This window comes from Pseudomonas sp. MD330_10, assembly GCF_042610415.1.
GTDB classification, from domain to species: domain Bacteria; phylum Pseudomonadota; class Gammaproteobacteria; order Pseudomonadales; family Pseudomonadaceae; genus Aquipseudomonas; species Aquipseudomonas rhodesiae.
This window is the reverse complement of record NZ_JBHGZU010000017.1, coordinates 1-57671: the sequence shown is the minus strand read 5'-3', so window position 1 is coordinate 57671 and position 57671 is coordinate 1. Positions and strand designations below refer to the sequence as shown.

Genomic DNA, 57671 nt, shown 5'->3' with positions numbered 1-57671 from the left:
AAACCGGTACCAGCCGTAACCGCCCCAGCGGCACCTGCGCCGGCACCGCCCGCGCCGCCGAAAGTCGACGGCCAAGCCTTGGAGGGTGGCTATCTCAAGGGCCTGCGCAACGAGTTGGACACGTACAAGCAGTATCCCACCGGCCGTCAGGCATCCCTCGAACGCCCGAGCGGCGAGGTGGTGGTTTGGTTGTTGGTGGATCGCCAGGGCCGCGTGCTGGATTCCGGCCTACAGACCCAGGCGTCGAGCATGTTGCTCAACCGGGCCGCCACCAACAGCTTGCGTTGTATCAAGCAAGTCAAGCCGTTCCCCGAGCAAGCCTTCGGGGGCCGCAATGAGCAGCGCTTCACCGCCACCTTTAACTACAGCGTGCAATAAGCACCCGACACCAGGACGACACTGATGAGGTTCACACGGATTCATCTGGCACTCGTTGCCGCGAGCATGGGGCATGGCATGGTCATGGCCGACACCAACGACAGCGATGTCGGCACCATTGGCGTGCAAGGCAAGGCCACGGCGGGTGGCGGCTATATGGTGCAGGAAGAAAGCATCAAGGGCCGCTCCACGGTGACCAAGGAAGCGCTGGATAAACAGACCGCCACCGGCAACGCCGTGGACAAGCTCAAATACACCCCGGGCCTGAACATCTCCAGCGAAGACAACACCGGGCTGTCGGGCTTTCGCTTCACCATGCGCGGCCTCAACTCCGACCAGGTGGGGATGTCGGTGGATGGCATGCCGATCAACGACTCGGGCAACTACGCGCTGTATTCCAACCTGCTGGGCGACCCGGAAAACATCGAGCAGATCTTCGTCACCCAAGGCTCAGCGGAGGCCGACGGCCCGCACATCGGCTCCAGCGGCGGCAACATCGGGATCGTGACCGTTCGCCCAACCAAAGAAACCGGCGCATTCGTCAAACAGATCATGGGCAGCAACGCCACGCGCAAGACCTTCGCGCGGCTAAATACCGGAGAGATCAACGGCCTGAGCAACTGGCTGTCGGCTTCGCATACCGAAGGGGACATGTGGCGTGGTTCCGGCGCCGTGCGCGCGGATAAAGTCGAGTGGAACAGCTTTTTCGACGCCGGCGATGGCAACACCGCCAACCTGATCCTCAAGTACCACGAGCAGGACAACAACAGTTACAGCCAGTTGACCAAGAGCCAGTTCCAACAGAACGGCCGCAAGTTCGACCCCTACCCCGCCACCCCATCGGTGGGCAGCAACGGCAAGGTCAACAGCTATTACGCCCTGGCACAGAACCCGTTCCAGACTTTTACCGGCGTGCTCAACACCCAATTCAAACTGGCCGACAACCTGGCCCTGTCGGTGATCCCGTATTACTACTGGGGCAACGGCAGCGGGGTCGGTTCGTCCAGCTATGCACTCAACCGCGGCTCCAACGTCGGCGGGGTGTTCGACCTGAGCAATTTGCCGACCGCCGCGCAGTACAACGCCGACGGTTCGTCCACCACCGGCGTTTACTACCGTCCTTCACGCACGCAGACCTGGCGCCCCGGCATCACCACCAAGCTGAACTGGGACCTGGAAGAGCACAGCCTGCAATTCGGTTACTGGTATGAGCGCGCACGCCAAAGCCAGACCCAGCCGTTCATTGCCCTGAAAAACAGCGGCAAGCCCAGCGACACCTGGCCGGATGGCGATGCCGTGGTCGATGCCAACGGCAACACCGTACAGGGTCGCGACCGCTTTACCGTGACCCCGGCGCAGAAGGTCTGGGCCCAGGACACCTGGTACATCAACCCGGACTGGACCCTGGTGGCCGGCCTTGCCTACATGAACGTCAAGCGTGACGGCACCAACCACGGCAGCCTCACCGAGCAAGCCGAAAAACGTAACCAGACCTACAACAAACTGCTGCCCAACGCCGGCCTCAAATACCAGTTGGATGAGCGGGACCAGTTGTTCTATAGCCTCTCGCGCAACATGCGCATCCCGCAGAACTACGTGCTGTACGACAAGGGCGCCGGCTCCATCGACGCCAAACCGGAAACCAGCTGGAACCACGAGCTGGGCTGGCGCTACACCGATGACGACATGACCGTGGCCGCCACGCTGTTCTACATGCAGTTCAAGGATCGCCAGGTCTCCTCCAAGGACATCAACGGCGACTTCGCCGATATCAACGCCGGCTCCGTCAACAACAGTGGCCTGGAACTGGAATGGAGCGGCCTGCTGCCCCACCACTTCAACTACTACACCTCCTACACCTACACCAAGGCCGAGCAGCAAGACGACCTCACCGTTTATAACGCCGGCAAAGCCATCCTGTTGCCCACCAGCGGCAAGCAGTTCGCCAACGTGCCGAAGAACATGCTGGCGGCCAACATCGGTTATGACGATGGCCACTACTACGGCACCTTCGGCGGCAAATACACCAGCAAGCTCTACGGCGACCTGACCAACGACGAAGCCATCTCCGGCCGCACCGTATTCAACGCCGGTGCCGGTATCTACCTGCCGGTGGACAAGAAAGTGGTGAAGGACGCGACCCTGCGCCTGAACGTCGACAACCTGTTCGACAAGAAGTACCTGGACGGCGTCTACACCACCAAGACCAACTCCGCCAGCTACAGCGGTTTTCGCGACGGCGACCCGGCGTACATCGTAGGCCTGGAACGTACCGTGACGGTTTCCCTGGAAGCCAATTTCTAACTTGCGAGGTCAGTGAACATGGACATGAATTTGCTCCACGACATCACCTTCTATGTGATGTACGCCGCGATGGCGATTGCCATCTTTATCACCATCGAGCGCGGCATCTACTTCGCCTATGTGCGCCGCCAGGCCCGCGCCCTTAACAAAGTGCTTGGCGCCAATGTGCACAGCGAACGCGACTTGCCTCAGGAGTTGGCCCGTCGCCATAGCCTGCCGTTGGATATGGTCTTGCCAGTACTGGCACAAAAAGCCTCCCACGGCTCGCGCAAAGACCTGGATGACGTAATCGAAACCCAGTACCTGAGCACTCGCGCACCGTTGGCCCGCAGCCTGTGGATCATCGAAACCATCACCACCGCCGCGCCTTTGTTGGGCTTGCTGGGCACCATCCTCGGCATTATCGACACCTTCAAGGCGTTGGCCACGGCGGGGGTGTCGGACCCTGGGCAGATTTCCGGCGGCATCGGTACGGCGTTGTTCGCCACGGGCTTGGGGATTGCCATCGCGCTGTTCTGCGTGGTGTTCCATAACTTCTTCCAAGACAGCCTGGAGCGCATCAACGATCAGTTGAAAATCCTGCTGATCCGCGCCGCCAGCGGCGCGCGCGTGCAGAGCGAAACGCCACACCTGGTGCCGACGCCGTTGCACAGCCGCACCGCATAACCGTTTGCGCGGGCGCGCAATGCGCCCGCTTCTATTTAAAAGAGAGCCTTATGTCCGTCTCCTTGAAAATGCGTATCGCAGGCCTTGCCGGCTTGCTCCTCAGTCCGCTTGCCCAAGCGGATTTTTCAATTCCAGGATTTGAATTGGTACACACCGTACCAGTGGACACTGCCCTCGGCACCGCCGATCTACGTCAGCCGGGCCCGGTCTGGATCGAACTGTTCGACGGGGCGAAAAACACCATTGATATCGGCCAGTTCTACGCGGCCGATCATCCCGGGTCAGTCATGGACAAGGTCATCGACCACCTGGAAGCCGCTGGCAAGCGCGGTGTGAAGATTCGCTTTTTGATGGAAGAAAAAGGCATCAAGTTATCGGAGGGTTCAACCCTGGAACGCTTGCGTGCGATCCCCAATCTGACCTTCCGCGTGATGCCCTACGGGCAAGTCAGCGGCGGCATCATCCACGCCAAATACATGATTGTGGACGCTCGGCAGGCATTTGTCGGCAGCCAGAATTTCGACTGGCGCTCCCTGGAACATATCCATGAAACCGGGTTGCGCATCAGCGATGCCACGGTGGTGGGCCAGGTACAGGCGATTTTCGATCAGGACTGGCAAGCCCAGCAGGCGCTGGCCGAGCACCGACCGGTGCCATTGCCGGCGACCGGCCAGGCGCCTGTACGCACCGGCAATTACCTGGTGGCCAGCCCGCAGCGTTACAACCCGCCGGGGGTGGGCGACTCACAGCTGGAATTGCCCCGCTTGTTGGCGGAAGCGAAAAAAGAAGTCCGCGTGCAATTGCTCGACTACGCACCGCTGTCCTATGGACCGGACAATACGCGCCCCTACTATGCAGTGATCGACAATGCCGTGCGGGCCGCGGCCGCGCGCGGTGTGTCGATCAAGCTGATGGTGTCCAACTGGAACACCGACAAACTGGAACTGCCTTACCTCAAGAGTCTGGCCGTGCTGCCCAATGTGCAGATCAAGATTGTCACCCTGCCCGAGGCCAAACAGGGGTTTATCCCCTACGCGCGGGTAATTCACAGCAAGACCATGGAGATCGATGGTCAGCTCGCGTGGGTGGGCACCAGTAATTGGCTGGGCGGCTATCTGGATAATTCGCGCAACCTGGAGGTGGTGATGCGCAGCGAAACCATGGCCAAGCGTGTCGGGGATTTGCACCGACAGTTGTGGGACGGCCCCTACGCTAGAGCCCTGAACGTGACCGATGAGTATCCAGCGCCCCACCCTGGCCAGCATTGACCCGATACACCTGAGTGGTGGTAGTGTGTAGAAATGTTTCTGACAGTTTGATCAGAAACGTCCTACTCACTACTGGCAAAGGAATGCGACTGTCCATGCACTTTCCACTCAAACAATTAGTAGCTGCGAGCCTATTCGCGGCCAGCCTCACGGCCATTACAACACCGGCCTTCGCCAACATCACCGCCGAGCAAAGCACAGCGATTCTCAAGCAATTTGGTGAAACGCCAGTCAGCGATTTCCGCGGTTTCCTCGCCACCCTGGGCAAGGGCGATCTGGGCAAGACCGCCGATGTGGGCCCGGCGATCAACGCCTTTCTCGACAACAAAACCCTGAGTGCCGAGCAGCAGAACGAAATCAACCGTTTGCTGGGCATTTACACGCGGATCAAATACGGCAAGGCCGCTCTGGAGACGCTGCGGGAACTGGTGGAAATCCCGACCTTCAACGTGGACGGCGTACCGCAGTACCAGAACCCGGAATTCCTCAAGATCGCCGACAAGATCCAGGCCCTGGCCAAAGCTTTCAACCTGAACTTCCGTAACATCGACAACCGCGTGTACGAAATTTCCCTGGAAGGCAGCGGCGATGAAGTGGTCGGCATCCATGCCCACGCCGATGTGGTGCCGGTGACCCCGGAAAATTGGGTGCTGAAGGACGGCACCAAGCTCGACCCGTTCAAAGTCACACTGATCGGCGATCGCATGTACGGCCGCGGCACCGAAGACGACAAAAACGGCATCGTAGTGGCGATATATGCCATGAAGGTGATCAAGGAAGAGAAGCTGCCGCTGGCGCGCCAGTTCAAGCTGCTGGTGGACACCACCGAGGAAACGTCCGGCGACGCCATCCCGTATTACTTCGAACACAACCCGACCCCGCAGTACAACCTGGCACTGGATGGCGGTTACCCGGTGGTGATTGCCGAGAAAGGCTACGGCACGGTCATGGCCACTTTCCCGCGTCGCAAAGGTGAAGGCAGCGGCGCGGAAATCGTGGCGATGACCGGCGGCATGGCCACCAACCAGATTCCATCGGCATCGGTGACCACGTTTGTCACCGATCAGCCGGCCGAACTGGCGGCTAGCCTGCAAAAGGCCGGCGCGGAATATGCCAAGCGCAACGGTGGTGATTTCGAAGTGGCCGCCAAGGTTGAGGGCAAGGATGTGAAACTGACCGTCACCGGCGTGTCGGCACACTCGTCCGAGCCGGAGTCGGGTGTCAACCCGGTGGCGCGCATGCTGGAGTTGATCCACAGCGTCGACGGCAAGATTGCCCTCAAGCACAACCACATCACCGATGCCGCGCGTTATGCGTCGGACAATTGGGGCCTGGATTACCTGGGCGGCAAGTTGGGCGTGGGCTTTGCCGACGAATTTATGGGCCCGCTGACCACCTCGCTGACGTTCGTCGGCCAAGACGACAAAGCCTTCAAGCTGGCGGTGAACCTGCGCGTGCCGAAGGGCAAGTCGCCGGAAACGCTCAAAAAAGAAATCGCCGACAAACTCAGCGCCTGGGACAAAAACAGCAAAGTGGCGGTGGACTTCACCTATTCGATTGCCGAGCCGATGTACCGCAACCCGGAAGGCGAATGGGTCAAAGCGTTGCTGGCGGTCGCCACTGAAAACCTGGGCATGGAACATAAATTCGGCACCTCGGCCGGCGCCACCTCGGTGCATGAACTGCCCAACGGCGTGCAATTCGGCCTGGCTCGCCCGGAAGTGAAGTACACCGGGCATACCGACAATGAGTTCAAGACGGTCGATCAGTTCTTGCTGGACTTGCAGATCGTCACTGAAATGATGGGGCGCGTCGGGCAGTTGCCAAAGCTGTAATAGCAAAAAGCCCGCCGTGTTGGCGGGCTTCTCCAGCTTGATAAAAATCAAGCGCACACAAAAACGCCGATCATCTCTGATCGGCGTTTTCATTGAATATGGAGCGGGAAACGAGACTCGAACTCGCGACCCCGACCTTGGCAAGGTCGTGCTCTACCAACTGAGCTATTCCCGCAAATGGCGTCCCCTAGGGGACTCGAACCCCTGTTACCGCCGTGAAAGGGCGGTGTCCTAGGCCACTAGACGAAGGGGACACGCTACTGAAACACATGGTGTGTATTTCAGTGCCCAGAGGCCTCATCCGAAGACTTGGTCCTGGTTTCACTCAGTGCCGCCCGAGAGCAACACTGCTTAAAAATTGGAGCGGGAAACGAGACTCGAACTCGCGACCCCGACCTTGGCAAGGTCGTGCTCTACCAACTGAGCTATTCCCGCATTGGCGTCCCCTAGGGGACTCGAACCCCTGTTACCGCCGTGAAAGGGCGGTGTCCTAGGCCACTAGACGAAGGGGACACACGTACAACATTCACTCCCTACCGCGTTTCGCTGTGTGCTTTACGCTGTAAGTGGCGCGCATTCTATGGATGGATTGAAAGGTCGTCAACCCCCAAGGATAAATTTATTTAAATCAATGACTTCGCCCCCGTTTTGGGGCCTGCGAGGGCACTTTGCCCCCCCGCACCTTGACGCCTATATTCTGGCGCATGACAAGACGCTATAGTCCACCCTGACGAGTGATGGCAATATGAAGCCATCCATTTCAGCGCTCACCTATATAGATAGCAAGGGAGCCTGAGAAGAAAGAACGACGCGGCATCTGGTCGATCAGACCTATCCGCCTGATGGTCCAGTCACTACACTCTCCTGTAAACCCTATAAAGAGGTCACACCGGTGACACCACTCATGATCACCCTGCTGGTAATAGCCGGGATCGCAATACTGATCGCCATTGGCTACATGAACCATGTGGTGGAAAACAACAAGCTGGAAAAACAGCGCACCGAGATCGAACTCAACGATCGCCTGCGCCGTTGCGGTGAAATCACCGAGACGTTTCCTGGCCAGCTCATGACCCCTGCACTCAAGTTGCTGATGACCCGCCTTGAACTGAACGTCAATCAGCGCCTGTTGAACCTCAATAAGACCAACGCCGCGCTCAAGGCCCGAATTACTGAGCTGAATGCGCTGGTTGGCCAGGGCGAATCGATACCGGTTAACAACCCGCCCGCACCGATCCAGACCGAAGCTAAGGCCAAGGATGTACGCTTCCTCCTCGAAGCCCTGCACGGCCAGGTTACCCGCGCCGCCCAGGATGGTTTCCTGCCGGCCAACGAAGCCAAGCACTGGATCAGGGAAATTCGCCACATTCTGGTGTTGCTGCACATCGAGTTTTTCAACAATCTCGGCCAGCATGCGCTGCAACAAGGCCAGCCGGGCCAGGCGCGCCTGGCTTTCGAGCGTGGCGTGCAGTACCTGCGTAAGCAGCCGGAGCCGGTGCTCTACAGCGCCCAACTGCAAATGCTCGAATCCCAGCTGGCCCGCGCCAACTCCACCGTGCTGACCAACAGCAAGCCGGCCGAAGACGAGGTCAATGAATTGACCGAAGGCTTGAAAGTGGTGGACGCCGACGCCGAGTGGAAAAAGAAAGTCATTTACGACTGATCCCCTCCTCCCTATCTGGCGAACCTTGTTCGCCAGATGCCATCACTTTGCATCTATCCTCCCGCCTACGACTAGCGTAAAAAAGTGCCCCTCACACCGTGAAGAAAGAGGCCTGCTATGCCTGTCGCCGTGATTGATGGACAACCGCTGCATTACATCGACCAGGGCTGCGGCCCGGCTGTCCTGCTGGGCTCGAGTTACCTGTGGGACCGCACTATGTGGGCGCCGCAGGTCGAGGCACTGTCGCAAAAGTACCGCGTGATCGTGCCCGAGCTATGGGGCCACGGCGAATCGGGCCCACTGCCCCCGCGCACCCAATCTCTTGACGACCTGGCGCGCCAGTCCCTGGCCCTGCTGGACCAGTTGGATATCCCCAGCGTAAACCTGGTGGGTCTGTCGGTCGGCGGCATGTGGGGCGCGCGCCTTGCCCTGCTCGCGCCTGAACGCGTTAACAGCCTGGTACTGATGGACACGTACCTGGGCGCCGAGCCCGAGGCCACGCTTCAGTACTATTTCTCACTGTTCAAGATGATTGAAGAAGCCGGCGCTATCCCTGAGCCGCTGCTGGATGTGATCGCACCGATTTTCTTCCGCGCCGAAATTGACCGCGAGTCGGCGTTGTATCAGAACTTTCGCCAGTCCCTGCGAGACTTCCCCCGGGAACGCCTGCTGGACAGCATTGTGCCTCTGGGCCGGCTGATCTTCAGTCGCAAGGATGTGCTCGCGCAGCTGCCGCGCCTGGACCGCGACACCACCTTGGTAATGTGCGGCCAGCAGGACAAGCCTCGGCCACCGGCAGAATCGGCAGAAATGGCCGAGCTGATCGGTTGCAGCCTGATCCCGATTCCGGACGCGGGGCATATCTCTTCGCGGGAAAACCCGGACTTCGTCAATGAAGCCCTGCTGACGTTTCTGGCCAACCACGCTTAATTGCCCGCGCCTTTGGTCGCCGTCAGCGCGGCAATCAGAGGCGGAAGTGCCCCACCATACCCTTGAGTTCGGCGCCCAACTGCGCCAGCTCGATACTCGACGCGGCGTTCTCCTGCATGCTCAACGCCGACTGATCGGCGCTGGCTCGAATACTGGTGACACTGCGGTTGATCTCTTCGGCCACCGAGCTTTGCTCCTCGGCGGCGGCGGCAATCTGCTGATTCATCTGCTGGATCAGCGACACCGCTGACGCAATGCTGCCCAGAGCACTTTCGGTTTCCAGCGCATCGCTGACCGCCAGCTTCACCAGTTCACCACTCTGTTGAATCTGCTGCACCGACGTTTGTGCGGCGCTGCGCAAGGTGCCGACCAGCCGTTCGATCTCTTCGGTCGATTGTTGCGTACGCTTGGCCAACGCTCGCACTTCATCGGCCACGACGGCAAAGCCGCGGCCCTGTTCGCCCGCCCGTGCGGCTTCAATGGCGGCGTTCAGCGCCAGCAGGTTGGTCTGCTCGGCAACACTTTTGATCACGCTCAACACCGTACCGATATGCTGGATTTCCGCACTCAGGCTTTCGATGCTGGCACTGGCGCCTGTGCTGGAGGTGGCCAACAGCTCGATGCGCTGCAAACTCTGACGCACCACCTGCTGGCCGCTGTCGACTTTCTCGTCGGCGGTCTGTGCCGCCTGCGCCGCTTCTTCGGCGTTGCGCGCCACATCGTGCACAGTGGCGGTCATCTGGTTCATGGCGGTGGCCACCTGCTCGGTCTCTTCCTTCTGGCTGCTCACCTCGACATTGGTCTGCTCGGTCACGCTGGACAGCGAATGCGCGGAGCTGGCCAATTGCTCGATACCGGCCTGCAACCCGCTGACCATATGGCTTAAACCATTACCCATCTGCTGCATGGCCTGCATCAACTGGCCGATTTCATCGCGCCGGTTGACCTCCATCCGACCGCTTAAATCGCCATCGGCAATCCGCTGAGCCACGGAGATCACACTGCGCAGGGGCGCAACGATCAAGCGGGTAATCACCCAAGATGCAATCAAGCCCACCAGCAGGGCCAGTGCCGACGAGCCGATTATCAGCAACGCGCTTTTCTTCAATTGCGCCTGCATCGACTGATCTTCGGCGTTATAGGCCTGGTTGACCCGACTGACCACCTGCTCCGCTCGATCATGCAATTGTGTGTAAACCAGTTTTTCCTGAGCCAGCAGGTCCGTGTATTCGCCGAGTTTTTCGCCGAAGGCGGCAATATGTCCCGACACCTCGCCAAGTACGGTCTGGTAGCCCGCATCCTTGACTGAGGTTTTCAACTGCTCGACCTGCGCCAGGGCCTGTTCGGCCTGCTCGATCTTGCCTTGCTCGATATTGTCTTCGTCTACCTTACGGCTCTGATTCAGACGCACATGGGCTTCGTTCATGGCTTGCAGCATCAAGCGCGACACCTGGCTAACCTGACCGGCCTGCTCGATAAACTCGGCGCCCTCCTTGCCCTGGCTTTCCTTGAGCCCATAGGCACCGTCGTCCGCCAGACCGGCCTGCAACACATCAAGGTTGTTGGCCACGCTGGACACTGACCAACTGGCCATTTCCAGGGCCAGGTCCTTGGTCTGGGTCAGTTCGACAAACTCATCGAAAGCCTTGCGATAGGCGGCAAGGGCCTGCTCGACATCGGTCATGGCTGGCACATTGGCAGCGGATTGGGTTTTGAGGCTGGCCGCCTCAGCGGCCAGGGCATCGACGGCCTCATGCAGCGCGTCGACCGCCTTGGGGTCGGCGTGCAAAGCGTAGTCCTGTTCGATCAAGCGCACCTTGAGCAAACCGCTGTTGAGCGAGGACATGGCCTTGAGCCCTTCGAACCGTTGCCCGACGGTTTGCAGGGACCATACGCCGATGGCCGCCACTACCGCTGTCAACAGCAGCACCAGGGTGAAACCCAAGCCCAGTTTTTTCGCCATACCCAGGTTGGCGAAACGTCGTTGCACGGCCGAAATCATTGCACTTGATCCTCTTGCAATGGCAGATGCCATCAAGCCCGGTAGACAAGCAGCAGATTGGCAACGACAGGGGCCTCAACACAAGACACTGACGCCGGAATAATGGCAAAAAGCTACACGCCCGTCGTTTTCAGAATGGTCGAGGTCGATCTAGCGGGCCCCACGGCACGCATCAGCGCCAGAGCCCGTTGGTCTGAAGCATAGGCTACATTGATGCGCAGCCACTCACTGTATTCGCCGGTTGGGTTGAAAAGTGAGCCCGGCGAGAGCAAAACACCGAGCCGGCGGGCAAACGCCTGCACCCGCGAGAAGGCATTCGCCCCCGGTCGCGCCCATAGGAACATGCCGCCGGCGGGCACGGTAAACACCTCCCACTCTTCGTCTTCCAGCACCTGTAAGGTAGCGGCCATCTCGGTGCTCAGCCGCTTGCGCAAGCGCTGCACCCATTTGCGATAGGTACCGTTGGCCAGCAGCGTGCTGACCACCGCTTCGGCAAACCGCGAGGTGCCGAAACCGGTAGAGGTCTTGAGGATGGCCAGCCGGGCGATAAGACTTGCCTCCGCGCTGAGGTAGCCAACGCGCAAAGCACTGCTCAAGGTCTTGGAAAAACTGGCGACGTAAATCACCCGCCCTTCATGGGGCAACGCCGCGAGCCGGGTGCAGGTGGCGTGCTGCAGGTCGCCGTAGACATCCTCCTCAATGATCAGGAAGTCATCGCGACGGGCCAGTTCCAGTAGCCGCTCGGCCACGACACGGCACAGGCTGGAGCCAGTCGGGTTGTGATAAAGGCTGTGAGTGAACAAGCATTTTGGACGATGGCGCTGCAACAATGCTTCGAGCGCCGGGATGTCCGGCCCGCCCGGTGTGCGCGGCACTTCCAGCAGGTGCACACCATGGAACGCCAGCTGCCGGTAAAGATTGCCGTATCCCGGAGTTTCCACCACCACGCAGTCACCGGCGCGCAGTAACACACGGATCAGCAAATCCACGGCATGACTGGCGCCACCGGTGGTGAGAATGCAATCAAGACGAGTGTCGATATGAAGGTGCGTCAGGCGCTTAAGCAGTTGTTCACGCAACACGGGCAAGCCCAATGGCGTGCTGTAATTGAACAGCCCGGCGGTGTCGGTACGGCTGACTTCGCGAATCGCGTAACTGATGTCATCGCTTTCATGCCAGGCCTCCGGCAGCCAGCCGCAGCCTAGCTTCAACTCGCCCAGGGGGCTATCGGCAAAATCGCCCCAGTCGCGCTCGGCGCCTTCATACCATTGGCACTCATGGGCCACAGGCGGCTCGGCCACCATAAAGCCGGCGCCGTGCCTGTGGGCCAGCAATCCTTGGGCGACCATGCGCTCTAAAGCTTCGATCACGCTGGACTGACTAAGCAGGTTATCGAGGGCCAACCGCCGCACGGACGGCAAGCGAGTGCCGGGGCTCACCTCGTTCTTGCGAATCCATTGCGTCACTGCACTGACGATTTGCTGCACCACCGGTACAAGGGCTTGTCGATCGATCCCTAAATCCATGCGCCACTCACTTCAACTGTTTGTTTTCAACCCAACGAGTTAAGCACAGAAGCGCGTAATGACCGGTCGCCAAGATTTATTAAAGTATTGATTTTATTGAGTTATTTACCTTGTGATACATATTCGATCGCGGCGTTTAGCCAGCTCCGGAAACGCCCCACATCCCTCCCAGACCTTTTCGAATGGGGCGTCACACCGCGTCCTAAATCGCTGTTGCGCCACCGTCCACCGCTAATGCCTGGCCGGTGGTGAACGCCGCGCCATCGCTGCACAGGTACAGCACCGCGCTGGCGATTTCCTCGACCTTGCCGATACGCCCCACCGGGTGCATGGCGGCGGCGAAATCGGCCTTGCGCGGGTCGGCTTCATAGGCGCGCCGGAACATATCGGTGTCGATCACCGCCGGGCATACGGCATTGACGCGGATTTTCTTTTTCGCATATTCGATGGCCGCCGACTTGGTGAGGCCGATCACCGCATGCTTGGACGCGGCATATATGCTCATCTTCGGCGCCGCCCCCAGGCCCGCCACCGAAGCGGTGTTGACGATGGCACCGCCGCCCTGGGCCAGCAGCAGCGGCAACTGGTGCTTCATGCACAGCCACACGCCTTTGACATTGACGCCCATGATGGCATCGAACTCGTCCAGGCTGCCGTCGGCAAGTTTGCCCTTTTCGATCTCGATACCGGCGTTATTGAAGGCGTAGTCCAGACGCCCATACGCCGCCAGGGTCTGCGCCATCAATTGCTGCACCTCGGCTTCCTGAGTCACGTCGCAGCGCACGAACAACGCCTCGCCACCGGCCTGACGGATCAGCGTCACCGTCCCTTCGCCGCCGGCCACATCCAGGTCGGCCACCACCACTTTCAAACCTTCGGCGGCGAACGCCAGGGCAGTAGCGCGGCCGATACCCGCAGCGGCGCCGGTGACCAGGGCGACCTGGCCGGAAAACGTCATGCTCATGGAGGGATGTCCTATGGAGGAAATATACGTGGCTGGAGTCTAGCCAAGGTCATGATGCGCACGTCAGCACTATCAAAAGGCCGGTTGGCGCTGCATGAGCGGCAGTGATAAGGCGACTGGGCCTACCATCAGCGCGGCCTATCGACGAGCATTCGCACCTCTCGCCGACCTTGCTCCCAGGCCCGCCAGGGTCTATCACTGAGCATTCATTTCTAACGAGTCCCTGCCATGACCGCCCAGACCAATCGCCAATTCCTGCTCGCCAAACGCCCGGTCGGCGCCGCTACGCGGGATACTTTCACGTACCAGCAAGTCCCAGTGGGCACCCCCAAGGACGGTGAAGTACTGGTGCGTAACGAATACCTGTCCCTCGACCCGGCCATGCGCGGCTGGATGAATGAGGGCAAGTCCTACATCCCACCGGTCGGCATCGGCGAAGTAATGCGCGCGCTGGGCGTAGGCAAAGTGATTGCGTCCAACAACCCCAAGTTTGCCGTCGGCGATTACGTGAACGGCGCCCTGGGGGTGCAGGATTATTTCCTCGGCGAGCCCCGGGGTTTCTATAAGGTCGACCCAACGTTGGCACCATTGCCGCGCTATCTGTCCGCCCTGGGCATGACCGGCATGACCGCCTACTTCGCCTTGTTGGAGACTGGCGCGCCGAAGGCCGGTGAGACGGTGGTGATCTCCGGTGCCGCCGGCGCCGTGGGCAGCATTGCCGGTCAGATCGCCAAGCTCAAAGGCTGCCGCGTGGTGGGCATTGCCGGCGGAGCCGACAAATGTGCATTCCTGGTGGATGAGCTGGGCTTCGATGCGGCCATCGATTACAAGAACGAAGACGTACCCGCCGCCCTCAAGCGCGAATGCCCCAAAGGGGTGGATGTGTATTTCGATAACGTTGGCGGCGATATTCTCGACGCGGTGCTCAGCCGCCTGGCCCTCAAGGCTCGGGTCGTGATTTGCGGCGCAATCAGCCAGTACAACAACAAGGAAGCGGTCAAAGGCCCGGCCAATTACCTGTCACTGTTGGTCAATCGCGCACGGATGGAAGGCTTCGTGGTCATGGATCATGCCGCGAACTTCGCCGCCGCCGGGCAGGAAATGGCCGGCTGGATGGCGCAAGGTAAGCTCAAGAGCAAGGAAGATATCGTCGAGGGGCTGGAGACGTTCCCGGAAACCCTGATGAAACTGTTCAACGGCGAGAACTTTGGCAAGTTGGTGTTGAAGGTCTAAGCGCACTGGCCAAAAAAAACGCCTGCATCCCGTCGGTTCAGGGTGCAGGCGTTCTCGTCAGTGGCTCGCGCTTGACGTGATCAGGCGATCTCGGCAACCACTGCCGCCAGCGCCTTGGCCGGATCCGCCGCTTGGCTGATCGGACGGCCGATCACCAGGTAGTCGGAGCCGGCGTCCAGTGCCTGGCGCGGGGTCAGGATGCGGCGCTGGTCGTCCTGAGCACTGCCCGCCGGGCGAATGCCGGGGGTGACCAGTTGCAGCGACGGGTGCGCGGCCTTCAGCGCCTGGGCCTCCAGGGCCGAGCACACCAGACCGTCGAGGCCGGCTTTCTGCGCCAGGGCCGCCAGGCGCAGTACCTGCTCCTGAGGCTCGATATCCAGGCCGATCGCGGCCAGGTCTTCGCGCTCCATGCTGGTCAGCACGGTCACACCGATCAACAGCGGCTTGGGGCCGCTACGCTGTTCCAGCACTTCACGGCAAGCGCTCATCATGCGCAGGCCGCCGGAGCAATGCACGTTGACCATCCACACGCCCATTTCCGCAGCCGCCTTGACAGCCATGGCGGTGGTGTTGGGGATATCGTGGAATTTCAGGTCGAGGAACACCTCGAAGCCTTTGTCACGCAGGGTGCCGACGATGTCCGCGGCGCAGCTGGTGAACAGTTCCTTGCCGACCTTGACCCGGCAGAGGCTTGGGTCCAACTGGTCAGCCAGCTTCAGTGCGGCGTCACGGGTGGGGTAATCCAGGGCGACGATGATAGGAGTCTGGCAGGCGGACATTGGAATGGGCTCTCAGGCAAGTCGAAATCGGCGCGGATTGTAGCGCAAGCGACGCCGTTGCGGGATCCGATGATCGGTAAATACTGACCAAGCGTGCGCAGGCCGGCATTTCGCGCATATATTTCAAATCCGATACATTCACGACACGCCCCCAACACGCCCCGCCGCTAGCCTCGCTCGCACGACCCACCGACCAGCACTACCAGCCATGGGGCTGGGCGCCTATGCTGACCGCAATCACCTGGCAGATGACCGCACTATGCAAACTCCTTGCGCCCCTGTGAACGACGAGCAAAAAGACCCGGCCAGCGCCGACGATAAGCGCTGGACGACCCGCGCACTGGTGGTCGACGACGATGTGCCGATCCGCGAACTGCTGATCGACTACCTGGCCCGCTTCAGTATTCTGGCCACCGGTGTCAACGATGGCGCCGAGATGCGCCAGGCCATGCACGCCGAGACTTTCGACGTGGTGGTGCTCGACCTGATGTTGCCGGGCGAGGATGGCCTGTCGCTGTGCCGCTGGCTGCGGGCCGAGTCGGATATTCCGATCCTGATGCTCACCGCGCGCTGCGAACCCACCGACCGCATCATCGGCCTGGAACTGGGGGCCGATGACTACATGTCCAAACCCTTCGAGCCCCGCGAGCTGGTGGCGCGCATCCAGACCATCCTGCGCCGCGTGCGCGACGATCGCAGCGAGCAGCGCGCCAATATCCGCTTCGACACCTGGCGCCTGAACAGCGTGCTGCGCCAGCTGGTGGCCGACGACGGCCTGGTGGTGCCGCTGTCCAATGCCGAATTTCGCCTGCTTTGGGTATTTATCGAACGCCCGCGCCGGGTGCTGAGCCGCGAGCAATTGCTGGATGCCGCGCGCGGGCGTTCCATCGAAGCGTTCGATCGCAGCATCGACCTGCTGGTCTCGCGCCTGCGGCAAAAACTCGGGGATGACCCCAAGGCACCGCAGTTGATCAAGACCGTGCGCGGCGAAGGCTACCTGTTCGACGCACGGGACATCGGCTGATGCGCGGCACCTTCAACACGCTGTTTGGGCGGCTGTTCGGCGTGTTGCTGGTGGCCATTGTGCTGGCCCATGGGCTGGCGTTTTTCTGGTTTCACCACTACGGCCCGCCCCCGCCGCCGCCCGAGGAGACCTTTATCGAGCAGTCGGACGGCACGATGAAACCCTTGCCCAAGCATCAGCGACCCTGGTTCGGCGGCCCGGTGGTGCCCCTGACGTTTCAATTTATTTCGCTGATCATTGCCGCCTGGTATGGCGCCAAGCTGCTCAGCCGGCCGATACAGCGTCTGAGCGAAGCCGCCGAACGCTTGAGCCTGGACCTCGACAGCCCGCCGCTCAACGAATCCGGCCCGCTGGAAGCGCAACAGGCCGCATCGACCTTCAACCTGATGCAACGGCGCATCCGCGAGCAGGTCAGCCAACGCGCACGCATGCTCGGCGCGGTGTCCCATGACCTGCGCACGCCGTTGTCGCGCCTCAAGTTGCGCCTGGAGCAGATCGAAGACACCCGCCTCCAGGGCCAGATGCGCCAGGACCTGGACGACATGATCGGCATGCTGGACGCGACGTTGAGTTACCTGCACGAACAACGCACCAGCGAGACCCGACACTGGCTGGACGTGCAGGCGCTGGTGGAATCCCTGAGCGAAAACGCCCAGGACCAAGGCTGCGACGTGCAGTTTGCCGGCACCTGCGCACCGCTGCAGGTGCAACCCATGGCCTTGCGTTCGTGCCTGAACAATCTGATCGACAACGCCCTGCGGTACGCCGGCACGGCGCGTATCGAACTGACCGACAGCCGTGAAGCGCTGGTGATCCGGGTAATCGACCACGGCCCCGGGATTGCGGCGGACAAGCGCGAGGCGGTGTTCGAGCCGTTTTTTCGACTGGAGGGCTCACGCAACCGCAACTCCGGCGGTGTCGGCCTGGGCATGACGATTGCCAAGGAAGCCGTGGAACGCCTCGGCGGCCGCCTGTGCCTGGAAGAAACCCCGGGCGGCGGCTTGACCGCGGTGATGCGCTTGCCCAGGGCTTAAAGAGCCTGGTCGTCCCGACGGCCCTGGGCGTGAGTTGCGCTCCAATCCATCAACAGGCTATAGGCCACTGCGAGCAAGGTCGGACCGATAAACAAGCCGATAAAGCCAAAGGCAATCAAGCCGCCGAACACCCCCAGCAGCACGATCACCAGCGGCAGGTTGCCGCCACGGCTGATCAGGTAGGGTTTGAGCACGTTGTCCACGCCGCTGATGATGAAGGTGCCCCACACGCCGAGGAATATCGCGTAGGTGTAATCGCCCTTCCAGGCCAGCCACGCGGTGGCCGGGATCCACACCAGCGGCGGGCCCATGGGAATCAGGCTGAGCATAAAGGTGACGATGCCCAGCACCAGCGCCCCAGGCACGCCGGCAATAATGAACCCCACCAACGCCAGCACGGCCTGGGCCGCAGCCGTGCCGATCACGCCGTTGACCACCCGTTGCACGGTTCCGGCCACCAGTTCGATGTAGTAACCGGCGCGGTCGCCGATCAAGCGTTCCAGCAAACGATGGACGAACATCGCCAAACGCGGCCCGTCGCGGTAGAAAAAGAACACGAAGACCAGGCTCAGGGTGAGTTCCAGAATGCCCCCGCCGATCTGCGCGCTGCGCGCCAGCAGCCAGTTGCCCACCTGCCCCAGGTACGGTTTGAGGCTGACCATCAACGCAGCGCCCTGCTGATCGATGCTGTCCCACATCGCCGCCAATCGCTCGCCTACCAACGGGATCGCGCCCAGCCACGTCGGCGCCTCGGGCAGGCCATCGACCTGAATATCCTTGATCAATGCCACGGCATCACGCACATGGTCGGCCAGGTTGAACCCCAGCCATACCAGCGGCACCGCCACCAGCAGCATCCAACCCAAGGTCAGGATCGCGGCAGCCAGGGACTCGCGCCCACCCAGCCAACGCGTGAGCAACACCATCAGCGGCCAACTGGCAAATGCCAGCACCGCGCCCCAGAACAGCGCCGACCAGAACGGCGCCAACACCCAGAAACTGGCACCGAACAGCACCAGCAGCAGGATTTGCACCAGCAGGCGATCGTTATTGAGCATGGGGAATCTCTGAAAAAGGAGGCTTTAGGAAGAAAGATTAGGCGAACGGCGCGGGTCCATTCGCCAGGTGGCGATCAGCGTATCAGATGCAGGTGCAGACCTTGGGTTTCACCGTTGCCGCTCTCCATGCGCGCCGCGCGCACGCCCTGCTCGATCAGCGCCTGACGCCAGGCTTCGGCATTCGGGCCGCTGAGGCTTACGCGCAGGGTGGTATCCAGGTTAAGGCCACGGGAAATGAGGGTCAGCCACGTGGCGTCCAGTTCACCGTTCAATGCGGGGAAGTCCAGCTCGCCGGTGCTTTTGAGCTCGCGCAACAGTGTGGCCGAGGTGGGCAACAGGTCGCCCAGCGGTGTCGCGGCGTCCAATTGCTCGACGTGCAAGTAGGCGCGACGATTACCGCGGGTGATGCCGTACAGCGCGACCAGCGAATTGGCCTGGGGCTCGGCCAGGCGCACTAGCAGGTATTCCTGCTGGCTATCGGCGCCCACCAGCTTGGCGTTGCCGAAAACCTCGTTGGCCCACAGGCTACTTTCGCCGCAGTCCCGGGCCTTGCACCAGAACAGCAGTTGCGCGCCCTGGGCCTGCAACGCCTCGCGTGTGGCGGTGAACGCCGCACTGGAGCTGTGCTCGGGGGGCAGTTCATAGGTAATGGCGGTAGTCTGGCCCCGCGCGAGGGCCTGGCCTTCATAACGCAGTTGGCCGCTGATCTTGCGGATCGCGCCCAGGGGGTAGATGCGTTCTTTTTCTTCGGCGGGGCGATAATCGACAATCTGCGCGTCGACCTGACGGGCCACGGCGGGCAGGTCCTGGCTGCCCGGCACGTCGGCGGCGAACACCAACGGGCTGAATACGCATAACCCCAGAGCACGAATAGATCGGTTGCGCACGCTCATCGGATTGGTGAGCCCTGACCGAGGGTAAGCGTCGCGGTATTAAGATCGGTGTTGAATATGTGCATGGTTGACTCCCGTTCAATCCGCCCAGCCTCGGCAGTTGACCGCGCCAAGTCAAGGCGCGGAGAAGAACCGATTGAAACAGTCTGCAACAAGGACCGCGCCAGGCTCATCATTCAGGTGTAAATGATGGCCACCAGGCAGCGTGGTTACCGTAAAGGGTAGCTGGGAAAGCAATTCGGGATGTTTCGATAGCATGCCGTCGGCAGCGACCACCAACTGCGTAGGGCAGTCAACTCGCCGTATGAAGGCCATCGCCTGCTCATCGGTCAGGCGCATCGGCGAAGCCAGGGTCAAGCGACTGTCCGTGCGCCAGGTGTAACCGCCAGGCACCGGCATCAAACCGCGCTGGGCCAGCAGTTCAGCGGCCTCGCGGCTGACGGCTACCAAGCCTTTCATGCGCGCCTCGACCGCGCGCTCCAGCGTGCCGTACACCGGTTTACGTTTGCCCTGCAGGTTCAATTGCGCCTGCAATGCCATGCCTAGCCTCTCGGCCGCATTTTCGCCCGGCGCAGTGGGTGGGATCACACCGTCAATCAACCCCAGGTGGGTCACACGCTCGGGTAAGGCCCCGGCCAGCACCATGGACACAATGGCGCCGAGGGAATGCCCCAGTAATGCAAAACGTTTCCACCCCAGTTGCTCGGCCACTTGCAGCACGTCGAACACGTAATCCCACAAGGCATAGCCGGCGCCCACAGGGCGGTGCGCCGAGTGCCCGTGGCCGGCCATGTCCAGGGCCACAATGCGCAGCCCGGTCAACTTCGGCGCCAGGCGCGCGAAGCTGTTGGCATTGTCCAGCCAGCCATGCAAGGCGATCACTGGCAAACCGTCCTCGGGCCCAAACAAATGGGCGGCCAACTCGATATGGGGCAGGCTCAGGCGCACTTCTTCGACTGATGTGCTCATGCGCAGCTGCGCTCACGGGCGTCCCAACGGGCGAACAGGTTCTTGATCAAGGTCGCGGTATCCTGCGGGCGTTCGAGGGGGAACATATGGCCGCCAGGCATGGTGAGCATTTCGCCCATGGGCAAACGCCCGACGCCGCTGGCGTGGTGACGCATTACCACGCGGCTCTGCCGACCGCGCACCACCGCCAGCGGCACCTTCATCTGGCGCACTTGGCCAGGGCTGGTGTGGGGCACGCCGCGGTAGATGCTGATTTCGGTAGCCGGGTCGAAGCGCAGGCGCAGACGATCGCCCACCGTTTGCAGGCCATGCTGCAGGTAGGCGTCGAAGCAATCCGGATCGAAGCCACGAAACAGGGTCTTGCCGGCGAAGTAGCTGCGCGCGGCATCCAGGTCGGCGAACTCCTCGCGCCGGCCGAGGGTGCGCCCGGCCGGGGTCAGCCGGTCGATAAACCCAAAGCGCTTCGCGGCACGGATCACCCAACGGTCGGCGCGGGTCAGTACCGGGGAATCGAGCATCACCACGCCGCGATACAGCTGCGGGCATCGCAGGGCGGCGTGCAGGTGCAAAACGCCGCCCAGGGAATGACCCACACCCCACACCGGTTGCGGCTGCTGCTCCAGATGGTGGATCAGTTCATCCACCAGGTTCTGCCAGTTATCATCCACCGGAAACCGCGGGTCGTGACCGTGCTGCGGCAGGTGGGCCACCGTATATTCCGGGGCCAGGGCCGCAAAGAGCTTGCCGTAGGTGGCCGATGGGAACCCATTGGCGTGGGCGAAAAACACGTGCTGCGACATACCGGATCCATCTGCAATAACCGAACTCGATTGTCAGCATGCCCGGCAGGCACGGCAATGACTGTAACTGCCAGGAATGATGACACTCACGCCATGCCTATCGGGCCGGCGGGTTCTCGCCCAACGGCACCACGGCCATGGTCAGGCGCGAGATGCAGGTGGGCTTGCCTTCTTCGTTGCTCAAGCGGATATCCCATACCTGCGTGCTGCGGCCGATATGCACGGCCCTGGCCACCGCCGTTACCCGCCCGCTACGCACACCGCGCAGGTGGTTGGCGTTTACTTCCAGGCCCACGCAGTAGTACTTGCTGGTGTCCACGCACAGGTACGCGGCCATCGAGCCGATACTCTCGGCCAGCACCACCGACGCGCCGCCATGCAGCAGGCCAAACGGCTGGTGCGTGCGCGCATCGACCACCATGCTCGCGGTCAGGGACTCGTCGTCGAAGCTTTCGAAGCGGATATCCAACAATTCACCGATGGTGTTTTTCTGGCTGGCATTGAGGTGTTCGATATTTGGTTGGGTGCGCCACAGGCTCATGCAGGTGTCCTTTGGTGTTTTTATGATGACCCTAATCCTGCCACACAATCGCTTCGGTGCGCTCGCTCCAAGCGTGCAAATGTGCGCCGTAAGTCGCTTCGATCACGTTGCGCTTGATTTTGAGGGTGGGCGTGAGAAAGCCGTTTTCCACGCCCCATACGCCGCTGACCACCACCAATCGGCTCAAGCGCTCATGTTTATCCAGCGTGGCGTTGATCTGTTGCAACCAACGCTCAAGGCTGCCTTGCAAAGTCGCGCGCGCTTCGCTCGGGGCCGCTTGCGACAACACGCACAGGCCCATCGGCGCCGCCAGGCCATCGCCGACCACGCACACCTGCTCGATCCGTGCATGCTCGGCCAGGCGGTTTTCGATGGGCGCTGGCGCGACGTATTTGCCCTTGCTGGTCTTGAAGATTTCCTTGAGCCGTCCGGTCAGGCGCAGGCGCCCCTCGGCATCCTGCTCGCCCTTGTCACCGGTACGCAGGAAACCGTCGGCGGTGAGGGTTTCGCGGGTTTTATCCGGGTCTTTGAAGTAACCGAGCATGGTGGCCTCGCTGCGCACTTGCACTTCACCGGCGGGGTCGATGCGCACCTCGACGTCGGGGCATGGGGTGCCGATCCAGCCGATGGTCTGCTGGCCGGGGCGGCATACGTGGGAATAGCCGCAACTTTCGGTCATCCCGTACACCTCCAGTACATCCAGCCCGAGGCGCCGATACCAGTGCAGCAGAGCTTCGGGCACTGGCGCCGCGCCGGACAGCGCAACGCGCAGCGCGTCCAGCCCCAGGCCGGCAAGGACCTTGCGGCCTATACGCGGCCCGATAAACGGCAGGCGCAATAGCCTATCCAGGCGGCGCGGCGGCACCCTGGCGTAGACACCCAGTTGGAATTTGCTCCAGATCCGCGGTACGCCGAACAAAGCGGTGGGCCGCGCCCGGCGCAGGTCGGTTAAAAATGTGTCGAGGCTCTCGGCGAAAAATACCGTTTGCCCGGTGTAGATCGCCGCCAATTCCACGAACATCCGCTCTGCCACATGGCACAGCGGTAGGTACGACAGCAACCGATCGCCCTCCCCCAGGCCGAACAGTTGCGTGCCACGGGTGGCGGCAAACCCCAAGGCGCCGAAGCTGTGCATCACGCCTTTAGGCAGGCCGGTGGTGCCGGAGGTGTAGATGATGGTTGCAAGCGCCGTGGCATCGGGCGTCGGATCGTCCTCAATCGGTGCGCAGGCTTGTAGATCGGCCCAACTGAAATCGAACACGCCAGGCGGGCACAACGGCAGGCTAATGGTCGGGACGCCGTGGGGCACGCCAGGCGCCATGGCGGGCCAGTCGTCGAGCTTGCCGACCAGCACCAGCGCCGCCTCGGAATGGGTCAGCACATGGGCGACGGAATCAGCGGTGAGATTGGGGTACAGCGGCACTGAAACGTGCCCGGCCATCCAGATCGCCAGATCGGCGATGATCCAGTGGGCGCAGTTTTTCGAAATCAGGGCAATGTGCGAGCCGGGGGGCAACGCCCGCTCACGCAGCCATTGGGCGGCGCGGCGGGCCTGCTGGCCCGCGTCCGCCCAGGTAAGGCGCTGCACCTCGCCGCCGCCCAAGGGCTGCACCAGAAACGTCTTGTGTGGGTGACGGGTTTCTCGCTCGAATAACACCGGTAGCGGCAAACGAACAGCGACAGGCATGGAACGCGCTCCTCTGTGGTCCGACTATAACCAACCAAGCACTTGCTCGGCTGACTATAGAGCACCCACAAAGAAGATCCATCCCTTAAGGATTTTTTACGCTCACCAGGCTCATCAGCCCCGCCAACGCAAATTCGCCCTCCAGCTGCGCCAGGCTGGCGGTGTACATCGGCTGCGGCTGGCGCGAATGGCCGTGTTGCAGAAAGCTGATCAGATTGCCCACCAACGGTTGATGACTGACCAGCAGTACGTTGTCCTCAGCCTCCAGATGCGCCAGCACTTGCTCTGGGCTGCCCTCGGGTGTCAACCACGGCACCGTGCGAATGTCCGGCACAAAACCCAACGCCTCGCGCACCAGTCGGGCGGTCTGCTGTGCCCGCACGTAGGGACTGGCGATGATCGCGCCAAGGGGCTGACCGATCAGGTGCGCGGCGCTGCGCAATACTTCAGCGCGGCCACGCTCGGTAAGGTTGCGTTCGGCGTCGGTGCGCGCATGGGCCTCGGCCTCGCCGTGGCGCAGAATCCACAGCTTCACAGTTTCGGCTCTTCGTCGCGGACCGGGTGCGGCGCCGGTGGCACGCTGTGAGCCGCTTCGCCTTCGGGTACGCGCGGTGCCGGCCAATCAGCGAACGGCCAAGGCTTTTGCTCGGTATGGAAACTGCCGAAACGACCGATCTGCGCCAGGAACTGGCTGAGGCTGTCGCCGACATTCATCAAGCCGAGGTTCGGCGCGCCGTAGATCAGGCGATAAATCAATTGCACCACCACCAGCACACCGAGGAGGAACTGCGCCACTTGCCAGACCAGGGCAAACACCAGCATCCACAGGATGCGCAGGCCGATGGCTTCATACTTGGGGGCTGCTTTCGGATCGTTCATGGTGCGTTCCTCAGTTGAAACCACTGGTGGAAATAAAGTCGACGTCGGTTTTGGGCTCGGCCCGCATCAGCAGTTCGATGACCTGGTTCAAGGTGCGCCCTTCGAACAGGATCGCGTGCAACCCGGCGACCAGCGGCATATACACACCCGCCTCCTGGGCCTTGGCCTTGAGCACTTTGAGCGTGTTGACCCCTTCGGCCACTTCGCCCAGGCGCGTGACGGCCTCATCCAGGCTCAACCCCTGGCCGAGGGCGAAGCCCACTTGGTAGTTGCGGCTCTTGGGCGACGAGCAGGTGACGATCAAATCGCCCACGCCGGCCAGCCCGAGGAAGGTCATCGGATTGGCCCCCTGATTCACCGCGAAGCGGGTCATCTCCGCCAGGGCGCGGGTGATCAGCATGCTCTTGGTGTTTTCGCCCATGCCCAGTGCCACCGCCATGCCGGCGATGATCGCGTAGACGTTTTTCAACGCGCCGCCCAGCTCCACGCCAAAACGGTCGCTGCTGGCGTAGACCCGGAACGTGCGGCCATGCAACACCGCCTGGACGCGCTCGCACAGCGCTTCGTCGTCACTGGCCACCACGGTGGCGGTCAAGGCGTGCTCGGCCACTTCCCGCGCCAGGTTCGGCCCAGATAGCACGCCGATGCGGGCCTGGGGCGCGATTTCTTCGAGGATTTCGCTCATCAGCTTGAAAGTCTGCGCCTCGATGCCCTTGGTCAGGCTGACCAGCATCTTGCCCGCCAGGCGTTCGGCATGGGGCGATAGCACCGCGCGCAAGGCGCTGGAGGGCAGCGCGACGAAACACAGCTCGCAGTCTGTAAGAGTGGTCAGCAGATCGGTGACCGGCTCGACTGCCGGATGAATCTTGATGCCTTTAAGGTAGCGCGGGTTTTCCCGGTGTACACGGATGGCCTCGGCCTGTTCGGGATCACGCATCCACTGGCGCACCGGGTGGCCGTTCTCCGCCAGCAGGTTAGCCACGGCGGTACCGAAACTTCCGCCTCCCAGGACCGCAATAGGGCGCTGTTCAGTCATATGCAATCCGTTAATCCATACCAGTGGCGATGGCGGCATTATACGGAGCGACCCGCTTGCGGCCAGCCCCCGTGTCAATTCGCGCGTTTGTCGGAAAATGCCATGCTGGTGTGACGTAATTACGGGCGCGGCGAATGGCAAATGGCCGCGCCTCAGTTAACATGGGCGGCTATCCGTCATTATCAAGGCCGCACCGTGTATTTGGGCCCTCCTCCGCGTTCCTCTCTCTTGCTGATGCTGTTGTGCAGCAACGCCGTGCTGGCCGACGATCTGTTCCTCGACAGCCAGCCGCTGCCGCAGGTATTGACCGCCACGCGCCTCAAGCAATCGGCCGCCGCCGTACCCGGCAGCATGACGGTGATCGACAGCGAGTTGATCAAGGCCAGCGGCGCGCGGGACATCAGCGAACTGCTGCGTCTGGTACCGGGCATGATGGTCGGCTACACCACCGGCAATCAGGCGGCGGTCAACTACCACGGCACCAGCGCCAGCGACGCGCGGCGCATGCAGGTCTTGATCGACGGCCGTTCGGTGTATCGCGCGGGTCTGGCCACCGTGGACTGGAGCGACATCCCGGTGGCCATGGAGGATATCGAGCGCATCGAGGTGTTCCGCGGCCCCAACACCGTCAGCTATGGCGCCAATGCACTGATGGCGGTGGTCAATATCCTCACGCGCTCCCCGGCCAACAGCCACGGTTCGCGGGTCAAGGTGATTCGCGGCGAGCGCGGCATCAACGACTTCTATGCCAGCCAGGGCGTGGGTTGGGAGACCGGCGATCTGCGCCTGTCTTTGTCCGGGCAACAGGACGACGGCTTCGACAACGACGCCGCCGGCGCCGACCGCCGTGACGGCCGACGCCTCAACCGCTTCAGCCTGGCGGTCAGCCAGACGCTGAATGCGCAGCAAAGCATCGACTGGCAATTGGATGCCAAGGAAGGCACCAATCAGCGTCCATATACCTACAGCCCGGTGTTCGCCGGCATCACCGAAGGCGGTAATAATTCTGACGTTACCGCCAAGGACTACGCCGCTTCCCTGCGCTGGAATGTCGATTTCAACCCCGAACACAGCCTGTACATCCAAGGGTCGGCCCAGCAATGGGATCGTCGGCAAATCTGGAAAGCCTGCGACGCCAAGGTCTCGTTCAGCCCCGAGCTGACCCAGCTGTGGCAATTGAACCCCAACTACGCGGAAAAACTGGCCCGGCATATGGAGGTCTACAGCCAGGGCAGCGCACCGCCGGGCAGTGCCGCCGAACAAGCGCTGGCCAATCAGGTGTTGGATCAATGGCGCAACGGCGCCAACCAGAGCGTCTGCGGCGATATCGACCAAAGCACCCGCGAAAGCCGCTACGACCTGGAGCTGCAGGACACGCTGAGCCTGTCCGACAGCCTGCGCCTGGTCAGCGGCATGAACTACCGCTACGACCGCGCCGACTCCGACACCTACTTCAACGGCACCCTGGACGACACCACCTGGCGCCTGTTCGGCCAATTGGAATGGCGCGCCAGCGAACATTGGCTGCTGCAGGGCGGCGCCATGTATGAAGACACCCACCTGAGCGGCAATTCACTGACACCACGGGTGGCGGTCAACTATCTGATCAACCCGCGCCATGGCCTGCGCGCCGTGTACTCCGAGGCGATCCGCTCGCCGGACATGTTCGAGAACAACGTCAACTGGAGCTACCGCGTCACCAACCTGAGTTCCCCGGCGTTTGGCCAGACCTCCGCGCAATACTTCGTCAAAACCCGGGGGCCGGGTAACCTCGACAAAGAGCGGATGCGCTCGCGGGAACTGGGCTATAACGGCTTCTTCGCCGACCTCGGGTTGAACATGGACGTAAAACTGTTCTATGACGAAATCACCGACATGATCAGTTCGCCGTTGCGCAATAACCAATACATCGCCAGCAACGCCAACAGCTCGCGCTTTACCGGCGCCGAATCTCAGTTCGACTGGCGCGTGAGTAACGCCGACCGCCTGCGGCTGACGTATGCGTATGTCGATGCCAGCGCCAGCAACCGGTTGGACAAAGCGCAAACCGCGCGCAACAGTGGCTCGGCCGGCTGGCTGCGTGAATGGGGGCATGGCTGGTCCAGCGCGCTGTTCTACTACGGCGACGATGCGCTCAACCAATACCGCTTCGAACGGGTCGACTTGCGGGTGGCCAAGCGCATCGCGTTGGGCAAAGCCAATGTGGAGCTGGCCGGCATGTTGCAACAACGCCTCGACGACCAGCCGACCACCTGGGCTGATAACACCTACGACCAGCGCCATGTGCTGTATTTCAGCGCAGAGTTAGAGTTCTAGCATGACCGGCCCGTCACGGATGACTTCCCTTTCTATCCATAAGCTCTGGCGCCATTGTGCGCTGCTGGCGTGCCTGCTGCTGGCGTCGCCGACGTGGGCGGCCGAGATCCTGCTGACCGCCGCCGAAGACAGTGACGGTGTGCATGCTTTCACCCAGGCCCTGGCCCAACAACGTCCCGAAGACCACGTAACGTTCACCCCGCTCAAAGACTTACCCGCCCCCGGTCGCGTGCCTGCCAGCACGCGCCTGATCCTGCTGGACTTGGCCAGCCTCGATTGGCGCCTGCAAGACAACCTGGGCCCACCGACACTGGTGCTGCGTATCAGCCGGTTGCAGGCTCACCAGCGTCCGGGCGCCGCCCAGCATCCGCGCGTGAGCTTGCTGTGGAGCGATCCGCCTCTGGAACGGCAATTGCGCCTGATTGCCAGCATCCTGCCGCGAGCCCGCCGCATCGGTGTGCTTTACGGCACCGAGAGCGAGTTCCTGCTGCCGGAACTGCGCCAGCATGCGGAGCCCCTGGACATGACCATCGTGCCCCAGCGCTGGGACACCATCAGTGACAGTCGCCCGCTGCAAAACCTGTTCAGGAATAGCGACGTACTGCTCGGCCTGGATGACCCGCAGCTGTACAACCCGAAAACCGCGAAAAACCTGTTACTGAGCAGTTATGCCCAACAATTGCCATTGGTGGGCCCAAATGCAGGATTCGTGCGGGCCGGCAGCTTGGCCAGTACCTACAGCGACCAGGCCGATTGGCTGGCGGTGCTGGACCGCCTGCTCGACCACGCCCCGGCCAACTGGCCGCGCTCGCTGTATCCGGACCACTTCAAAGTCGTGGGCAACCCGCAAGTGGCGCGCTCACTGGGCATCGAACAGTTCGACGAAGCCAACGTCGCCGCCCGCCTGGCCGAAGGAGAAAAACGCCCATGAGCCTGCGCCGTCGTTGGGGCATCAACACCCGCACCCAGCTCATTACCTTGGGGCCGGCGTTGCTACTGACGTTGCTGTTGATCAGCTTCTTTACCTTCGTGCGTATCCAGGACTTGCGCCAGGAGCTGGATCACACCGGCCAATTAATCGCCAACCAACTGGCCCCGGCCACCGAATACGGAGTGATTTCCGGCAACAACGATGTGCTCGAAAGCCTGCTGCGCGCCACCCTGGCAACGCCCCATGTGCGTTTTCTGGAAATCCAGGACAGCGCCGAAAATATCTTGGTATATGTCGAACAGCCCTCGGAAAAACATGACCGCTCGCTGTCGGTAAAAGTGTTCCAGGCGCCGATCCGTCTACAGCACATTCAACTGGGCAATGACTTTTTCCAGGACAACCTCACCGAGCCCAAAGCCCCGCGCGCGGATTATCTGGGCCGGGTCATTGTCGGCATGTCCAACGATGCGTTCAGCCAACGCCAGCAGGAAATCCTGTTCAAGGCCGGGATTCTCGCGCTGTTCACGCTGCTGTTTACCTTCTTGCTCGCCCGACGCCTGGCCGCCAGCCTGTCCCAGCCGATCAGCGCCATGGGCAACGCCGTGAAGGCCATTCAGCAAGGCCAGTACAAGACGGCACTGCCGATTGTGGACGACTCGGAACTGGGTGACCTGTCGCGGCATATCAACAACCTGGCCGAAGGCCTCAACCAGGCCAGCCGCGAACAGCAGCAAGCCATGGCCCAGTTGATCCAGACCCGCGAAGAAGCCGAGCGCGCCAACAATGCCAAGTCGGATTTCCTGGCGATGATGAGCCACGAATTGCGCACGCCGATGAACGGTGTACTGGGCATGCTGCAATTGCTGGAAACCACCGAGATGACTGAGGAGCAGACCGAATACGCGGCGCTGGCCTCCGAATCCACCGAGCATCTGCTCAAGGTGATCAACGATATTCTCGATTTTTCGCGCATCGAGCGCGCAGCTCTGGAACTTGAACATATTCCGTTCAACCTCGCCGACCTGATCAACAGTTGCGCCCAGGCCTTCCAACATAGCGCCCAGCAACGAGGGCTAGCGCTGCGCTTGCCAATCCCGCCGGGTATGGACGCACTGCGGGTGCGGGGCGACCCTACGCGTATCCGCCAGATTCTAGTGAACCTGATCGGCAATGCGCTGAAGTTCACCGAACACGGCAGCGTCAGTGTCGAGCCGCACTGGCAGACCCTCGACCATGAACTGGTGTGGTTCACCTGCACGGTGCGCGACAGCGGCATCGGGATTTCCGCCGAACGCCTGGAATTGATGTTCGACGCGTTCCAGCAAGCCGACAGTTCCATTTCAAGACGTTACGGCGGCACCGGCCTCGGCCTGCCCATCGCCCGCACACTGGCCGAACGCATGGGCGGCACCCTGCGCGCCCAGAGCGAAGAAGGTCGCGGCTCGGTGTTTACCCTGGAAATCCCTCTGGCTATTGATCAGCAGAGCCTGCCGTCCATCGCCCCGGATGCCGAACGTAAAAATAGCGCTGGCGAAGGGCGCCATGTGCTGTTGGTGGAGGACAACCCGGTCAACCGCACGGTGGTCGAGGCCATGCTGCGCAGTCTGGGGTTTGAGGTGAGCCTGGCCACCGACGGCGCCGAGGCGATACGCAGCGCCGAGAGCCTGATTTTCACCGCGATCCTGATGGACTGCCGACTGCCGCTGATCGACGGCTACGAAGCCACCCGACAGATTCGCCAGTTACCCGGCTGCGCCGATTTGCCGATCATTGCGCTCACCGCCAATGCCTTGCAGGGCGACCGTGAAGCCTGTCTGGCGGCCGGAATGAACGATTACCTGGCCAAGCCGTTCAAACGTACGGATTTGCAGCATGTCCTGCAGCGTTGGGTGCAGTAATACGGCCTTATCAGCCAACTGCGACTGGCGTGAAAGGCGAAAGTGCGGCAGTCTTAGGCACCCAAACGGGCCCTTGAACGGGCCCGGTTTAAAATTTCAGTGAACAAGTGTACATTCAGTACCTTGACGCTGTGACTTTCACTACAACGCAATAGTCTATGTGTAGGCTGCCGGCCTGAGGCATGAACGCTTCAGTCGGTTCGGGAAGATTTGCCCTACCCTGCCGCATGGGATTATTGAGGAGCTCGCATGACCAAACAAAACGCCTTTACCCGGGAAGACCTGCTGCGCTGCAGTCGCGGTGAGCTGTTCGGCCCAGGTAACGCGCAACTGCCCGCCCCTAACATGCTGATGGTGGATCGCATCACCCATATCAGCGAAGAGGGTGGCAAGTACGGCAAAGGTGAATTGGTCGCCGAGCTGGATATCACCCCGGACCTGTGGTTCTTCGCGTGCCATTTCGAAGGCGACCCTGTCATGCCGGGCTGCCTGGGCCTTGACGCCATGTGGCAGCTGGTCGGTTTCTTCCTCGGCTGGCAAGGCCTGCCGGGCCGCGGCCGCGCCCTGGGTTCGGGCGAAGTGAAGTTCTTCGGCCAGGTCCTGCCGACCGCCAAGAAAGTCACCTATAACATTCAAATCAAGCGCGTCCTCAAGGGCAAGCTGAACCTGGCCATCGCCGATGGTTCGGTGAGCGTCGACGGTCGCGAGATCTATACTGCCGAAGGCCTTCGGGTCGGCGTATTCACTTCCACTGACAACTTTTAAGGGTTATCCGCATGCGCCGCGTCGTTATCACTGGTCTGGGCATCGTTTCTTGCCTGGGCAATGACAAAGAGACCGTCACCGCTAACCTGCGTGCAAGTCGCCCTGGCATCCGCTTCAACCCGGAATATGCCGAAATGGGTCTGCGTAGCCAGGTTTCCGGCTCCATCGACCTGCCCCTCGAAGAACTGATCGATCGCAAGATCTACCGCTTCGTCGGCCACGCCGCCGCCTACGCCTATCTGGCCATGAAAGACGCCATCGCCGACTCCGGCCTGAGCGACGACCAGGTTTCGAACGTGCGCACCGGCCTGATCGCCGGCTCGGGCGGTGCATCCACCCTTAACCAGATGGAAGCGCTGGATATCCTGCGCGAAAAAGGCGTGAAGCGCGTCGGCCCGTACCGTGTCACCCGCACAATGGGCAGCACCGTTTCGGCCTGCCTGGCCACGCCGTTCCAGATCAAGGGCGTGAACTACTCGATCTCCTCCGCCTGCGCCACCAGTGCACATTGCATCGGTACCGCGGTCGAGCAGATCCAGCTGGGCAAACAGGACATCGTCTTCGCCGGCGGCGGTGAAGAAGAACATTGGAGCCAGTCGTTCCTGTTCGACGCTATGGGCGCGCTGTCCACCCAGTACAACGAAACTCCGGAAAAAGCCTCCCGAGCCTACGACGCCAAGCGTGACGGTTTCGTCATCGCCGGCGGTGGCGGCATGGTGGTGGTCGAGGAGCTGGAACACGCTCTGGCCCGTGGCGCCAAGATCTACGCGGAAATCGTCGGCTACGGCGCCACTTCCGACGGCTACGACATGGTTGCGCCAAGCGGCGAAGGCGCCATCCGCTGCATGCAGATGGCCATGTCCACCGTGGATACCCCTATCGACTACCTGAACACCCACGGCACTTCGACCCCGGTCGGCGATGCCAAGGAAATGGAAGGCGTGCGTGCGGTATTCGGCGACAAGGCTCCGAAAATCAGCTCCACCAAGAGCCTATCCGGTCACTCCCTGGGCGCCGCCGGCGTTCACGAAGCGATCTACTGCCTGCTGATGATGGAAGGCAACTTCATGGCCGGCTCGGCCAACATCGAAGAGATCGACCCGGTCGTCGCCGATATGCCGATCCTGACCAAGACTGTCGAGAACGCCAAGATCGACACCGTGATGAGCAACAGCTTCGGCTTCGGTGGCACCAACGCCACCCTGGTGCTGAAGCGCTGGCAGGGCAAGTAAGCCCTGTAGGTTGTTCCCATAAAAAAGCCCCGACTGGTTCGGGGCTTTTTTATGGGCTTCGGAAAATCCTGGTGCAGGTACGGGGGCTCAAGGAGCGCCGTCATCTTGATTGCTCTTAGGCAGCACGGCCAGGAAGTTATCCCGCGCCACTTTACGGGCCACCGCTTCAGGCAGCGCGTCAAGAAAGGGGTCGAAGCGGTGCATTTCCTTACCCAGCTTATTGAAGCGTCCGACGACGTCAGAGCCCAGCATAAAGCGCTCCGGGAAACGCTCCACCAGGACCACCCACTCAGGCCGTGGCTTGCCCGCCTCGTCCAGCAGATAAGGCGTGAGCATGCTCCAAGACAAATCCACATACAGGTTGGGGTACGACTCCAGCAGACGGCTCAAGGTGGGCAATAGAAAGTCCATCTGCACCTGATGCCGGTGAATCTCTTTGCTGGTACCGGCATGCGCCCAGATAAACCGGGTGTGCGGGTGGTTGCGCAGCGGTTCTTCCACTTCGGCCAGGTACAGCGGGTTGCGCTCGCGCTTGGAGGTGATGTTGGAATGCAGCATCACCGGCAGGTCGTTTTCGGCGGCCAGGTGATAAATGCGGGTCATGGCCTCGTTGTTAGCGCGCGGGGTGTCGCCGGATGTCAGGGCCGTCAGATCATCGTGACGGGTGAACACCTCGCCGATGCCCTGCCACAGCCCCGGATTGAGGTCGAGCATGCGCTGGATATGCGCGTCGGAGTTTTTGTCATTGGGGTTGAAGCCAGACAGAAACGGGTGAAAGTGCCGGCGCTGGGCCGGGGTCAGCTTGTTCACCGCGGCCGCCACGATCACATCGGTGGCGCTGTACCAGTAGGCATCAGCATCATCGCCAGCGTAGTAGCGTGGGCGCTTGGGTTCGTCTTCATGCCATTTCTTGGCCACGGGTATGCCAGAAATCATCACATGCTCGACGCGATTTTCCGTCATGGCCTTGAGCAGTTTGTCCATGCCCGCGCTTTCTTGAAAGAAATCCACGTAATGCAGGTGCGCATCGCTGTAGGCATAGTCGCGCGCCTCCAAGGCGGTGCTGCTGCAGGCGACCAACAGGGCAAGACTCAAGCGGGTCCAGGGCACGGTAAGCTCTCGATAGGCGTGGGATACAGGTAGACCCTGCCCTCCCTTGCCGGGTTCATCCCAAAAAAAGCAGGAACACCTAAGTGCCAGCATGCTCTATAACTGCATGACCTTCATCCTGCCATCCCTGTGAGGTTTGCCATGTCTGTTATCGTCAATACGCTGAACACCGAAAACTATCGCCACAGCGTCAATATCAATCACCACGAGCTGTTTACCGACCTGCCCAAAGACCTGGGTGGCGACGACTCTGCGCCCTCCCCCCACGATTATTTCGACGCCGCGCTGGCCTCGTGCAAGGCCTTGACGGTCAGGCTCTACGCGCAAAAAAAAGATATCCCGCTGACCGGTGTCACCGTTGAAGTGACCCACGACGCCGCCCAAGAGCAAAAAGGCCGCTATACGCTCAACGTCAAGCTGACCCTCAAGGGCGTGCTCAGCGACGCTCAGCGTGATGAGCTGCACCACGTGGCCGATCGCTGCCCGGTCCACAAACTGATGACCACCGCCGACATCAACATCGAGACCACCCTCTCCGAAGGCGCCTTCAGCCAATAGCGGCAAGCTCCTGTCGAGCGGGTTATGCTCAGCGCATTCCAACCCGCTCAGACAGGGATGCACCATGACCACCCTCACCGTGATTCGCCCGCGCCAGGAAGATGTAGAGGGCCAGCCGATTCTGCGCCCGCTACCGTCGCGAGACTGCCGCAGCGTCGGGCCATTCGTTTTCTTCGATCATATGCTGCCGACTCGCTATGCCCCCGGCACCGGCATGGATATCCGCCAGCATCCGCACATCGGGCTTTCTACCCTTACCTACCTGTTCGAGGGCGAACTGCAGCACAAAGACAGCCTGGGCTCCGATCAAGTGGTGCAGCCGGGCGATGTCAGTTGGATGACCGCCGGCAGCGCAATTGCCCACGTCGAGCGCACACCCGAGGCGCTCAAGGCCAGCGGTTTTGCGCTGCATGGCCTGCAAGTGTGGCTGGCGTCCCCCAGGGACCACGAAACCGGGCCAGGCCATTACAGCCATCACCCGGCGGCGAGTTTGCCAGTCAGCGACGCACTGGGCGTGCAGATTCGCTTGATTGCCGGCACTGGCTTCTGCCTTAAGTCACCGGTGCCCGTACTGTCGCCCACGTTGTACGCCGATGTGCACATGCAAACGGCCACCACGCTGCTGATTCCCGATGAGTATGAGGAACGCGCCGTGTATGTGCTGGCAGGTGACGCGCAGCTCGACGGCGAACCGTTGCAGACGCATAGCCTAGTGGTATTGCCGAAGGGAGAGACGATGACGTTGTCTGCCGAATCCGACTGTCATCTGGTGGTGTTGGGCGGCGCACCGCTGGATGGACCGAGGCGGATCAATTGGAATTTTGTCGCGAGTGATCCTGCGGTGATCGAGCAAGCCAGGCAGCGTTGGGCGGCTGGGGATTGGCCAACGGTTGCGGGGGAATCGGAAAGGATTGAGTTGCCTGGGAGATAGCCATCGGGGGCGAGCCCCCTCCCACACATGATCGGATTCAGATCGTCAAAGTGTTGGAGGGGGGTCGCCCCCGATAACGCCGGAACAGGCGCTGAAAACTCAGCCCTTGAACACCTCATCCAGCAAATTATGCATCGACTGGAAGGCCCGCGCGGCAGTCTTCGCGTCGTACATCATCTTGCCCGGCACATTGGCGTGCGGGTCGGTGAAGGAATGCACCGCACCGCCGTAGCTGAGCAACTGCCAATCCACACCAGCGGCGTTCATTTCATCCTCGAACGCCGGCAACTGCTCCTTGGGCACCAAGGGGTCCGAGGCGCCATGCAGCACCAGGACGGAACCTTGGATGTTCTTGGCATCCGACGGGTTTGGTGTGTCGAGGGTGCCGTGGAACGACACCGCAGCCCTCAACGGCGCGCCGGTACGGGCCAGCTCAAGGGTGCAGCATCCGCCGAAACAGAAGCCGAACGAAGCGAGCTGGGAGGTATCCACTGCCGCCTCGGTCTGGGCCTGCAGTTGGTCGAGAGCAGCCTGCATGCGCTTGTTGAGCAACGGGCGATCATTCTTCAACGGCATCATCGCCGCACCGGCCTCATCGGCATTGGACGGGCGCACGGTTTGCCCATACAGGTCAGCAATCAGCACCACATAGCCCTTGCCGGCAACGGCCTTGGCAATTTCTTCGGCGCCGGCACTGACGCCCATCCAGTTGGGCGCCATCAACAGACCCGGCAGCGGGCCTTTTTGGCTGGCGTCGAACGCCAGGCGGCTTTCATACGGCTGGCCATCGATCTGATAGACCACGGAACGCACGGTGACTTGGCTCATCATTGACTCCGATTAAGGTGCACTGGAACGAAAAAACCCGCCGAAGCGGGTTTTTCCTACAACGTTGTTAAACCGACAGTTCAACCAACAGCTTGTTCAGTCGGCGCACATAGGCGGCCGGGTCTTTCAAGCTGTCGCCGGCGGCCAGGGCTGCCTGGTCGAAGAGGATGTGCGACAGGTCGCCAAAACGCTCTTCGTTCTGCTCGCCGTCGAGCTTCTCGATCAACGGATGCGCAGGGTTGAATTCAAAGATCGGCTTGGAGTCCGGCACTTTCTGCCCGCTCGCCTCAAGGATCTGACGCATTTGCATGCCCAGGTCCTGCTCGCCGATGGCCAGGATCGCCGGGGAATCGGTCAGACGGTGGGAAACCCGTACTTCGCTGACAGCTTCGCCCAGGGCGGTCTTGATGCGTTCAACCAGGCCTTCTTTGGACTTGGCCACTTCTTCAGCGGCTTTTTTGTCCTCTTCCGAATCCAGGTTACCCAGGTCCAGGTCGCCACGGGCCACGTCGACGAACGACTTACCGTCGAACTCGCTGAGGTAGCTCATCAGCCACTCGTCGATACGATCGGTCAGCAGCAGCACTTCGATGCCTTTTTTACGGAAGACTTCCAGGTGCGGGCTGTTTTTGACCTGAGCGTAGGTTTCGCCGGTCAGGTAGTAGATCTTGTCCTGCCCTTCCTTGGCGCGTGCCAGGTACTCGGCCAGGGACACCACTTGCTCGCCGTCTTCGCCCTGAGTCGAAGCAAAACGTAGCAGGCCAGCGATTTTTTCCTTGTTGGCAAAATCTTCCGCCGGGCCTTCTTTCATGACCTGGCCGAAGTTTTTCCAGAAGCCTTTGTATTGCTCAGGCTCGTTCTTCGCCAGTTTTTCCAGCATGTCGAGTACGCGCTTGGTCAGCGCCGACTTCATGGAGTCGATGATCGGGTCTTTCTGCAGGATTTCCCGCGACACGTTCAGCGACAAGTCGTTGGAGTCGACCACGCCTTTGATAAAGCGCAGGTACAACGGCAGGAAGGATTCCGCCTGATCCATCACGAATACGCGCTGTACGTAGAGTTTCAGGCCTTTCGGCGCCTCACGCTGGTACAGGTCAAACGGCGCGCGGGCCGGTACGTAGAGCAGCGAGCTGTATTCCAGCTTGCCTTCAACCTTATTGTGGCTCCAGCTCAGCGGGTTTTCGTAATCATGAGCTATGTGCTTGTAGAACTCCTGGTACTCCTCGTCCTTGATCTCGGTGCGAGGACGGGTCCACAGGGCGCTGGCGCGGTTGACCACTTCCCATTCCTGGGCCGGGGCTTCTTCGCCTTCGGCGGCAGCTTGTTCTTTAGGCAGCTCGATCGGCAGTGCGATATGGTCGGAGTACTTTTTGATGATATTGCGCAGGCGCCAGCCATCGGCGAATTCTTCTTCACCGGACTTGAGGTGCAACACGATGCGAGTACCGCGGTCTGGCTTGTCGATGGTGGCGATTTCAAATTCGCCCTCGCCTTTCGACGCCCAGTGCACGCCTTCGCTGGCGTCGAGGCCGGCACGACGGCTAAACACTTCAACCTTATCGGCGACAATAAAGGCCGAGTAGAAGCCCACGCCGAACTGGCCGATCAGGTGCGAATCCTTCTTTTGGTCACCCGACAGGTTCTTCATGAAATCGGCAGTGCCGGATTTGGCGATGGTCCCCAGGTGGGTGACCGCATCGTCACGGCTCATGCCGATACCGTTGTCTTCGAGGGTGACGGTTTTGGCGTCCTTGTCGAAGCTCACGCGGATTTTCAGTTCGGCGCCACCTTCCAGCAACTCGGGCTTGGACAGGGCTTCGAAACGTAATTTGTCGACAGCGTCAGAGGCGTTCGAGATCAATTCGCGAAGGAAGATTTCCTTGTTGGAATACAGCGAATGGATCATGAGGTGCAGCAGTTGCTTCACCTCGGTCTGGAAGCCCAGGGTTTCCTTTTGAGTTTCCACACTCATGGTCATCAAACTCCAATTGGATGGCAGTGGCCCCGACCTTTAGGGTCGGCGGCGGGTTGTCATCAAAGTTGGGGGCTAAGACCAGGATTTCAAGGGCGACTCGCCTCCTCGATCTTGAAATGCGCACGGGCCGTGGCAATCGGCTCTGCCGCCGTGCTTTGCCACGCGGTGATCGCCACATTCGCCACACGCCGCCCCTGGCGCCACACCTGACACGTGGCGTAGGTGTCGCGGAACTGACCGGCACGCAGGTAATCCAGGGAAAAGTCGATGATTTTCGGCAGCCCCGGCGCCCCGGTAAACACCAGCAAGTGCAACGCTGCGGCCAACTCCATGAACCCGGCGATCACTCCGCCGTGCAGGGCCGGCAAGATGGGGTTACCAATGTTGTCTTTGTTGGCCGGCAGGCGAAACAGCAATTCATCGCCCAACCGTGTGCATTCAATACCGATCAATTGGGCATACGGAATCCCGTCCAGCAGCGCCGTATAGTCACCGCGCGTATGGGCTTGTTCGAGGCGTGTTTTGAATCGATGACTCATGCCTGCGCTCCCTTGATCGTATCGCCCAGCCCCTGCGCGCCCTTGAGGCGCTTGCCCATGCGCATAAACGTGCCCACCACATGGGCGATGGGTTGCTGCGGGTCATCCTGATAGGCGAAGCCACGGGTGAAGATCACGTCGGTCGTGACTCGGTAGCACTGGGCGAAGCCATACACCGGCTTGTGAGGTGCGGCCGGATGCATGTAATCGATGCGTAGATCGAGGGTCGGGCACACCTCGAATTCCTCCAGCACACATAGAGTCGCCATGCCGCAGGCCGTGTCCATCAAGGAGGTCAGCGCACCGCCGTGGATCACGCCGGACTGGGGGTCGCCAACAATCGCGGGGCTATAAGGCAAGACGAGGGTCATGCCGTCCCGATTGGCCTCATGCACGGTAATGCCCAGCACCTGGCAATGACGTAACGCCGAAACGAAGCGTCGGGCACGTTCTAACAGTGAGTTTTCGGTCATTCGGTCTAGACTCTTATTCGTGTTAATCCGCGGAGTATGTGGTGCGGGCCAAAGTTCCTTGCAGGGTGCGGTTTATATATCTGCGTAATTAAAGGAACTAATGCTGAACCCTCAGGCTCGAAAGGCCAGTAGATATCTTCAATAAGGAGAAACACCCCATGCGCAAGACTTTAGCTATTTCCATGATGCTGGCCGCTGCCCTCGGTCTGGCTGCCTGCGACAAGAAATCCGAAGACAAAGCCCAAGACGCCGCTGCACATTCTGAGCAAGCTCAGAAAGATATGGCGAAGGCTCAGGATAAAGTGAACGACGCTGCGAAAGAAAACGCCGATGCTGCCAAAGCTCAGGCCGAATCCAACGAAGCCGCCGCGAAAGAAGCAGCACCTGCCACCGGTTCTTGAGACCTGGCTTGAATTAGCAGTGCTGCAAAAAGAAAGCCCGCTTATATAGCGGGCTTTACTTTGTCCGGCATTTAACTAGATGGCTAAGACACCGCCTCCTTCGTCGGCTCCGGCAATGGCGTGTCGGTTGGGGTATACACCATCACTTCCAATACCTCGGAATGAAACTCTCGGCGATACAGCACGAACACTACACCGGCGCTCATCAACATGAACAACCATGGGCTGACAAACCACGCCAGCATGGTCATGCCGAAGTAATAAGAACGCAGGCCGAAGTTGAACTGGTTGGCCGCCATGGAGATCACCCGCGCCGCCCTCAGTGCGAAGGCTTTACGCTCCTGTTCGGACACATGTCGCTCGCCGATCATCGGCGCCGACCCCACCAGCACCGCCGCAAAATTGTATTGGCGCATGCACCAACTGAAGGTGAAAAACGCGTAGACAAACACCAGCGCCAGGCACAGCAATTTGATTTCCGACATGCCCTGGGATGCCTGTTGTACCCAGGGGATATCCGCCAGCAACGACACGGCGCGTTCGGAGGCGCCGAGCACCGTGAGAATACCGGCGAGGATGATCAAGGTACTGGAGGCGAAGAAGGAGGCATTGCGCTCCAGATTGCCGATCACGCTGGCGTCGGCGATACGGTTGTCCCGCAGCAGCATGCGCCGCATCCAGTCTTCGCGATACAAGTGCAACACACTGGCCAGGCACGCGGTGTCTCGCGCCTTCCAAGTGGCATAACGGGTATAGCCGCCCCAACACAGCACGAACCACAGGGCGGCAAGCAAGTGGATCTGATTGGCTTCGACGAATGACATGAGGGTCCTGTTAGAAGGTGAATGGTGGCGCGATGCGCTCCAACGTTGGGAGGGAGCCAGCCCTTCCCACATTGATCCAGTTGCAACTTTAGAAGCTGCGCTCTCATAAAGCATAAAAAATGCCCCGTATCGATTGATACGGGGCATTTCAATAATCCTCAAAGCGGGCGCTTTATGCGATGGCTTCGCTGCGCTTGCCGAGCAGACGGTCAATCACCACCGCCACAACCAGGATCATCACCGACGGCACCAACCAGGCCAGGCCCTGCTCGCTCAGCGGCAGGTTAGCCAACTGCGCCGGCAGCCAATCCGCCAAGCCCGCGCCCTTGAGGGCATCGATGCAGCCGAAGATAAACGACACCAGCATCACCGGCCCAACAATACGCCCTTGCTCCTGCCAGAAGCCTTTGCAGAAGCTAAGAGCCACCAACACGATGCAGGGCGGATAGATGGCGGTGAGTACTGGGATCGAGAAAGCGATCAGCTTGGTCAGGCCCAAGTTCGACACAAACAAGGAGAACAGCGCCAGGATCACCACCAGGGTCTTGTAGGACAGCGGCAGGATGCGGCTGAAGTACTCGGCGCAGGCGCAGGTCAGGCCCACCGCCGTCACCAGGCACGCCAGGGAGATCAGCACGGCCAGGAAACCGCTGCCCAGAGAGCCGAAGGTATGCTGCACGTAAGCATGCAGTACCGCAGCGCCGTTGCTGGCCCCAGCGGCTACCGCATGGCTACCCGAACCGAGGCGGAACAGGCTTACATACACCAACGCCAAGCCCACACCCGCGATCAGGCCGGCGATGATGGCGTAACGGGTGATCAGCTTCGGCGATTCAACACCACGGGAGCGAATCGCATTGACGATGACGATGCCGAACACCAGCGCGCCCAGGGTATCCATGGTCAGGTAACCATTGATAAAACCCTGGGAAAACGGCGCAGCGACATATTCCGGGGTGGCGACACCGACGTCACCGGCCGGCAGCGCAAATGCGGCGATGCCCAGCACGGCCAGCGCTATGATCTTCAGCGGCGCGAGGAAACGCCCCACGGTATCCAGCAGGCGCCCTGGATACAGGGACACAAAGAACACCACCAGAAAGTACACGGAGCTGTAGAGAAACAGCGCTAGAGGGCTTTCGCCAGTCAAGGGCGCAAGGCCCACTTCAAAGGACACGGTCGCCGTACGCGGCGTGGCGAACAGCGGGCCTACCGCCAGATACGCCGCTGCCGCCAGCAGGCCACCGGCGATTTTGCCGATTGGGCTGCTCAGCGCGTCCATGCCGCCACCGACTTTGGCCAGCGCGATTACGGTGACCACCGGAAGGCCGACCGCAGTGATCAGAAAACCCAGTGCCGCCATCCAGACGTTAGGTCCGGACTGCAAGCCAACGATAGGCGGGAAGATGATGTTGCCGGCGCCCACGAACAGGGCAAAGGTCATAAAGCCCAACGCCAGGATATCCTGGCCTTTCAACACTTTCATTTAAGGAAATACCACACTGCTGAATCGGAATTTAGAGAGGGATTCCCTGTGGATGAGGGAAATACCGGCGGCCCTTTTGGGGACCGACCGTTCCAGCGCGAAGCGTCCTTTTGGGATGCGGGCGCATAAAGAGGCGGCCAGAGTACAGAATTAGGGCGACAAACGCACTGTTGCGGGGCGAACTGTCCGATAAGCGACATCACGATGTCGCATTTTCGTACTTAACTTGGCAATACGAACACATGTGGGAGGGGGCCTGCCCCCGACGGCGGTGTGTCAGCCAATGATTGCGTGGCGGCCCCATTGCCATCGGGGGCAAGCCCCCTCCCACATTGGTCGAAGACATCCAAGAAGCACAAAGGCCACCCGAAGGTGGCCTTTGTGGGCGGAGCGTCAGTTAAGCGCGAGGCTTACTTGACAGCCCAACCGGTCAGCTCGGCCAGGGCCTTGCCGATGTCTGCCAGAGAACGCACGGTTTTCACGCCTGCGTCTTGCAGCGCAGCGAATTTCTCGTCTGCAGTGCCTTTGCCGCCAGAGATGATTGCGCCCGCATGGCCCATGCGCTTGCCAGCAGGGGCAGTCACACCAGCGATGTAGGAAACAACTGGCTTGGTCACGTGTGCCTTGATGTAGGCAGCCGCTTCTTCTTCAGCCGAACCGCCGATCTCACCGATCATCACGATCGCTTCGGTCTTCGGGTCTTCCTGGAACAGCTTCAGGATGTCGATGAAGTTGGAGCCTGGGATCGGGTCACCGCCGATGCCGACGCAAGTCGACTGACCGAAACCGGCGTCAGTGGTCTGCTTCACAGCTTCGTAGGTCAGGGTGCCGGAACGGGAAACGATACCGACTTTACCTGGCAAGTGAATGTGACCTGGCATGATGCCGATCTTGCATTCGCCTGGGGTGATCACACCTGGGCAGTTAGGGCCGATCAGGACTACGCCCAGTTCGTCACACTTAACTTTAGCGTCCAGCATGTCCAGGGTAGGAATGCCTTCGGTGATGCAAACGATCAGCTTGATGCCGCCGAATGCCGCTTCCAGGATCGAGTCCTTGCAGAAAGGAGCCGGAACGTAGATCACGCTGGCGGTGGCGCCAGTGGCAGCTACAGCGTCTTTCACGGTGTTGAACACCGGCAGGCCCAGGTGCTCGGTGCCGCCTTTGCCTGGCGTTACGCCGCCAACCATCTGGGTGCCGTATTCGATGGCTTGCTGGGTGTGGAAGCTACCTTGCGAACCGGTAATACCCTGGCAGATAACTTTGGTGTCTTTATTGATCAGGACGCTCATTATTTGCCCTCCGCAGCTTTGACAACTTGTTGAGCAGCGTCGGTCAGGCTGGTAGCCGCGATGATGTTCAAACCGCTTTCTGCCAGTACTTTAGCGCCCAGTTCAGCGTTGTTACCTTCAAGGCGAACAACAACCGGGATTTTAACGCCGACTTCTTTCACTGCACCGATGATGCCTTCGGCAATCATGTCGCAACGAACGATGCCGCCGAAGATGTTGACCAATACTGCAGCGACGTTGGCGTCGGACAGGATGATCTTGAAAGCTTCGGTCACGCGTTCTTTGGTAGCACCACCGCCCACGTCGAGGAAGTTGGCTGGTTTGCCGCCATGCAGGTTGACGATGTCCATGGTACCCATGGCCAGGCCGGCACCGTTGACCATGCAACCGATGTTGCCTTCCAGGGCCACGTAGTTCAGTTCGAACTTGGCAGCGTGGGCTTCGCGCGGATCGTCTTGCGACGGATCGTGGAAAGTCTTCAGCTTAGGCTGACGGTACATGGCGTTGGCGTCGATGTTGATCTTGGCATCGAGGCAGTGCAGATCGCCGTCAGCCTTGATCACCAGCGGGTTCACTTCCAGCAGAGCCAGATCGTGATCCTGGAACAGTTTGGCCAGACCTACGAAGATCTTGGCGAACTGGGCAACTTGCTTGCCTTCCAGGCCCAGCTGGAAAGCCAGCTCGCGACCCTGGAACGGCTGAGCGCCAACCAGTGGATCGATGGTGGCTTTCAGAATTTTTTCTGGGGTTTCGTGAGCGATCTTTTCGATGTCCACGCCACCTTCGGTGGAAGCCATGAACACGATGCGACGGCTCGAACGGTCAACGACAGCGCCCAGGTACAGCTCTTTAGCGATATCAGTGCACGATTCAACCAGGATCTTGGTGACTGGCTGGCCATTGGCATCAGTCTGGTAAGTCACCAGACGCTTGCCCAGCCACTGCTGTGCGAAGGCCTTGGCGTCTTCTTTGTTGCGAACCAGCTTAACGCCGCCCGCTTTACCGCGACCACCCGCGTGGACCTGGGCTTTGACAACCCATTCGGTACCACCGATTTTGTCGCAAGCTTCTGCTGCTGCTTCCGGGGTGTCTACTGCGTAGCCCTTGGATACTGGCAGGCCGTATTCAGCGAACAGCTGCTTACCCTGATACTCGTGAAGATTCATGCTTTTTACCGTCTTCGTTAGGTACTGCGCATTCGGCGCTGCGCTCATTATGAGTGCCGCACCACCTGTGACTGCTGCTTGCGCAACTTGCGGGGCTTATGGCCCGTAAAGCTGCGCAAGGCTGCGTCCAGCGGATATTCCGCGGTGAGTCTTGCGCGCAAGGCTCACGACGGGCAACTCCGCCGTGGTTTCTTATTATCTCGCTTAGCGCTTCTTGCGGTTGGCGATGTGGATGGCGCCGCCATTCACTGCCAACGCGGCTTCGTGCAACGCTTCGGACAGGGTCGGATGGGAGAAGACCATCATGCCCAGGTCCTCGGCACTGGTGCCGAATTCCATACCGATTGCGCCCTGCTGAACCAGTTCTGCTGCGCTTGGGCCAATCACGTGGACGCCCAATACACGGTCAGTCTTGGCATCAGCAATGACTTTGACAAAACCACCGGTGTCGTTGGCTGCCATGGCACGGCCAGAAGCGGCGAACGGGAAGGTGCCGACGTTAACTTCAACGCCTTCAGCTTTCAACTGCTGTTCGTTCTTGCCGACCCATGCAATTTCCGGGTGGGTGTAGATAACCGATGGAATCAGGTCGTAGTTCATCTGGGTTTTGTGGCCCTTGATGCGCTCGACAACCATGATGCCTTCTTCGGAAGCCTTGTGCGCCAGCATCATGCCGCGCACCACGTCACCGATGGCGTACACGCCTGGAACGGTGGTAGCGCAGTGATCGTCAACGTGGATAAAGCCACGCTCGTCGATGTTCACGCCGCTGTCGGCCGCCAGCAGGTCGGTCGTCACTGGACGACGGCCTACGGCCACGATCAGCTTGTCGAAGGTGATGGTTTGTTCGCCATCTTTGTCGGTGTAGGTCACGACCACTTCTTCGCCATTGACCTTCGAGCCGGTCACGCGAGCGCCCAGCTTGATGTCCAGGCCCTGTTTGGTCAGGGTCTTGAACGCTTCCTTGGAGACTGCGGTATCGGCAGCCAGCAGGAACGTGTCCAGAGCTTCCAGAACAGTCACTTCAGCACCCAGACGGGACCATACCGAACCCAGCTCCAGGCCGATCACACCAGCACCGATCACACCCAGGCGCTTAGGCACAGCTTGGAATTCCAGGGCGCCGGTCGAATCAACGATCACGTTGTTGTCGACTGGAGCAGGCGGAATGTCGATTGGGCGCGAACCTGGGGCCAGGATCACGTTTTCAGCTTCGATCACTTCAACCGAACCGTCAGGCTTGGTGATTTCGACTTTCTTGCCGGCCAGCAATTTGCCGTGGCCTTGCAGGGAAGTCACGCCGTTGGCCTTGAACAAGGTGGCAACGCCGGAAGTCAGGCCTTTAACGATGTTGGCTTTACGGCCGACCATTGCTGGCACGTCCATGGTCACGCCGGCGTGGTTGATACCGTGGATCGCGAAGCCGTCTTGGGCTTCGTGGAATTTCCAGGAGCTGTCCAGCAGCGCCTTGGAAGGAATGCAGCCAACGTTCAGGCAAGTACCGCCCAGCGCCAGTTTGCCTTCCTTGTCAGTGTATTTTTCGATGCAAGCAGTCGAGAGGCCCAGTTGAGCAGCCTTGATGGCGGCAACATAGCCGCCAGGGCCCGCGCCAATCACTACAACGTCAAATTTCTGCGACATGAAAAAAATTCCTCTATTCAGCGACAAGCTTCAAGCGACAAGCTGCAAGCCAAGCTGCTTTTTCCTACAGCTTGTAGCTTGCAACTTGCAGCTGCGTCTTTAGATATCCAGCAGCAGACGAGCCGGGTCTTCCAGCAGGTTCTTGATGGTCACCAGGAAAGTCACGGCTTCTTTACCATCGATCAGGCGGTGATCGTAGGACAGTGCCAGGTACATCATCGGGCGGATCACGACTTGGCCGTTGATGGCCATCGGACGCTGGATGATGTTGTGCATGCCCAGGATCGCGGCTTGTGGCGGGTTGACGATCGGCGTCGACATCATCGAACCGAAGGTACCACCGTTGGTGATGGTGAAGGTACCACCGGTCATCTCGTCGATGGTCAGCTTACCGTCACGGGCTTTCTTGCCGAAGGTGGCGATGCCGCCTTCGATTTCAGCCAGGCTCATCAGTTCGGCGTTACGCAGGACCGGAACCACCAGGCCACGGTCGCTGGACACGGCAACGCCGATGTCTGCATAGCCATGGTAGACGATGTCGTTGCCATCGATGGAAGCGTTGACTGCCGGGAAGCGTTTCAGCGCTTCGGTGGCCGCTTTCACGAAGAACGACATGAAGCCCAGGCGCACGCCGTTGTGAGACTTCTCGAACAGGTCTTTGTACTTCGAACGCAGGGCCATGACTTCGGTCATGTCGACTTCGTTGAAGGTGGTCAGCATTGCCATGTTCGACTGGGCTTCAACCAGACGCTTGGCCACGGTGGCACGCACGCGGGTCATCGGTACGCGCTTCTCGGTGCGGTCGCCGGCGGCGAACACAGGAGCAGCGGCAGCCGGGGCAGCCGGCTTGGCAGGTGCGGCAGCTGGAGCGTTCTTCTTGGCTTCAACCGCAGCAACCACGTCTTCCTTGGTCACGCGACCGTCTTTGCCGGTGCCTTTGATGGAAGCCAGGTTGATACCGTTTTCTTCAGCCAACTGGCGCGCAGCCGGTGCAGCGATCGGGTCTTCAGCACCAGCGGCCGGAGCGGCAGCTGGAGCCGAAGCAGCAGGTGCAGCAGCCGGAGCAGGTGCAGGTGCAGGTGCAGCAGCGCCGCCCTCTTCGATCGAGCCCAACACCTGGTTGGACAGGACGGTAGCGCCCTCCTCGGCAACGATTGCGCCCAGCACGCCGTCAGCTTCGGCCAGCACTTCCAGCACGACTTTGTCGGTCTCGATGTCGACGATCAGGTCGTCGCGCTTGACAGCTTCGCCTGGTTTTTTGTGCCAGGTGGCAACGGTGCCATCGGCAACCGATTCCGGGAATGACGGGGCTTTGATTTCGATAGCCATTATCTGTGGGTCCTTAAAATTCGGTTTCAGTCAGCGCGAAGGCGTTAAACAGTGAAAGCATCTTGCAGCAGTTTTTCCTGCTGTTCGGCGTGCATCGACGCATAACCACACGCAGGTGCGGCGGAAGCATCACGGCCGGCGTATTCCAGGCCCAGGGCCTTGTTATGGTTGCCAATGCTGCGACGCAGGTGATGCTGGCTGCTGTACCACGCGCCCTGGTTCATCGGTTCTTCCTGGCACCAGACCACATTCGTGAGGTTGGTGTAAGGCGCGATGACCTCCATCAGGTCGTCTTCCGGGAACGGGTAAAGCTGCTCGATACGCACGATGGCGATATCTTCGCGGCCTTCGGCACGGCGTTTTTCCAGCAGGTCATAGTAGACCTTGCCGCTGCACAGGATCAGGCGAGTGACCTTGGCCGCGTCCAGCGTGTCGATTTCTGGAATCACGGTCTGGAACGAACCGTCCGCCAGATCTTCCAGGGTCGAGACGGCCAATTTATGACGCAGCAGCGACTTCGGAGTCAGCACAACCAGCGGCTTGCGCAGAGGACGAATCACCTGGCGACGCAGCAAGTGGTAGATCTGAGCCGGGGTGGTCGGTACGCAGACCTGAATATTGTGCTCGGCGCACAGCTGCAGGTAACGCTCCAGACGGGCCGAGGAGTGCTCCGGACCCTGACCTTCATAACCGTGCGGTAGCAGCATGGTCAGACCGCACAGACGGCCCCACTTATGCTCGCCGCTGGTGATGAACTGGTCGATCACCACCTGGGCGCCGTTGGCGAAGTCGCCGAACTGGGCTTCCCAGATCACCAGCGCATTCGGCGTGGTGGTCGAGTAACCGTATTCGAAGGCCAGTACAGCCTCTTCGGACAGGAACGAATCGTACAGGTCGAAACGTGGCTGGCCTTCGTACAGGTTCTGCAACGGCACGTAGGTGCTGGCGTCTTTTTGGTTGTGCAGTACCGCGTGACGGTGCGAGAACGTACCGCGGCCGATGTCCTGGCCGGTCATGCGGATCGGGTGACCTTCGAACGCCAGGGTCGCGTACGCCATGGTTTCGGCGTAACCCCAGTTGATTGGCAGGCCGCCGACTTGCATCTTCTGACGGTCTTCGTAGATCTTCGAGACCTGACGCTGAACCACGAAGCCTTCCGGAATTTCCAGCAGCTTGGCGGACAGTTCCTGCAGGGTCTTGAGGTCGAACGAGGTATCGTGACGCGCGGTCCAGGTGTGGCCCAGGTACGGACGCCAGTCAACGAACAGCTCTTTGTTCGGCTCTTTGACCAGGCTTTTCACTACATGCAGACCGTTGTCCAGAGCGTTGCGGTATTCGTCGACTTTCGCCTGAACACGCGCTTCGTCCACCACACCTGCCTTGGTCAGGCTTTCGGCGTACAGCTCACGGGTAGTGCGCTGCTTGGTGATCTGCTGGTACATCAACGGTTGGGTGCCGCTTGGCTCGTCCGCTTCGTTGTGACCGCGACGGCGGTAGCAAACCAGGTCGATCACCACGTCACGCTTGAATTGCATGCGGTAGTCGACGGCCAGTTGGGTCACGAACAATACGGCTTCCGGATCATCACCATTCACATGGAGGATCGGCGCCTGGATCATCTTGGCAACGTCGGTGGCGTACTCGGTGGAGCGCGAGTCCAACGGGTTGCTGATGGTGAAGCCCACCTGGTTGTTGATGACGATATGAACGGTACCGCCAGTCTTGAAGCCGCGAGTCTGCGACATCTGGAAGGTTTCCAGAACCACGCCCTGACCGGCGAATGCCGCGTCACCGTGGATGGAAATCGGCAGAACCTTTTCACCAGTAGTGTCGTTACGACGGTCCTGGCGAGCACGCACCGACCCCTCGACCACTGGCGAAACGATTTCCAGGTGGGATGGGTTGAATGCCATGGCCAGGTGAACTTCACCGCCGGAGGTCATCACGTTGGACGAGAAGCCCTGGTGGTATTTAACGTCACCGGAACCCAGCTCGACCTTCTTCTTGCCTTCAAACTCGTCGAACAGCTCACGCGGGTTCTTGCCGAAGGTGTTGACCAACACGTTCAAGCGACCACGGTGGGCCATACCGATCACGACTTCCTTGGTGCCGTAGGAGCCGGAACGCTGGATCAGCTCGTCGAGCATCGGGATCAGGCTTTCGCCGCCTTCCAGACCGAAACGCTTGGTGCCCGGGTATTTGGTCCCCAGGTATTTTTCCAGGCCTTCGGCAGCGGTCACGCGCTCAAGCAGGTGGCTGCGAACGTCGGCGGACAGCGCCGGACGGCCGCGCACACCTTCCAGGCGATGCTGGAACCACTGGCGCTGCTCGGAATCGGTGATGTGCGTGAACTCAGCGCCGATGGTGCGGCAATATGTCTGCTGCAACGCCTCGTGAATTTCGCGTAGGCTCGCTTCCTCTTTGCCGATGAACAGGTCGCCGGCACGGAAGGTCGTATCAAGATCGGCATTGGTCAAGCCGTAATGATTGATCGACAGGTCAGCCGGTGCAGGACGCTGCCAGAGCCCCAGCGGGTCAAGCTGGGCAGCCTGGTGGCCACGCATCCGGTAGGCCTGGATCAGTCGCAGTACTTCAACTTGCTTCTTCTCATGCTCACTGCTCACGCTGCCGGCGGAAACCGGTTGGGCGCGGCGCTGGTTCTTTGCCAGCAGCACAAACTGATCGCGAATTGTTGCATGCGATACATCGGTGGCAGCGTTGCCGTCTGAAGACAACGTCTGAAATTTGGTGCGCCATTCTTCTGGCACAGCGTTAGGGTCGTGCAGGTAGAGCTCATAAAGCTCTTCCACATAGGCAGCGTTACCACCTGAAAGATAGCCGCTGTTCCACATGCGCTGCATCACGCTTTCTTGCATGCTTGGTCACCCTCGATTTGGGGACACCACCGGCGAAAACACCGAGTTTGCTTGCAAAAGGCCAAGTGCAGCGACCAAAACAAGCCACTTAGGATCACGCTGATAGTTCGGGTACCAACCCGAATGCCCCTGCTTGTCTCATTTCTTCAAAATAAGAGCCGCGGCTTTGTAAGTCGCTGCTCAAGTTAAAACTACGGCGCCGGTTGAAGCCTGCGCCGCAGCATTTACGGGCACAACGGTCCTGCTTTGTTACAACGTCAGTTACACGCCGCTTTGCAGCAGCATGTTACGGATGTGACCAATGGCCTTAGTCGGGTTCAGGCCTTTGGGACATACGTTGACGCAGTTCATGATCCCGCGGCAGCGGAATACGCTGAACGGGTCATCCAGCGAAGCCAAACGCTCGGACGTCTTGGTGTCACGGCTGTCTGCCAGGAAGCGGTACGCTTGCAGCAGGGCAGCTGGACCCAGGAATTTGTCCGGGTTCCACCAGAAGGACGGGCAGGAGGTCGAGCAGCAGGCGCACAGAATGCACTCGTACAGACCGTCGAGCTTGTCGCGCTCTTCCGGGGACTGCAGACGCTCGATGGCCGGGGCCGGCGTGTCGTTCTGCAGGAACGGCTTAACTTTCTCGTATTGCTTGTAGAAGATGCTCATATCGACGACCAGGTCACGGATAACCGGCAAACCTGGCAGTGGACGAACGATCAGCTTGTTGCCTTTCACCACGGCGGACAGCGGCGTGATGCACGCCAGGCCGTTTTTGCCGTTGATGTTCATGCCGTCGGAGCCGCAGACACCTTCACGGCAAGAGCGACGATAGGAGAAACCTTCGTCCTGCTCTTTGATCAGGGCCAGCACGTCCAGCACCATCAGGTCTTTACCACCGGTATCGACCTGGAATTCCTGCATGAACGGCGCAGCGTCCTGATCAGGGTTGTAGCGATAAACACTGACTTTCAACATGGCAGCCACCCTTAGTAAGTCCGAATCTTCGGTTCAAACGTCGGAACCGTTTTCGGCGAGAAGTTCACGGCACGCTTGGCAACGCGCTTTTCACCCGGGAAGTACAGGGTGTGGCACAGCCAGTTCTCGTCGTCGCGGTCTTCGTAGTCTTCACGAGCGTGAGCACCACGGGATTCTTTACGAACCTCGGCAGCAATCGCGGTCGCTTCGGCCACTTCCAGCAGGTTTTGCAGCTCAAGGGCTTCGATACGAGCGGTGTTGAACGCCTGGCTCTTATCGTTGATCTTGACGTTGGCGATGCGCTTGCGCAGGTCGGCCAGCTGGGCAATACCCTTCTGCATGTATTCGCCAGTACGGAATACACCGAAGTAGTTCTGCATGCAGCTTTGCAGCTCGCGACGCAGGGTTGCCACGTCTTCGCCATCGGTACGCTCGTTCAGAGCGGACAGGCGCGCCAGGGCGGCCTCGATGTTGGCGTCGGTGGCGTCGTCGTACTCGATGCCATCGCTCAGGGCTTTTTCCAAGTGCAGGCCAGCGGCGCGCCCGAATACCACCAGGTCGAGCAACGAGTTACCGCCCAGGCGGTTGGCACCGTGAACCGATACGCACGCCACTTCACCCACTGCAAACAGACCAGGGATGATCGCGTCGACGCCATCGGCGTCCTGAGTGATCGCTTGACCATGAATGTTGGTCGGCACGCCGCCCATCATATAGTGGCAAGTCGGAACAACCGGGACCGGAGCAACAACCGGGTCAACGTGCGCAAATGTCTTGGACAGTTCGCAGATACCTGGCAGACGGCTGTGCAGCACTTCTTCGCCCAGGTGATCGAGCTTGAGCATTACGTGGTCGCCATTCGGACCGCAACCGTTGCCAGCGATGATCTCTTTAACCATCGAACGGGCAACAACATCACGACCGGCAAGGTCTTTAGCGTTCGGAGCATAGCGCTCCATGAAACGCTCGCCGTGCTTGTTGATCAAGTAACCACCTTCACCACGGCAACCTTCGGTCACCAAAACGCCGGCGCCGGCAATACCGGTCGGGTGGAACTGCCACATTTCAATATCTTGCACCGGCACGCCGGCACGCAGGGCCATGCCCACGCCGTCGCCAGTGTTGATCAGGGCGTTGGTGGTCGAGGCGTAGATACGGCCTGCACCGCCGGTTGCCAGCACGGTAGCCTTGGCGCGAATGTAGGTGGTTTCACCGGTTTCGATGCAGATAGCGATTACACCGACGAACTCGCCTTGGGCGTTTTTGACCAGGTCGACAGCGTAGTACTCGTTCAGGAACGTGGTACCGGCTTTCAGGTTGCCCTGATAAAGCGTGTGCAGCAGCGCGTGACCGGTACGGTCGGAAGCGGCGCAAGTACGGGCAGCCTGCCCGCCTTTACCGTAATCCTTCGACTGGCCGCCGAACGGACGCTGGTAGATACGGCCTTGCTCGGTACGCGAGAACGGCAGACCCATGTGGTCCAGCTCGAACACCGCTGCCGGGCCTTCCTGACACATGTATTCGATAGCGTCCTGGTCACCGATGTAGTCGGAACCCTTGACGGTATCGTACATGTGCCAGCGCCAGTCATCGTTCGGGTCGGCCGAAGCGATGGCGCAGGTGATGCCACCCTGGGCGGACACGGTGTGGGAACGTGTCGGGAATACCTTGGTGATCACGGCAGTCTTGTGACCGCCCTGGGCCAGCTGCAGCGCAGCGCGCATGCCGGCACCGCCGCCACCAATAATGATGGCGTCGAAGGAAATAGTTGGAATGTTAGCCATGACTCAGATACCCCAAAGAATCTGCACACCCCAGACGAAGTAAGCGAACATCGCGACGCCGCATACTGCCTGGAAGAGGAAACGTACTGCAGTCGCGGACTTGCCCAGCGCCATCGGCGTGAGGTAGTCGGTCGCGATGGTCCACATGCCGACCCAGGCGTGAGCGCCCAGGGCTACAAGGGCCAGCAGACTGAAGATTCGCATCGCATTGTGGGAAAACAGGCCATGCCATTGCTCATAGCCGATGCCCGGGTTTGCGACGAGGTATCCGATCAGGAAAATGAAATAAGCCGCGAGAACAACCGCAGACACACGCTGCGCCATCCAATCATAGAGGCCCGAACGCGATAGGTTCGTAACGCTGGTTACCATATCCAAACTCCTGCGAGAACGATCAGCACCACGGAAATGGCGATGATGATTTTCGAGCCCAGGCGGCCGCCTTCCAGCGTCTCACCGATGCCCATGTCCATGATCAAGTGGCGCACACCGGCTACCAGGTGATACAGCAGAGCGGACAGGAGGCCCCATGCTACGAACTTGGCCAGCGGGCTGGTCAAGCATGCCTTCACCTCGGCGTAACCTTCCTCGGAACCCAGGGATTTGCTCAATGCATAAAGCATGATGCCCAAGCCCAGGAACAGGATGATGCCGGAAACACGGTGCAGGAACGACGTAACGCCGGTGATGGGGAGTTTGATGGTCCTTAGGTCTAGGTTTACAGGTCGTTGGCTATTCTTCACGGCTTTTTTTCACACTGAAGAGCCCCTAACAATCAGGGCAAAGTTGTAGGGGAGTGCACTGGTCAGGTAAGCACCACCCAGGGAGTGCGACCCCCAATGAAAGCAAGCCCAAAAGCCCTTGGCGGTCGGTGGCCGAGTATAGACAGTTAGGTTACTAATGACAACGCGCGCTCCTCACCCTAATAGCGGATTGCGCTGACGGGATAAAAGGCGTAAATGGCAGGCAATTTCGACGAAAAAGTCCGGTTAAAGCCTTCTGGAGCAAGACTTTAGGCAAATTGACATCTGAATTTATCTCACTATAGTGGTGCGGGCCCTGCGTGGGGGGTCTGTCTGATGATTTGAAGCATAAATAGGAGGCCACATGGCTGACAAAAAAGCGCAGTTGATCATCGAGGGCGCAGCCCCCGTCGAGCTGCCCATTTTAACCGGCACCGTTGGTCCCGATGTTATCGACGTACGGGGCCTGACGGCCACGGGCCGTTTCACTTTCGACCCAGGCTTCATGTCGACCGCCTCTTGCGAGTCGAAGATCACCTATATCGACGGCGACAATGGCATCTTGCTGCACCGGGGCTACCCGATCGAGCAATTGGCAGAAAAGTCGGACTACCTGGAAACCTGCTACCTGCTGCTCAATGGCGAATTGCCAACAGCCGAGCAGAAAGCCCAGTTTGTCAGCACAGTCAAGAACCACACCATGGTTCACGAGCAGTTGAAGACCTTCTTCAACGGCTTCCGTCGCGACGCCCACCCGATGGCTGTCATGTGTGGCGTGGTCGGCGCCCTGTCGGCCTTCTATCACGACTCCCTCGACATCAATAACCCGCAGCATCGCGAAATCTCCGCGATCCGCCTGGTTGCCAAGATGCCGACCCTGGCCGCAATGGTTTACAAGTACTCCATGGGTCAACCCATGATGTACCCGCGCAACGACCTGACGTACGCGGAAAACTTCCTGCACATGATGTTCAACACCCCGTGCGAGATCAAACCGATCAGCCCGGTGCTCGCCAAGGCCATGGACCGGATCTTCATCCTCCACGCCGACCACGAGCAGAACGCCTCCACCTCCACCGTGCGCCTGGCGGGCTCCTCGGGTGCCAACCCGTTCGCCTGTATCGCCGCCGGCATCGCCGCACTGTGGGGCCCTGCCCACGGCGGTGCGAACGAAGCCGTGTTGACCATGCTCGATGAAATCGGCGATGTCTCGAACATCGACACCTTCATCGCCAAGGCCAAGGACAAGAACGATCCGTTCAAGCTGATGGGCTTCGGTCACCGGGTCTACAAGAACCGCGACCCACGCGCCACCGTTATGAAGCAGACCTGCGACGAAGTGTTGAAGGAACTGGGCATCAAGAACGATCCGCAACTCGAACTGGCCATGCGCCTGGAAGAGATCGCCCTGACCGACCCGTACTTCATCGAACGCTCCCTGTACCCGAACGTCGACTTCTACTCGGGGATCATCCTCAAGGCGATCGGCATTCCAACCAGCATGTTTACCGTGATCTTCGCCCTGGCGCGGACCGTGGGCTGGATCTCCCACTGGAAAGAAATGCTCTCCAGCCCGTACAAGATTGGCCGCCCGCGCCAGCTGTACACCGGCTACGAGTCGCGTGATATCACCAAGCTGGAAGATCGCAAGTAAGCATCGCTTAGTTGCACTGAAAACGGCCTCCCCCAGTGGAGGCCGTTTTTGTTTGTGGCGTCTGGTCTACCGCCATCGGGGGCAAGCCCCCTCCCACCTTTGAAAAGTGTTCACAGATCAAGTGTGGCAGGGGGCTTGCCCCCGATGAGGCCATGAGCAGCAACCCATAAACCCCAGGCAAAAAAATGCCCCAGCCTTTCGCCCGGGGCACTTCCTGATCCAGTTACAAGCTTAGTGGTTAACCGCCCCACTCGCCCCCAAGCCAGTCTGCGAACGCACAAACTGCGGGAAGTACAGCGCACGCTCTTTCTCTGCCGCCGCCGACTTGTCGGTGATGGAGAAGAACCAGATGCCGATGAACGCAATGATCATCGAGAACAACGCAGGGTACTCGTACGGGAAGATGGCTTTTTCATGGTGCAGGATCGAGACCCAGATGGTCGGGCCCAGTACCATCAGGCCCACGGCGCTCACCAGGCCCAGCCAACCGCCGATCATGGCGCCACGGGTGGTGAGGTTTTTCCAGTACATGGAAAGCAGCAGCACCGGGAAGTTGCAGCTGGCGGCGATGGAGAACGCCAGGCCGACCATGAACGCGATGTTCTGGCTTTCGAACAGGATACCCAGGCCGATCGCCAATACACCCAGGGCCACGGTGGTGATCTTCGACACGCGAATCTCATCCTTCTCGTTGGCCTTGCCTTTCTTGATCACGCTGGCATATAGGTCGTGAGACACCGCCGATGCACCCGCCAGGGTCAAACCGGCCACCACGGCCAGGATGGTGGCAAACGCCACGGCCGAGATAAAGCCCAGGAAGATGCTGCCACCCACCGCATTGGCCAGGTGTACCGCCGCCATGTTGTTACCGCCCAGCAAGGCGCCTGCCGCATCCTTGAACGCCGGGTTGGTGCTGACCAGCAGGATCGCGCCGAAGCCGATAATAAAGGTCAGGATATAGAAGTAGCCGATAAAGCCCGTGGCATACAGCACGCTCTTACGCGCTTCCTTGGCATCGCTCACTGTGAAGAAGCGCATCAGGATATGCGGCAGGCCGGCGGTGCCGAACATCAGCGCCAAGCCCAGGGAGAATGCAGAGATAGGGTCTTTCACCAGGCCGCCTGGGCTCATGATCGCCTCACCTTTAGGGTGAACCTTGATCGCCTCGGAGAACAGCGTGTTGAAATCGAAGTTGACGTGCTTCATCACCATCAGCGCCATGAACGACGCACCCGACAGCAACAGCACCGCCTTGATGATCTGCACCCATGTGGTCGCCAGCATGCCGCCGAACAGCACGTACAGGCACATCAGGATGCCCACCAGAATCACCGCCACATGGTAATCCAGGCCGAACAGCAACTGGATCAGCTTGCCCGCCCCCACCATCTGCGCGATCAGGTAGAACGCCACCACCACCAGCGAACCGCAAGCCGACAGGCTGCGAATCTGGGTCTGGCCCAGGCGGTAGGACGCCACGTCAGCAAAGGTGTATTTACCCAGGTTACGCAGGCGCTCGGCGATCAGGAACAGAATGATCGGCCAGCCCACCAGAAAGCCGATCGAGTAGATCAGCCCGTCGTAGCCAGACGTAAACACCAGCGCGGAAATCCCCAGGAACGAGGCCGCCGACATATAGTCGCCAGCAATTGCCAGACCGTTCTGGAAACCGGTGATCTTGCCGCCCGCCGCGTAGTAGTCGGCCGCCGATTTATTGCGCTTGGAGGCCCAGTAAGTAATGCAAAGGGTTGCACCGACGAAGACGACAAACATCACGATGGCCGAGACGTTCAGCGGTTGCTTGTGCACTTCACCGGTCAATGCGTCGGCCGCCCACAGGGCGGGAGCAAAAAGCGAAGCGCCGAATACTGCCAGTAGACGACGGATCATTGCGCAGCCTCCTTGAGAATCGCATTGTTGAGATCGTCAAACTCGCCATTGGCCCGACGCACATAAATGCCGGTCAAGACGAACGCGGAGACGATCAACCCGACGCCCAGGGGGATACCCCAGGTAATCGACGAACCAGGGCTGAGCTTGGCCCCCAGCACTTGTGGCCCGTAGGCGATCAATAGGATGAAACCGGAGTAGAGCCCTAGCATGATGGCCGAGAGAATCCAGGCAAACCGCTCCCTTTTTCTCACCAGCTCCTTGAAGCGCGGGCTGTTTTGAATCGATAGGTAAATGCTGTCGTTCATTGTTTTTATCCTCGCAGCACAGCTTTTTTATTATTGGAACGTAGCCACTGTATGCGGCTGTGGCACAGGTTCCAGACGACCTTAGTAGTAGATCGAGTGTAGCGAGGGATTGACGACGCGAATGAAGATTTGCAGGAAACAGAAATTAATGTGGGAGGGGGCTTGCTCCCGATGGCGATGAGTCAGTCAGATCATTGAAAACTGACACTCTGAAGTGCGCCCCAAAAGTTGGACACCTATCCAACTCTTGGGGCTTTTTCATGAGCAAGTACACGACGCAGTTCAA

General features: G+C 60.2%; 50 protein-coding genes, 4 tRNA genes and 1 pseudogene (1 of these 55 running past the window's edge). 19 read left to right on the top strand and 36 right to left on the bottom strand.

All coding sequences use genetic code 11. The annotated features are described in order from the left end of the window. The 5 genes from ACFZPT_RS21600 to ACFZPT_RS21580 form a co-directional block, all read left to right on the top strand. Positions 1-378 carry the 3' portion of an energy transducer TonB gene (locus ACFZPT_RS21600; protein WP_379555649.1) on the top strand. It extends 348 nt beyond the left edge of the window, so 378 of the gene's 726 nt are visible here — the last part of the coding sequence; its start codon lies beyond the left edge, outside the window; its stop codon occupies positions 376-378. Between the two features lie 24 nt (positions 379-402). Continuing rightward, on the top strand, positions 403-2682 hold the full coding sequence (locus ACFZPT_RS21595) for a TonB-dependent receptor (protein ID WP_034096701.1): 2280 nt from the start codon (positions 403-405) through the stop codon (positions 2680-2682). A gap of 18 nt (positions 2683-2700) precedes the next feature. Next, positions 2701-3348 (top strand): MotA/TolQ/ExbB proton channel family protein, encoded by a 648-nt coding sequence (locus tag ACFZPT_RS21590; protein ID WP_034096700.1) that lies wholly within the window; start codon positions 2701-2703, stop codon positions 3346-3348. Between the two features lie 50 nt (positions 3349-3398). Beyond that, on the top strand, positions 3399-4616 hold the full coding sequence (locus tag ACFZPT_RS21585; RefSeq protein ID WP_099313134.1) for a phospholipase D-like domain-containing protein: 1218 nt from the start codon (positions 3399-3401) through the stop codon (positions 4614-4616). 95 nt (positions 4617-4711) lie between these two features. Then, the gene (locus ACFZPT_RS21580) at positions 4712-6451 is read left to right on the top strand and encodes a dipeptidase (RefSeq protein ID WP_099313133.1); all 1740 of its coding nucleotides are present in this window, start codon (positions 4712-4714) and stop codon (positions 6449-6451) included. Between the two features lie 99 nt (positions 6452-6550). Here ACFZPT_RS21580 and ACFZPT_RS21575 read toward each other — a convergent pair. From ACFZPT_RS21575 to ACFZPT_RS21560, 4 genes are all read right to left on the bottom strand, one after another. After that, positions 6551-6626 (bottom strand) — tRNA-Gly (locus ACFZPT_RS21575). A gap of 3 nt (positions 6627-6629) precedes the next feature. Continuing rightward, positions 6630-6705: transfer RNA gene (locus ACFZPT_RS21570), tRNA-Glu, on the bottom strand. A 105-nt stretch (positions 6706-6810) separates the two neighbouring features. Next, positions 6811-6886 (bottom strand) — tRNA-Gly (locus ACFZPT_RS21565). Between the two features lie 2 nt (positions 6887-6888). After that, positions 6889-6964, bottom strand: a tRNA-Glu gene (locus tag ACFZPT_RS21560). 379 nt (positions 6965-7343) lie between these two features. On the opposite strand from ACFZPT_RS21560, the gene ACFZPT_RS21555 reads away from it, so the two are divergent. Both ACFZPT_RS21555 and ACFZPT_RS21550 read left to right on the top strand, forming a co-directional pair. Then, complete coding sequence (locus ACFZPT_RS21555; RefSeq protein ID WP_080761411.1) at positions 7344-8114, top strand: hypothetical protein; 771 nt, start codon at positions 7344-7346, stop codon at positions 8112-8114. 117 nt (positions 8115-8231) lie between these two features. Continuing rightward, positions 8232-9044, top strand: coding sequence for an alpha/beta fold hydrolase (locus ACFZPT_RS21550; RefSeq protein ID WP_099313132.1), 813 nt, complete (start codon positions 8232-8234; stop codon positions 9042-9044). Positions 9045-9078: 34 nt separating this feature from the next. Here ACFZPT_RS21550 and ACFZPT_RS21545 read toward each other — a convergent pair whose 3' ends face one another. The 4 genes and pseudogenes from ACFZPT_RS21545 to ACFZPT_RS21530 form a co-directional block, all read right to left on the bottom strand. Next, on the bottom strand, positions 9079-9783 hold the full coding sequence (locus tag ACFZPT_RS21545) for a methyl-accepting chemotaxis protein (RefSeq protein WP_371918513.1): 705 nt from the start codon (positions 9781-9783) through the stop codon (positions 9079-9081). A gap of 204 nt (positions 9784-9987) precedes the next feature. After that, positions 9988-10164, bottom strand: a pseudogene (locus ACFZPT_RS21540) (HAMP domain-containing protein); the annotation flags it as partial. Positions 10165-11159: 995 nt separating this feature from the next. After that, the gene (locus ACFZPT_RS21535) at positions 11160-12572 is read right to left on the bottom strand and encodes a PLP-dependent aminotransferase family protein (protein ID WP_099313130.1); all 1413 of its coding nucleotides are present in this window, start codon (positions 12570-12572) and stop codon (positions 11160-11162) included. A 202-nt stretch (positions 12573-12774) separates the two neighbouring features. Beyond that, positions 12775-13536 (bottom strand): SDR family oxidoreductase, encoded by a 762-nt coding sequence (locus ACFZPT_RS21530; protein ID WP_034096693.1) that lies wholly within the window; start codon positions 13534-13536, stop codon positions 12775-12777. A 228-nt stretch (positions 13537-13764) separates the two neighbouring features. Between ACFZPT_RS21530 and ACFZPT_RS21525 the strand changes: the two genes are divergently transcribed. Next, positions 13765-14769 carry an NADP-dependent oxidoreductase gene (locus tag ACFZPT_RS21525; RefSeq protein ID WP_094066236.1) on the top strand — a complete coding sequence of 335 codons (1005 nt, stop codon included), beginning with the start codon at positions 13765-13767 and terminating at the stop codon, positions 14767-14769. A gap of 80 nt (positions 14770-14849) precedes the next feature. Here ACFZPT_RS21525 and pyrF read toward each other — a convergent pair whose 3' ends face one another. Further along, positions 14850-15548, bottom strand: coding sequence for an orotidine-5'-phosphate decarboxylase (gene pyrF, locus ACFZPT_RS21520; protein WP_034096691.1), 699 nt, complete (start codon positions 15546-15548; stop codon positions 14850-14852). Between the two features lie 259 nt (positions 15549-15807). On the opposite strand from pyrF, the gene ACFZPT_RS21515 reads away from it, so the two are divergent. Further along, entirely contained in the window at positions 15808-16572 is a 765-nt protein-coding gene (locus ACFZPT_RS21515; RefSeq protein WP_034096795.1) for a response regulator, read from the top strand. Beyond that, positions 16572-17606 (top strand): HAMP domain-containing sensor histidine kinase, encoded by a 1035-nt coding sequence (locus tag ACFZPT_RS21510; RefSeq protein ID WP_034096690.1) that lies wholly within the window; start codon positions 16572-16574, stop codon positions 17604-17606. The genes ACFZPT_RS21515 and ACFZPT_RS21510 overlap by 1 nt, the downstream gene beginning before the upstream one ends. Here ACFZPT_RS21510 and ACFZPT_RS21505 read toward each other — a convergent pair. The 9 genes from ACFZPT_RS21505 to ACFZPT_RS21465 form a co-directional block, all read right to left on the bottom strand. Continuing rightward, a complete protein-coding gene (locus tag ACFZPT_RS21505) occupies positions 17603-18664 on the bottom strand; it encodes an AI-2E family transporter (protein WP_034096689.1) in 1062 nt (353 codons plus the stop codon). The genes ACFZPT_RS21510 and ACFZPT_RS21505 overlap by 4 nt on opposite strands. A gap of 74 nt (positions 18665-18738) precedes the next feature. After that, entirely contained in the window at positions 18739-19557 is an 819-nt protein-coding gene (locus ACFZPT_RS21500) for a DUF4892 domain-containing protein (protein WP_099313129.1), read from the bottom strand. Positions 19558-19671: 114 nt separating this feature from the next. After that, the gene (locus tag ACFZPT_RS21495; RefSeq protein WP_040266362.1) at positions 19672-20526 is read right to left on the bottom strand and encodes an alpha/beta hydrolase; all 855 of its coding nucleotides are present in this window, start codon (positions 20524-20526) and stop codon (positions 19672-19674) included. Beyond that, positions 20523-21326, bottom strand: a complete 804-nt coding sequence (locus ACFZPT_RS21490) for an alpha/beta fold hydrolase (protein WP_034096686.1) — start codon at positions 21324-21326, stop codon at positions 20523-20525. The genes ACFZPT_RS21495 and ACFZPT_RS21490 overlap by 4 nt, the downstream gene beginning before the upstream one ends. A 97-nt stretch (positions 21327-21423) precedes the next feature. Further along, complete coding sequence (locus ACFZPT_RS21485) at positions 21424-21867, bottom strand: hotdog fold thioesterase (protein ID WP_034112721.1); 444 nt, start codon at positions 21865-21867, stop codon at positions 21424-21426. 31 nt (positions 21868-21898) lie between these two features. Further along, the gene (locus ACFZPT_RS21480) at positions 21899-23554 is read right to left on the bottom strand and encodes an AMP-binding protein (RefSeq protein WP_312406085.1); all 1656 of its coding nucleotides are present in this window, start codon (positions 23552-23554) and stop codon (positions 21899-21901) included. A gap of 85 nt (positions 23555-23639) precedes the next feature. Continuing rightward, complete coding sequence (gene sixA, locus ACFZPT_RS21475) at positions 23640-24089, bottom strand: phosphohistidine phosphatase SixA (RefSeq protein WP_034096683.1); 450 nt, start codon at positions 24087-24089, stop codon at positions 23640-23642. Further along, positions 24086-24433: a DUF4389 domain-containing protein gene (locus ACFZPT_RS21470; RefSeq protein WP_034096682.1), complete on the bottom strand. Its 348-nt coding sequence runs from the start codon at positions 24431-24433 to the stop codon at positions 24086-24088. The genes sixA and ACFZPT_RS21470 overlap by 4 nt, the downstream gene beginning before the upstream one ends. Positions 24434-24443: 10 nt before the next feature. Then, on the bottom strand, positions 24444-25469 hold the full coding sequence (locus ACFZPT_RS21465; RefSeq protein WP_099313128.1) for an NAD(P)H-dependent glycerol-3-phosphate dehydrogenase: 1026 nt from the start codon (positions 25467-25469) through the stop codon (positions 24444-24446). 195 nt (positions 25470-25664) lie between these two features. Here ACFZPT_RS21465 and ACFZPT_RS21460 point away from each other — a divergent pair, with 195 nt between their 5' ends. The 5 genes from ACFZPT_RS21460 (at position 25665) to fabB (ending at position 32611) form a co-directional block, all read left to right on the top strand. Continuing rightward, positions 25665-27785, top strand: coding sequence for a TonB-dependent siderophore receptor (locus tag ACFZPT_RS21460; RefSeq protein ID WP_347979604.1), 2121 nt, complete (start codon positions 25665-25667; stop codon positions 27783-27785). Position 27786: 1 nt separating this feature from the next. Then, on the top strand, positions 27787-28716 hold the full coding sequence (locus ACFZPT_RS21455; protein WP_099313126.1) for an ABC transporter substrate-binding protein: 930 nt from the start codon (positions 27787-27789) through the stop codon (positions 28714-28716). Further along, a complete protein-coding gene (locus ACFZPT_RS21450) occupies positions 28713-30614 on the top strand; it encodes an ATP-binding protein (RefSeq protein WP_099313125.1) in 1902 nt (633 codons plus the stop codon). Before ACFZPT_RS21455 ends, ACFZPT_RS21450 begins: the two co-directional genes overlap by 4 nt. 249 nt (positions 30615-30863) lie before the next feature. Beyond that, positions 30864-31379 (top strand): 3-hydroxyacyl-[acyl-carrier-protein] dehydratase FabA, encoded by a 516-nt coding sequence (gene fabA, locus ACFZPT_RS21445; RefSeq protein WP_010211704.1) that lies wholly within the window; start codon positions 30864-30866, stop codon positions 31377-31379. An 11-nt stretch (positions 31380-31390) separates the two neighbouring features. Next, positions 31391-32611 (top strand): beta-ketoacyl-ACP synthase I, encoded by a 1221-nt coding sequence (fabB, locus tag ACFZPT_RS21440; RefSeq protein ID WP_034096678.1) that lies wholly within the window; start codon positions 31391-31393, stop codon positions 32609-32611. An 87-nt stretch (positions 32612-32698) separates the two neighbouring features. On the opposite strand, the gene ACFZPT_RS21435 is transcribed toward fabB, so the two are convergent. After that, the gene (locus tag ACFZPT_RS21435) at positions 32699-33721 is read right to left on the bottom strand and encodes an amidohydrolase family protein (protein WP_099313124.1); all 1023 of its coding nucleotides are present in this window, start codon (positions 33719-33721) and stop codon (positions 32699-32701) included. 141 nt (positions 33722-33862) lie between these two features. Between ACFZPT_RS21435 and ACFZPT_RS21430 the strand changes: the two genes are divergently transcribed. Further along, entirely contained in the window at positions 33863-34279 is a 417-nt protein-coding gene (locus tag ACFZPT_RS21430; protein ID WP_099313123.1) for an OsmC family protein, read from the top strand. Between the two features lie 64 nt (positions 34280-34343). After that, positions 34344-35210, top strand: a complete 867-nt coding sequence (locus ACFZPT_RS21425) for a pirin family protein (RefSeq protein ID WP_099313122.1) — start codon at positions 34344-34346, stop codon at positions 35208-35210. Between the two features lie 99 nt (positions 35211-35309). Here ACFZPT_RS21425 and ACFZPT_RS21420 read toward each other — a convergent pair whose 3' ends face one another. The 4 genes from ACFZPT_RS21420 to ACFZPT_RS21405 form a co-directional block, all read right to left on the bottom strand. After that, positions 35310-36038 carry a dienelactone hydrolase family protein gene (locus ACFZPT_RS21420; RefSeq protein ID WP_099313121.1) on the bottom strand — a complete coding sequence of 243 codons (729 nt, stop codon included), beginning with the start codon at positions 36036-36038 and terminating at the stop codon, positions 35310-35312. Positions 36039-36105: 67 nt separating this feature from the next. Continuing rightward, positions 36106-38010, bottom strand: a complete 1905-nt coding sequence (gene htpG / locus ACFZPT_RS21415) for a molecular chaperone HtpG (RefSeq protein ID WP_034096793.1) — start codon at positions 38008-38010, stop codon at positions 36106-36108. An 89-nt stretch (positions 38011-38099) separates the two neighbouring features. Then, positions 38100-38552: a PaaI family thioesterase gene (locus tag ACFZPT_RS21410; protein ID WP_034096673.1), complete on the bottom strand. Its 453-nt coding sequence runs from the start codon at positions 38550-38552 to the stop codon at positions 38100-38102. Further along, on the bottom strand, positions 38549-39025 hold the full coding sequence (locus ACFZPT_RS21405) for a PaaI family thioesterase (RefSeq protein ID WP_034096672.1): 477 nt from the start codon (positions 39023-39025) through the stop codon (positions 38549-38551). The genes ACFZPT_RS21410 and ACFZPT_RS21405 overlap by 4 nt, the downstream gene beginning before the upstream one ends. A 158-nt stretch (positions 39026-39183) precedes the next feature. Between ACFZPT_RS21405 and ACFZPT_RS21400 the strand changes: the two genes are divergently transcribed. Further along, positions 39184-39426 carry a hypothetical protein gene (locus tag ACFZPT_RS21400; RefSeq protein ID WP_017477534.1) on the top strand — a complete coding sequence of 81 codons (243 nt, stop codon included), beginning with the start codon at positions 39184-39186 and terminating at the stop codon, positions 39424-39426. 83 nt (positions 39427-39509) lie between these two features. Here ACFZPT_RS21400 and ACFZPT_RS21395 read toward each other — a convergent pair whose 3' ends face one another. The 11 genes from ACFZPT_RS21395 to sdhC form a co-directional block, all read right to left on the bottom strand. Then, positions 39510-40250 (bottom strand): DUF599 domain-containing protein, encoded by a 741-nt coding sequence (locus ACFZPT_RS21395; RefSeq protein ID WP_099313120.1) that lies wholly within the window; start codon positions 40248-40250, stop codon positions 39510-39512. A 172-nt stretch (positions 40251-40422) separates the two neighbouring features. Beyond that, positions 40423-41736, bottom strand: coding sequence for a branched-chain amino acid transport system II carrier protein (brnQ, locus tag ACFZPT_RS21390; RefSeq protein WP_034096670.1), 1314 nt, complete (start codon positions 41734-41736; stop codon positions 40423-40425). Positions 41737-42146: 410 nt separating this feature from the next. Next, a complete protein-coding gene (gene sucD / locus ACFZPT_RS21385) occupies positions 42147-43028 on the bottom strand; it encodes a succinate--CoA ligase subunit alpha (RefSeq protein WP_034096669.1) in 882 nt (293 codons plus the stop codon). Further along, positions 43028-44194 carry an ADP-forming succinate--CoA ligase subunit beta gene (gene sucC, locus ACFZPT_RS21380; protein WP_034096668.1) on the bottom strand — a complete coding sequence of 389 codons (1167 nt, stop codon included), beginning with the start codon at positions 44192-44194 and terminating at the stop codon, positions 43028-43030. Before sucC ends, sucD begins: the two co-directional genes overlap by 1 nt. 204 nt (positions 44195-44398) lie before the next feature. Next, entirely contained in the window at positions 44399-45835 is a 1437-nt protein-coding gene (gene lpdA / locus ACFZPT_RS21375) for a dihydrolipoyl dehydrogenase (protein WP_034096667.1), read from the bottom strand. A 99-nt stretch (positions 45836-45934) separates the two neighbouring features. Continuing rightward, on the bottom strand, positions 45935-47164 hold the full coding sequence (gene odhB, locus ACFZPT_RS21370; protein WP_099313119.1) for a 2-oxoglutarate dehydrogenase complex dihydrolipoyllysine-residue succinyltransferase: 1230 nt from the start codon (positions 47162-47164) through the stop codon (positions 45935-45937). 44 nt (positions 47165-47208) lie between these two features. After that, positions 47209-50040, bottom strand: coding sequence for a 2-oxoglutarate dehydrogenase E1 component (locus ACFZPT_RS21365; protein ID WP_034096665.1), 2832 nt, complete (start codon positions 50038-50040; stop codon positions 47209-47211). 261 nt (positions 50041-50301) lie between these two features. After that, entirely contained in the window at positions 50302-51006 is a 705-nt protein-coding gene (locus tag ACFZPT_RS21360) for a succinate dehydrogenase iron-sulfur subunit (RefSeq protein ID WP_034096664.1), read from the bottom strand. A gap of 11 nt (positions 51007-51017) precedes the next feature. After that, positions 51018-52790 (bottom strand): succinate dehydrogenase flavoprotein subunit, encoded by a 1773-nt coding sequence (sdhA, locus tag ACFZPT_RS21355; protein ID WP_034096663.1) that lies wholly within the window; start codon positions 52788-52790, stop codon positions 51018-51020. 3 nt (positions 52791-52793) lie between these two features. Continuing rightward, positions 52794-53162: a succinate dehydrogenase, hydrophobic membrane anchor protein gene (gene sdhD, locus ACFZPT_RS21350; protein WP_003172805.1), complete on the bottom strand. Its 369-nt coding sequence runs from the start codon at positions 53160-53162 to the stop codon at positions 52794-52796. Next, complete coding sequence (gene sdhC / locus ACFZPT_RS21345; RefSeq protein ID WP_034096662.1) at positions 53156-53533, bottom strand: succinate dehydrogenase, cytochrome b556 subunit; 378 nt, start codon at positions 53531-53533, stop codon at positions 53156-53158. The genes sdhD and sdhC overlap by 7 nt, the downstream gene beginning before the upstream one ends. 364 nt (positions 53534-53897) lie before the next feature. Between sdhC and gltA the strand changes: the two genes are divergently transcribed. Then, on the top strand, positions 53898-55187 hold the full coding sequence (gene gltA / locus ACFZPT_RS21340; RefSeq protein ID WP_014717728.1) for a citrate synthase: 1290 nt from the start codon (positions 53898-53900) through the stop codon (positions 55185-55187). Positions 55188-55418: 231 nt separating this feature from the next. On the opposite strand, the gene ACFZPT_RS21335 is transcribed toward gltA, so the two are convergent. After that, positions 55419-57077, bottom strand: a complete 1659-nt coding sequence (locus tag ACFZPT_RS21335; protein WP_034096661.1) for a cation acetate symporter — start codon at positions 57075-57077, stop codon at positions 55419-55421. Continuing rightward, a complete protein-coding gene (locus ACFZPT_RS21330; protein ID WP_034096660.1) occupies positions 57074-57385 on the bottom strand; it encodes a DUF485 domain-containing protein in 312 nt (103 codons plus the stop codon). The genes ACFZPT_RS21335 and ACFZPT_RS21330 overlap by 4 nt, the downstream gene beginning before the upstream one ends. Between the last annotated feature and the right edge of the window lie 286 nt (positions 57386-57671).

Coding starts and splice junctions, on each gene's coding strand:
- ACFZPT_RS21410 (WP_034096673.1), bottom strand. CDS start 38,552: ATGAGTCATCGATTCAAAACACGCCTCGAACAAGCCCATACGCGCGGT.
- ACFZPT_RS21530 (WP_034096693.1), bottom strand. CDS start 13,536: ATGAGCATGACGTTTTCCGGCCAGGTCGCCCTGGTCACCGGCGCCGCT.
- ACFZPT_RS21335 (WP_034096661.1), bottom strand. CDS start 57,077: ATGATCCGTCGTCTACTGGCAGTATTCGGCGCTTCGCTTTTTGCTCCC.
- htpG (WP_034096793.1), bottom strand. CDS start 38,010: ATGAGTGTGGAAACTCAAAAGGAAACCCTGGGCTTCCAGACCGAGGTG.
- ACFZPT_RS21485 (WP_034112721.1), bottom strand. CDS start 21,867: ATGAGCCTGTGGCGCACCCAACCAAATATCGAACACCTCAATGCCAGC.
- ACFZPT_RS21395 (WP_099313120.1), bottom strand. CDS start 40,250: ATGTCATTCGTCGAAGCCAATCAGATCCACTTGCTTGCCGCCCTGTGG.
- ACFZPT_RS21585 (WP_099313134.1), top strand. CDS start 3,399: ATGTCCGTCTCCTTGAAAATGCGTATCGCAGGCCTTGCCGGCTTGCTC.
- lpdA (WP_034096667.1), bottom strand. CDS start 45,835: ATGTCGCAGAAATTTGACGTTGTAGTGATTGGCGCGGGCCCTGGCGGC.
- ACFZPT_RS21480 (WP_312406085.1), bottom strand. CDS start 23,554: ATGCCTGTCGCTGTTCGTTTGCCGCTACCGGTGTTATTCGAGCGAGAA.
- ACFZPT_RS21450 (WP_099313125.1), top strand. CDS start 28,713: ATGAGCCTGCGCCGTCGTTGGGGCATCAACACCCGCACCCAGCTCATT.
- ACFZPT_RS21400 (WP_017477534.1), top strand. CDS start 39,184: ATGCGCAAGACTTTAGCTATTTCCATGATGCTGGCCGCTGCCCTCGGT.
- ACFZPT_RS21330 (WP_034096660.1), bottom strand. CDS start 57,385: ATGAACGACAGCATTTACCTATCGATTCAAAACAGCCCGCGCTTCAAG.
- ACFZPT_RS21360 (WP_034096664.1), bottom strand. CDS start 51,006: ATGTTGAAAGTCAGTGTTTATCGCTACAACCCTGATCAGGACGCTGCG.
- sucC (WP_034096668.1), bottom strand. CDS start 44,194: ATGAATCTTCACGAGTATCAGGGTAAGCAGCTGTTCGCTGAATACGGC.
- gltA (WP_014717728.1), top strand. CDS start 53,898: ATGGCTGACAAAAAAGCGCAGTTGATCATCGAGGGCGCAGCCCCCGTC.
- ACFZPT_RS21490 (WP_034096686.1), bottom strand. CDS start 21,326: ATGTCGCAGCACGTGTTTTTCGCCCACGCCAATGGGTTCCCATCGGCC.
- brnQ (WP_034096670.1), bottom strand. CDS start 41,736: ATGAAAGTGTTGAAAGGCCAGGATATCCTGGCGTTGGGCTTTATGACC.
- ACFZPT_RS21495 (WP_040266362.1), bottom strand. CDS start 20,526: ATGAGCACATCAGTCGAAGAAGTGCGCCTGAGCCTGCCCCATATCGAG.
- ACFZPT_RS21510 (WP_034096690.1), top strand. CDS start 16,572: ATGCGCGGCACCTTCAACACGCTGTTTGGGCGGCTGTTCGGCGTGTTG.
- ACFZPT_RS21505 (WP_034096689.1), bottom strand. CDS start 18,664: ATGCTCAATAACGATCGCCTGCTGGTGCAAATCCTGCTGCTGGTGCTG.
- ACFZPT_RS21425 (WP_099313122.1), top strand. CDS start 34,344: ATGACCACCCTCACCGTGATTCGCCCGCGCCAGGAAGATGTAGAGGGC.
- ACFZPT_RS21590 (WP_034096700.1), top strand. CDS start 2,701: ATGGACATGAATTTGCTCCACGACATCACCTTCTATGTGATGTACGCC.
- sdhD (WP_003172805.1), bottom strand. CDS start 53,162: ATGGTAACCAGCGTTACGAACCTATCGCGTTCGGGCCTCTATGATTGG.
- ACFZPT_RS21515 (WP_034096795.1), top strand. CDS start 15,808: ATGCAAACTCCTTGCGCCCCTGTGAACGACGAGCAAAAAGACCCGGCC.
- fabB (WP_034096678.1), top strand. CDS start 31,391: ATGCGCCGCGTCGTTATCACTGGTCTGGGCATCGTTTCTTGCCTGGGC.
- sdhA (WP_034096663.1), bottom strand. CDS start 52,790: ATGGCTAACATTCCAACTATTTCCTTCGACGCCATCATTATTGGTGGC.
- fabA (WP_010211704.1), top strand. CDS start 30,864: ATGACCAAACAAAACGCCTTTACCCGGGAAGACCTGCTGCGCTGCAGT.
- odhB (WP_099313119.1), bottom strand. CDS start 47,164: ATGGCTATCGAAATCAAAGCCCCGTCATTCCCGGAATCGGTTGCCGAT.
- ACFZPT_RS21405 (WP_034096672.1), bottom strand. CDS start 39,025: ATGACCGAAAACTCACTGTTAGAACGTGCCCGACGCTTCGTTTCGGCG.
- ACFZPT_RS21465 (WP_099313128.1), bottom strand. CDS start 25,469: ATGACTGAACAGCGCCCTATTGCGGTCCTGGGAGGCGGAAGTTTCGGT.
- sucD (WP_034096669.1), bottom strand. CDS start 43,028: ATGAGCGTCCTGATCAATAAAGACACCAAAGTTATCTGCCAGGGTATT.
- ACFZPT_RS21535 (WP_099313130.1), bottom strand. CDS start 12,572: ATGGATTTAGGGATCGATCGACAAGCCCTTGTACCGGTGGTGCAGCAA.
- ACFZPT_RS21550 (WP_099313132.1), top strand. CDS start 8,232: ATGCCTGTCGCCGTGATTGATGGACAACCGCTGCATTACATCGACCAG.
- ACFZPT_RS21430 (WP_099313123.1), top strand. CDS start 33,863: ATGTCTGTTATCGTCAATACGCTGAACACCGAAAACTATCGCCACAGC.
- ACFZPT_RS21365 (WP_034096665.1), bottom strand. CDS start 50,040: ATGCAAGAAAGCGTGATGCAGCGCATGTGGAACAGCGGCTATCTTTCA.
- ACFZPT_RS21470 (WP_034096682.1), bottom strand. CDS start 24,433: ATGAACGATCCGAAAGCAGCCCCCAAGTATGAAGCCATCGGCCTGCGC.
- ACFZPT_RS21545 (WP_371918513.1), bottom strand. CDS start 9,783: ATGACCGCCACTGTGCACGATGTGGCGCGCAACGCCGAAGAAGCGGCG.
- ACFZPT_RS21525 (WP_094066236.1), top strand. CDS start 13,765: ATGACCGCCCAGACCAATCGCCAATTCCTGCTCGCCAAACGCCCGGTC.
- ACFZPT_RS21580 (WP_099313133.1), top strand. CDS start 4,712: ATGCACTTTCCACTCAAACAATTAGTAGCTGCGAGCCTATTCGCGGCC.
- ACFZPT_RS21595 (WP_034096701.1), top strand. CDS start 403: ATGAGGTTCACACGGATTCATCTGGCACTCGTTGCCGCGAGCATGGGG.
- ACFZPT_RS21455 (WP_099313126.1), top strand. CDS start 27,787: ATGACCGGCCCGTCACGGATGACTTCCCTTTCTATCCATAAGCTCTGG.
- pyrF (WP_034096691.1), bottom strand. CDS start 15,548: ATGTCCGCCTGCCAGACTCCTATCATCGTCGCCCTGGATTACCCCACC.
- ACFZPT_RS21500 (WP_099313129.1), bottom strand. CDS start 19,557: ATGAGCGTGCGCAACCGATCTATTCGTGCTCTGGGGTTATGCGTATTC.
- ACFZPT_RS21420 (WP_099313121.1), bottom strand. CDS start 36,038: ATGAGCCAAGTCACCGTGCGTTCCGTGGTCTATCAGATCGATGGCCAG.